This window comes from Halospina sp. K52047b (assembly GCF_008709855.1).
GTDB classification, from domain to species: Bacteria; Pseudomonadota; Gammaproteobacteria; order Pseudomonadales; family Oleiphilaceae; genus Halospina; species Halospina utahensis_B.
Genome location: NZ_VYJH01000002.1, coordinates 1 through 57274, shown reverse-complemented (window position 1 = coordinate 57274; position 57274 = coordinate 1). Strand labels below are relative to the sequence as shown.

Annotated in this window: 55 protein-coding genes (1 of these 55 cut by a window edge); 7 read left to right on the top strand and 48 right to left on the bottom strand. The window is 62.6% G+C overall.

Going from position 1 to position 57274, the window contains the following annotated elements; genetic code table 11:
* Positions 1 to 397: the end of a response regulator gene (locus F3089_RS02700; protein WP_151439330.1), read on the top strand. It extends 638 nt beyond the left edge of the window; 397 of the gene's 1035 nt are visible here — the last part of the coding sequence; its start codon lies off the left edge, out of view; the stop codon is at positions 395 to 397.
* A complete protein-coding gene (locus tag F3089_RS02695) occupies positions 394 to 1371 on the top strand; it encodes a sensor domain-containing diguanylate cyclase (RefSeq protein ID WP_151439329.1) in 978 nt (325 codons plus the stop codon). Before F3089_RS02700 ends, F3089_RS02695 begins: the two co-directional genes overlap by 4 nt.
* On the opposite strand, the gene F3089_RS02690 is transcribed toward F3089_RS02695, so the two are convergent.
* The gene (locus tag F3089_RS02690; protein WP_151439328.1) at positions 1361 to 6226 is read right to left on the bottom strand and encodes an NAD-glutamate dehydrogenase; all 4866 of its coding nucleotides are present in this window, start codon (positions 6224 to 6226) and stop codon (positions 1361 to 1363) included. The two genes, F3089_RS02695 and F3089_RS02690, sit on opposite strands and share 11 nt — an antisense overlap.
* A gap of 227 nt (positions 6227 to 6453) precedes the next feature.
* Here F3089_RS02690 and F3089_RS02685 point away from each other — a divergent pair, with 227 nt between their 5' ends.
* Complete coding sequence (locus F3089_RS02685; RefSeq protein WP_151439327.1) at positions 6454 to 8121, top strand: BatD family protein; 1668 nt, start codon at positions 6454 to 6456, stop codon at positions 8119 to 8121.
* Here the strand turns inward: F3089_RS02685 and ccmI are convergent.
* Genes ccmI through ccmA form a run of 9 tightly spaced genes read right to left on the bottom strand, consistent with a single transcriptional unit; the run spans position 8118 to position 14908 of the window.
* A complete protein-coding gene (gene ccmI, locus F3089_RS02680; protein ID WP_151439326.1) occupies positions 8118 to 9047 on the bottom strand; it encodes a c-type cytochrome biogenesis protein CcmI in 930 nt (309 codons plus the stop codon). The genes F3089_RS02685 and ccmI overlap by 4 nt on opposite strands.
* A 22-nt stretch (positions 9048 to 9069) precedes the next feature.
* On the bottom strand, positions 9070 to 9543 hold the full coding sequence (locus F3089_RS02675) for a cytochrome c-type biogenesis protein (RefSeq protein WP_151439325.1): 474 nt from the start codon (positions 9541 to 9543) through the stop codon (positions 9070 to 9072).
* Positions 9518 to 10051, bottom strand: coding sequence for a DsbE family thiol:disulfide interchange protein (locus F3089_RS02670; protein ID WP_151439324.1), 534 nt, complete (start codon positions 10049 to 10051; stop codon positions 9518 to 9520). The genes F3089_RS02675 and F3089_RS02670 overlap by 26 nt, the downstream gene beginning before the upstream one ends.
* The gene (locus F3089_RS02665; RefSeq protein WP_151439323.1) at positions 10048 to 12051 is read right to left on the bottom strand and encodes a heme lyase CcmF/NrfE family subunit; all 2004 of its coding nucleotides are present in this window, start codon (positions 12049 to 12051) and stop codon (positions 10048 to 10050) included. The genes F3089_RS02670 and F3089_RS02665 overlap by 4 nt, the downstream gene beginning before the upstream one ends.
* A 36-nt stretch (positions 12052 to 12087) precedes the next feature.
* Positions 12088 to 12582 carry a cytochrome c maturation protein CcmE gene (ccmE, locus tag F3089_RS02660; protein ID WP_151439322.1) on the bottom strand — a complete coding sequence of 165 codons (495 nt, stop codon included), beginning with the start codon at positions 12580 to 12582 and terminating at the stop codon, positions 12088 to 12090.
* On the bottom strand, positions 12566 to 12781 hold the full coding sequence (gene ccmD / locus F3089_RS02655; RefSeq protein WP_151439321.1) for a heme exporter protein CcmD: 216 nt from the start codon (positions 12779 to 12781) through the stop codon (positions 12566 to 12568). The genes ccmE and ccmD overlap by 17 nt, the downstream gene beginning before the upstream one ends.
* Before the next feature lie 18 nt (positions 12782 to 12799).
* Positions 12800 to 13537 (bottom strand): heme ABC transporter permease, encoded by a 738-nt coding sequence (locus tag F3089_RS02650; RefSeq protein WP_151439320.1) that lies wholly within the window; start codon positions 13535 to 13537, stop codon positions 12800 to 12802.
* 20 nt (positions 13538 to 13557) lie between these two features.
* Positions 13558 to 14283, bottom strand: a complete 726-nt coding sequence (gene ccmB, locus F3089_RS02645) for a heme exporter protein CcmB (RefSeq protein ID WP_151439649.1) — start codon at positions 14281 to 14283, stop codon at positions 13558 to 13560.
* Positions 14273 to 14908, bottom strand: a complete 636-nt coding sequence (ccmA, locus tag F3089_RS02640; protein WP_151439319.1) for a cytochrome c biogenesis heme-transporting ATPase CcmA — start codon at positions 14906 to 14908, stop codon at positions 14273 to 14275. Before ccmA ends, ccmB begins: the two co-directional genes overlap by 11 nt.
* Before the next feature lie 109 nt (positions 14909 to 15017).
* Between ccmA and fliK the strand changes: the two genes are divergently transcribed.
* Together fliK and F3089_RS02630 are read left to right on the top strand one after the other, a co-directional pair.
* Positions 15018 to 16475 carry a flagellar hook-length control protein FliK gene (fliK, locus tag F3089_RS02635; protein ID WP_192497256.1) on the top strand — a complete coding sequence of 486 codons (1458 nt, stop codon included), beginning with the start codon at positions 15018 to 15020 and terminating at the stop codon, positions 16473 to 16475.
* Complete coding sequence (locus F3089_RS02630; protein WP_151439317.1) at positions 16468 to 16764, top strand: EscU/YscU/HrcU family type III secretion system export apparatus switch protein; 297 nt, start codon at positions 16468 to 16470, stop codon at positions 16762 to 16764. Before fliK ends, F3089_RS02630 begins: the two co-directional genes overlap by 8 nt.
* Here the strand turns inward: F3089_RS02630 and F3089_RS02625 are convergent.
* The 36 genes from F3089_RS02625 to fliT form a co-directional block, all read right to left on the bottom strand.
* A complete protein-coding gene (locus F3089_RS02625) occupies positions 16761 to 17183 on the bottom strand; it encodes a DUF2802 domain-containing protein (RefSeq protein WP_151439316.1) in 423 nt (140 codons plus the stop codon). The genes F3089_RS02630 and F3089_RS02625 overlap by 4 nt on opposite strands.
* 23 nt (positions 17184 to 17206) lie before the next feature.
* The gene (locus tag F3089_RS02620; protein WP_151439315.1) at positions 17207 to 17701 is read right to left on the bottom strand and encodes a chemotaxis protein CheW; all 495 of its coding nucleotides are present in this window, start codon (positions 17699 to 17701) and stop codon (positions 17207 to 17209) included.
* Between the two features lie 93 nt (positions 17702 to 17794).
* Entirely contained in the window at positions 17795 to 18754 is a 960-nt protein-coding gene (locus F3089_RS02615) for a chemotaxis protein CheW (protein ID WP_192497255.1), read from the bottom strand.
* 21 nt (positions 18755 to 18775) lie between these two features.
* Complete coding sequence (locus F3089_RS02610; protein WP_151439313.1) at positions 18776 to 19585, bottom strand: ParA family protein; 810 nt, start codon at positions 19583 to 19585, stop codon at positions 18776 to 18778.
* Positions 19586 to 19737: 152 nt separating this feature from the next.
* Positions 19738 to 20466, bottom strand: a complete 729-nt coding sequence (locus F3089_RS02605; RefSeq protein ID WP_151439312.1) for an OmpA family protein — start codon at positions 20464 to 20466, stop codon at positions 19738 to 19740.
* 10 nt (positions 20467 to 20476) lie between these two features.
* Positions 20477 to 21220 (bottom strand): flagellar motor protein, encoded by a 744-nt coding sequence (locus F3089_RS02600; protein WP_077531619.1) that lies wholly within the window; start codon positions 21218 to 21220, stop codon positions 20477 to 20479.
* Positions 21220 to 22398, bottom strand: a complete 1179-nt coding sequence (locus tag F3089_RS02595) for a protein-glutamate methylesterase/protein-glutamine glutaminase (RefSeq protein ID WP_151439311.1) — start codon at positions 22396 to 22398, stop codon at positions 21220 to 21222. The genes F3089_RS02600 and F3089_RS02595 overlap by 1 nt, the downstream gene beginning before the upstream one ends.
* A gap of 62 nt (positions 22399 to 22460) precedes the next feature.
* A complete protein-coding gene (locus F3089_RS02590; RefSeq protein ID WP_151439310.1) occupies positions 22461 to 24731 on the bottom strand; it encodes a chemotaxis protein CheA in 2271 nt (756 codons plus the stop codon).
* 11 nt (positions 24732 to 24742) lie between these two features.
* Positions 24743 to 25528 (bottom strand): protein phosphatase CheZ, encoded by a 786-nt coding sequence (locus F3089_RS02585; protein WP_151439309.1) that lies wholly within the window; start codon positions 25526 to 25528, stop codon positions 24743 to 24745.
* Between the two features lie 16 nt (positions 25529 to 25544).
* On the bottom strand, positions 25545 to 25928 hold the full coding sequence (gene cheY, locus F3089_RS02580) for a chemotaxis response regulator CheY (RefSeq protein WP_077531624.1): 384 nt from the start codon (positions 25926 to 25928) through the stop codon (positions 25545 to 25547).
* A 99-nt stretch (positions 25929 to 26027) separates the two neighbouring features.
* Entirely contained in the window at positions 26028 to 26759 is a 732-nt protein-coding gene (locus F3089_RS02575; RefSeq protein WP_151439308.1) for an RNA polymerase sigma factor FliA, read from the bottom strand.
* Positions 26760 to 26805: 46 nt separating this feature from the next.
* Entirely contained in the window at positions 26806 to 27612 is an 807-nt protein-coding gene (locus F3089_RS02570; protein ID WP_151439307.1) for a MinD/ParA family protein, read from the bottom strand.
* A gap of 59 nt (positions 27613 to 27671) precedes the next feature.
* Positions 27672 to 28961: a flagellar biosynthesis GTPase FlhF gene (flhF, locus tag F3089_RS02565; protein ID WP_151439306.1), complete on the bottom strand. Its 1290-nt coding sequence runs from the start codon at positions 28959 to 28961 to the stop codon at positions 27672 to 27674.
* A gap of 26 nt (positions 28962 to 28987) precedes the next feature.
* Positions 28988 to 31174 (bottom strand): flagellar biosynthesis protein FlhA, encoded by a 2187-nt coding sequence (gene flhA, locus F3089_RS02560; protein WP_151439305.1) that lies wholly within the window; start codon positions 31172 to 31174, stop codon positions 28988 to 28990.
* A 102-nt stretch (positions 31175 to 31276) separates the two neighbouring features.
* Positions 31277 to 32416 (bottom strand): flagellar biosynthesis protein FlhB, encoded by a 1140-nt coding sequence (gene flhB, locus F3089_RS02555; protein WP_151439304.1) that lies wholly within the window; start codon positions 32414 to 32416, stop codon positions 31277 to 31279.
* A gap of 15 nt (positions 32417 to 32431) precedes the next feature.
* A complete protein-coding gene (gene fliR / locus F3089_RS02550) occupies positions 32432 to 33211 on the bottom strand; it encodes a flagellar biosynthetic protein FliR (protein ID WP_151439303.1) in 780 nt (259 codons plus the stop codon).
* A gap of 4 nt (positions 33212 to 33215) precedes the next feature.
* A complete protein-coding gene (fliQ, locus tag F3089_RS02545; protein ID WP_151439302.1) occupies positions 33216 to 33485 on the bottom strand; it encodes a flagellar biosynthesis protein FliQ in 270 nt (89 codons plus the stop codon).
* Positions 33486 to 33499: 14 nt separating this feature from the next.
* Positions 33500 to 34252 carry a flagellar type III secretion system pore protein FliP gene (gene fliP, locus F3089_RS02540; protein ID WP_151439301.1) on the bottom strand — a complete coding sequence of 251 codons (753 nt, stop codon included), beginning with the start codon at positions 34250 to 34252 and terminating at the stop codon, positions 33500 to 33502.
* Between the two features lie 11 nt (positions 34253 to 34263).
* Positions 34264 to 34734, bottom strand: coding sequence for a flagellar biosynthetic protein FliO (gene fliO / locus F3089_RS02535; protein WP_151439300.1), 471 nt, complete (start codon positions 34732 to 34734; stop codon positions 34264 to 34266).
* Positions 34731 to 35252, bottom strand: a complete 522-nt coding sequence (gene fliN / locus F3089_RS02530; RefSeq protein WP_151439299.1) for a flagellar motor switch protein FliN — start codon at positions 35250 to 35252, stop codon at positions 34731 to 34733. The genes fliO and fliN overlap by 4 nt, the downstream gene beginning before the upstream one ends.
* Positions 35245 to 36243 (bottom strand): flagellar motor switch protein FliM, encoded by a 999-nt coding sequence (fliM, locus tag F3089_RS02525; RefSeq protein ID WP_151439298.1) that lies wholly within the window; start codon positions 36241 to 36243, stop codon positions 35245 to 35247. Before fliM ends, fliN begins: the two co-directional genes overlap by 8 nt.
* Positions 36244 to 36276: 33 nt before the next feature.
* Positions 36277 to 36753, bottom strand: coding sequence for a flagellar basal body-associated FliL family protein (locus F3089_RS02520; protein ID WP_151439297.1), 477 nt, complete (start codon positions 36751 to 36753; stop codon positions 36277 to 36279).
* Between the two features lie 95 nt (positions 36754 to 36848).
* Positions 36849 to 38090, bottom strand: a complete 1242-nt coding sequence (locus F3089_RS02515) for a flagellar hook-length control protein FliK (protein ID WP_151439296.1) — start codon at positions 38088 to 38090, stop codon at positions 36849 to 36851.
* 85 nt (positions 38091 to 38175) lie between these two features.
* On the bottom strand, positions 38176 to 38523 hold the full coding sequence (locus tag F3089_RS02510; RefSeq protein WP_151439295.1) for an Hpt domain-containing protein: 348 nt from the start codon (positions 38521 to 38523) through the stop codon (positions 38176 to 38178).
* Positions 38524 to 38555: 32 nt separating this feature from the next.
* Positions 38556 to 40274, bottom strand: a complete 1719-nt coding sequence (locus tag F3089_RS02505) for an ATP-binding SpoIIE family protein phosphatase (protein WP_225741652.1) — start codon at positions 40272 to 40274, stop codon at positions 38556 to 38558.
* Positions 40264 to 40572, bottom strand: a complete 309-nt coding sequence (locus tag F3089_RS02500; protein ID WP_151439294.1) for an STAS domain-containing protein — start codon at positions 40570 to 40572, stop codon at positions 40264 to 40266. Before F3089_RS02500 ends, F3089_RS02505 begins: the two co-directional genes overlap by 11 nt.
* 79 nt (positions 40573 to 40651) lie before the next feature.
* Positions 40652 to 41107 carry a flagellar export protein FliJ gene (gene fliJ / locus F3089_RS02495; protein WP_151439293.1) on the bottom strand — a complete coding sequence of 152 codons (456 nt, stop codon included), beginning with the start codon at positions 41105 to 41107 and terminating at the stop codon, positions 40652 to 40654.
* A gap of 10 nt (positions 41108 to 41117) precedes the next feature.
* Positions 41118 to 42479, bottom strand: coding sequence for a flagellar protein export ATPase FliI (gene fliI, locus F3089_RS02490; protein WP_151439647.1), 1362 nt, complete (start codon positions 42477 to 42479; stop codon positions 41118 to 41120).
* Positions 42466 to 43335, bottom strand: coding sequence for a flagellar assembly protein FliH (locus tag F3089_RS02485; RefSeq protein ID WP_151439292.1), 870 nt, complete (start codon positions 43333 to 43335; stop codon positions 42466 to 42468). The genes fliI and F3089_RS02485 overlap by 14 nt, the downstream gene beginning before the upstream one ends.
* Positions 43336 to 44370: a flagellar motor switch protein FliG gene (gene fliG, locus F3089_RS02480; protein ID WP_077531644.1), complete on the bottom strand. Its 1035-nt coding sequence runs from the start codon at positions 44368 to 44370 to the stop codon at positions 43336 to 43338.
* Positions 44363 to 46084: a flagellar basal-body MS-ring/collar protein FliF gene (gene fliF, locus F3089_RS02475; protein ID WP_151439291.1), complete on the bottom strand. Its 1722-nt coding sequence runs from the start codon at positions 46082 to 46084 to the stop codon at positions 44363 to 44365. The genes fliG and fliF overlap by 8 nt, the downstream gene beginning before the upstream one ends.
* 54 nt (positions 46085 to 46138) lie before the next feature.
* The gene (fliE, locus tag F3089_RS02470; protein ID WP_151439290.1) at positions 46139 to 46513 is read right to left on the bottom strand and encodes a flagellar hook-basal body complex protein FliE; all 375 of its coding nucleotides are present in this window, start codon (positions 46511 to 46513) and stop codon (positions 46139 to 46141) included.
* A gap of 218 nt (positions 46514 to 46731) precedes the next feature.
* A complete protein-coding gene (locus F3089_RS02465) occupies positions 46732 to 48174 on the bottom strand; it encodes a sigma-54-dependent transcriptional regulator (protein ID WP_151439289.1) in 1443 nt (480 codons plus the stop codon).
* Between the two features lie 27 nt (positions 48175 to 48201).
* Positions 48202 to 49443, bottom strand: a complete 1242-nt coding sequence (locus F3089_RS02460) for a sensor histidine kinase (RefSeq protein ID WP_151439288.1) — start codon at positions 49441 to 49443, stop codon at positions 48202 to 48204.
* 151 nt (positions 49444 to 49594) lie between these two features.
* Positions 49595 to 51028, bottom strand: coding sequence for a sigma-54 dependent transcriptional regulator (locus F3089_RS02455; RefSeq protein WP_151439287.1), 1434 nt, complete (start codon positions 51026 to 51028; stop codon positions 49595 to 49597).
* Positions 51029 to 51166: 138 nt separating this feature from the next.
* Positions 51167 to 51454: a flagellar protein FliT gene (fliT, locus tag F3089_RS02450; RefSeq protein ID WP_192497254.1), complete on the bottom strand. Its 288-nt coding sequence runs from the start codon at positions 51452 to 51454 to the stop codon at positions 51167 to 51169.
* Positions 51455 to 51563: 109 nt separating this feature from the next.
* On the opposite strand from fliT, the gene F3089_RS02445 reads away from it, so the two are divergent.
* On the top strand, positions 51564 to 51881 hold the full coding sequence (locus F3089_RS02445) for a hypothetical protein (RefSeq protein WP_202405641.1): 318 nt from the start codon (positions 51564 to 51566) through the stop codon (positions 51879 to 51881).
* Between the two features lie 15 nt (positions 51882 to 51896).
* Complete coding sequence (locus F3089_RS02440; protein WP_151439284.1) at positions 51897 to 54761, top strand: insulinase family protein; 2865 nt, start codon at positions 51897 to 51899, stop codon at positions 54759 to 54761.
* Here F3089_RS02440 and sbcB read toward each other — a convergent pair.
* Both sbcB and F3089_RS02430 read right to left on the bottom strand, forming a co-directional pair.
* The gene (gene sbcB, locus F3089_RS02435; protein ID WP_151439283.1) at positions 54745 to 56190 is read right to left on the bottom strand and encodes an exodeoxyribonuclease I; all 1446 of its coding nucleotides are present in this window, start codon (positions 56188 to 56190) and stop codon (positions 54745 to 54747) included. The genes F3089_RS02440 and sbcB overlap by 17 nt on opposite strands.
* 71 nt (positions 56191 to 56261) lie before the next feature.
* Positions 56262 to 57128, bottom strand: a complete 867-nt coding sequence (locus F3089_RS02430; RefSeq protein WP_151439282.1) for a DUF6160 family protein — start codon at positions 57126 to 57128, stop codon at positions 56262 to 56264.
* Between the last annotated feature and the right edge of the window lie 146 nt (positions 57129 to 57274).

Sequence of the window (57274 nt, the reverse complement as noted above, 5' to 3'; positions counted from 1 at the left end):
CGGGGAGGGCCTTTTACTGTTCAATAATGCCCGGCTGGAGACACTGTCCCACCTGCTCGGCTACCCGGAGGAGGACAATGCCAGCAACAACACCGAACCGCTCATGGACCTTTCCAGTATCATGGTAGGGGCGTTCCTGCGCGGCTTCGGGCAACAGATGGACAGACAGTTCGGACTGAGTCACCCGGTTGTTCTCGGTACGCATCTGGACATCAGCGATCTCCTGGACGGAAGCCAGTATGCGTGGCAGCAGATCCTGACCATCGAACTCACCTACACCATCGAATCCCACGACCTCGAGTGCGACCTGCTTCTGCTGTTCAGTGAGGAATCCGTAGCTCCGCTGCGCGAGGCTCTCGCGTGGCTTCCCGATCCCAGCACGGGGAGTTCAGCATGACGGAATCAAGAAATACTCTGCATGAATTCCACTGGATCATGGATATGCTCCAGACCATTGAGGTTGGGCTGGTGGTACTGGATCGCCAGCTCCGCATCCAGCTCTGGAATGGGTTCATGGAAAATCACAGCGGCTTCAGTGCCACCCGGGTCCAGGATTGCTCACTCTTAGAGATTTTTCCGGAAATCCATGAAGGCTGGATCTGGCGCAAGATGGAAACCGCGCTGACACTGAACATGCGCACCTTCACCACCTGGGAACAACGCCCCCACCCGTTCCCTTTCCGTAATGCACGACCGATTACGGGCACCGAGCCCTATATGTACCAGAACATCACCTTCAGCCCCCTAACCAGTGCCTCAGGGGAGGTGGACCATGTCTGCCTGGTGGTTTACGACGTCACGGACAGTGCGACTGCCAAACTCCGGATGGAGCGTTCCAACGCCCGCCTGCAGCAGCAGAGCCAGAGCGATGGCCTGACCGGGCTGCTCAATCGCTGTGCCTGGGAGTCACTCCTGGCCAGCGAATTTGAGCGATTCCGCCGCTACGGGAGCATCGGAACGCTGCTGATGCTCGACATTGATCACTTCAAGCCCATTAACGATACCTGGGGACACCAGGCCGGTGACGATGTTATCCGGGCGGTTTCAGGGATGATCTCGGAACGCCTCAGACAGACGGACATAGCGGGTCGCTACGGAGGCGAGGAATTCGCCGTGATACTGCCGGAAACGGATATCGGGGGCGGTGAGATACTGGGCGAACGGCTACGGCAGTCGATCAGCACCATGGAAGTGACGACCGAGGCCGGCATTATTCAATGCACGATCAGCCTCGGCGTCGCCCAGGTGAGCAGCACGATGGGCGATCACCACCAGTGGCTGTCACTGGTCGATAAGGCGCTCTATGCGGCCAAGGACAATGGCCGCAATCAGATCGCCCTCGCTGAAACCCCGCACCCGGTCAGCCGCTGATGCCCACGTGCACAGTGCTCTGCGCCAGATCCAGCAGTTCCCGCAGGGCAACGGAGAACATAGCGTATTCCGGCGTGTTCTGACTGCGCAGCTCCCCCATGATGCCGTGCCAGCGCTCGATCAGACCGGCATGCTCACTGGCCCAGGTCTGGAGGGTGGTCTGTAGATCCGTACCCGGAGTACGTGACCGCAGTATCCCCGTCGTCAGCGCACGCTGCTGCCAGTTCAGGTCCTCGCGGAAACTTTCCCGGGCCAGCGCCTCCCAGTGGCTGCGGGGCACCAGCGCGGATATGGCGCTGGCGAACCAGTCCAGCTCCAGCTCGTCTCCCACCGCGAAGTAGAGATGCGCTACTTCCTTGAGGTCCAGACCGGTTTCCTCGCGGGCATCGATGATCCCCAGCCCGGAGAGAAGGTGGCCGGAGCCGGCGACAACCCCGGCAAGCGGCTCGGGAACGCCCTCACCCGTCAGCCGGTCACGCTCCTGCTGCCAGAGATCCAGCGCCCGCTCACCAATGTAGGACGGCAGATCACCCGCCATGGCGTCCAGCCGGGTCTGGAAACGTTCAACCTGGGTCGGCATGTCGATTTCACTCCGCCGGTTGCGCAGAAGCCAGCGCGCACCGCGCCGCACAAGGCGCATCAGTTCACTCTGGAGCTCAATCTGGAGGTCGCTCGAGATGCTGTAGTCCAACGCCTCCACCTGCTGCCACCAGTAATCCAGGCGATAGATCCTCTTGGAGATAAGATAGGCCCTGGCAATGGATGGCAGCGCTGCGCCGGTGGACTGCTGAAGCCGTTCCACAAAGGTCATGCCCATATGATTGACCAGATCATTGGCCACCCGTGTGGCAATGATCTCGCGCCGCAGCTGGTGCTGCTCAAGCGCCTGGTCGAAACGTTCGACCAGCTGTGAGGGGAACATCTCCCGGATCATGGGCTTGACCCCGGGATCCTCCGGAAGATCGCTGGCGACCAGCACCTGCTTGAGGTCTGCCTTAACCACCGCGATCAGCACTGACAGTTCCGGGCGGGTCAGCCCCTGCCCGTTCAGCTGGCGCTCGTTCAGCGCCTCTTCGTCGGGCAGATTCTCGAGCCCACGGTCGAGCAGGCCCCGGTTCTCGTACCGGACCATCAGGCGCCGGTACTCCTCAAGCCTCTCAGCCCCTTCCGAGTTCGCGATGGAAATCGCCTGGGTCTGGCGGTAGTTGTTCTCCAGCACCAGGCGGGAGACATCCTCGGTCATGCTGGTGAGGAACTCATTACGCTGCTTGAAGGTCAGATCCCCCTGGGCCACCTGCCGGTTGAGCAGGATCTTCATGTTGACCTCCCGGTCGGAGCAGTCCACCCCACCGGAGTTGTCAATGAAATCGGTGTTGCAGCGACCGCCATGGCGCGCAAACTCCACGCGCCCGGCCTGGGACATGCCCAGGTTGCCGCCCTCGCCCACAACACGCGAGCCCAGTTCGGCCCCGTCCACTCGCAGTCCGTCGTTGGCCTTATCTCCCACATCGCCATGGGATTCGTGGCGGCTCTTGACGAAGGTGCCGATACCACCGAGCCAGAGCAGGTCATGCCGCATTCGCAGCAGGTGGGAAATCAGCATGTTTGGCGGCATGTGATCGGAACGGGTGCCGAGCAGCTCCTTGACCGGCTGGCTCAGCGGGACCGACTTGGAGGCCCGGCTGAACACGCCCCCGCCTTCGGAAATCACCCCGGTATCGTACTCCTCCCATGAGGAGCCCGGCAGCGCGAACAGGCGCTCGCGCTCACGGAAGCTCGCCTCGGGGTCCGGATCCGGGTCCAGGAAGATGTGCTGGTGATTGAAGGCCGCCACCAGACGGATCTTTCTGGACAGCAGCATGCCGTTACCGAACACGTCGCCGGCCATGTCACCGATCCCGACGACGCTGAACTCATCAGTATCGGTGTTCACGCCCAGCTCGCGGAAGTGGCGTTCCACGGACACCCAGGCCCCTTTGGCGGTGATCCCCATCTTCTTGTGGTCATACCCATAGCTGCCGCCGGAGGCGAAACCGTCCTCCATCCAGAAGCCGTATTCGTTGGAGATCTCGTTGGCCAGATCCGAGAAGGTCGCCGTCCCCTTATCCGGTGCCACCACCAGGTAGTAGTCGTCCTCATCGTGACGGATGACACCTTTGGGCGGGATCACTTCGCCATCAACAAAGTTGTCCGTCACATCCAGAAGCCCCCGGATGAAGCAGCTGTAGGCGGCACGCCCGGCGGCCTGCACCTCCTGACGGTCGGCGTCCCGGTGAATCTGTTTGGCGACGAAACCGCCCTTGGCCCCCACGGGCACAATCACCGCGTTCTTGACCTGCTGGGCCTTCACCAGCCCCAGGATCTCGGTGCGGTAATCCTCGAACCGGTCCGACCACCGCAGCCCCCCGCGTGCCACCTTGCCACCGCGCAGGTGAACCCCTTCCACCTGGGGCGAGTACACAAAAATCTCATAGACCGGCCGCGGGCGCGGCAGGTCGGCAAGCTGGGAAGGATCAAATTTCAGGCTGATGCAGTTGCTGTCCCCGTTGCTCCCCTCCTGGTAGAAATTGGTCCGGGTCGTGGCCTGCATCAGCTCAAGGAACAGCCGCAGAACCCGATCCTCGCTCAGGTTCGGTACCTCATCCAGGCCACTGCCGAACTCAATGGCGATCTTTTTCTGGGCCGCCTCGCACTGGCGCTCGCTCTGGTAACGCTCTGGGTTGAAGCGCACATCGAAGAACTGCAGAAGCAGTGATACCAGCTTGCCATGTCGTGCCAGGGTTCCGGCGATGAAGGTCTGGCTGTTGCTGATGCGGATCTGCTGCATATAGCGCGCATAGGCCCGCAGCAGCGAGATGGAACGCCAGTCCAGGTAGCCGGCCAGCAGCAGCTGGTTGAAGTGGTCGTTCTCCCCCTCGCCATGCCAGACACGGGTGAACAGCGATTCAAAGATGGGCCTGATGCGCTCAATGTCGATGGGCTCGCCGGAGCGTGAGCGCAGCGCGAAATCATGGATCCAGTGGGTATTGCCGCTGCGGTCCGTGATCTCGAACGGATGCTCGCCGATCACCCTGAAACCGATGTTCTCGAACACCGGAATCACGTCGGAAAGCGGCAGCTGCTGATGCGGATGGAACAGCTTGAAGTGCAGCGTGTTGGCGCTCTCCTCCGGATCCCGGTAGAAGCTCATGGCCATCCGGCCGGTTTCATGGATCCGGTCCAGGTATTCCACGTCAATCGCGGCACGCCGTGCCGAGAACATGTCCCGGTAGCCCGCCGGAAAGGCATTCTCATAGCAGGCGGAGAGCCGGGTCCCGATCTCTTCACCGTGGTGCTCGATCAGAGCCTCCTGCAGGGTGTCCTGCCAGGAGCGCGCCAGTTCCACCAGTTTCTGCTGCAGTTCCTCCACCGGCAGAACCCGGTTCTCCTGGGGCTGAACCCGTACTGTGAACTGGGTGCGCGCCAGCACGGATTCCGAGAAATAGGTGGTGAAATCAATGCCCTCGGCATCCAGCGCCCGCACGATGGCATTCTGCATGCTCACCCGCAGCTGGGTTGAATACAGTTCGCGCGGCACGAATGCCAGACAGGTTACGAACTGGCCATAGACGTCCTCGCGCATGAACAACCGGATCTTGCGCCGTTCCTGGATATAGAGGATGGCCTTGGCCACATCCACCAGCTCGTCCCCCCCGATCTGGAAAAGCTGGTCCCGGGGGTAGACCGTCAGGATCTGATCCAGTTCCTTGCCCGCGTAGTCCTCACGCGGGAACCCTGACTGGCTCAGCACGTATTCGATCTTGCGCCGCAGCAGAGGAATCTCATCCGGGCGCTCATGGTAAACCCGTGAGGTGTAGAGACCGAGGAAGCGACGCTCGCCCACGACACGCCCTTTCTCATCCAGTTTCTTGATGGCGATGTAGTCCGGATACGCCGGCCTGTGGATGCGTGAGCGCTGGGCGGACTTGCCGAAAATGAACAGACTGCTGCTGTCGGTCATGGCCTCGCGCGTCTGGCGCGGCATGTCCTTCATGCGGATGCTGCTCGGCCGCTCATTGTAGGTTCGCAGAATCCCCAGTTCGGAATCCGGCACCTGCCGGATCTCCGTGCGCCGGTTCTCACGCACGAAGTCGTACTCGTCATAGCCCAGGAAGGTGAAACGGTCATCCACCAGCCATTCCAGAAAGGCCCTGGCCTCGCTGACCTCCTCCGACGACAGCGTCTTCGGCGGGTCCGCCAGCTCATCCAGTATGGCCGTTGCCTTGTCGCGCATACGGGGGAAGTCCGACACCGCAATCCGGACCTCTCCAAGTACCTGCTCCACGTCGGCACGCAGGGCACTCAGGGCGGCGCTGTCCGAGTGGCGATCCACTTCCATCACGATCAGGGCTTCCTCGCCCGGCTCGAGCGGCTTCTTCACGGCCTCGTTAAGCCGCACCAGATCGCCTTTTTCATCACGCTCGGGATTGAGGATGGTGTAATGGATGGTATGGATATTCAATTCCCGGGCATTGACCTCCATGCGCATGGAGTCGATCAGGAAGGGGATGTTCGGATGCAGCACGAACATCACCGTATGGCTGGACTCCCAGCCATCCTTCTCCAGATCCGGATTGAACACCCAGACCCGCGACTCCTGGCCCGGACCCTGCTGGACAAACTCCCAGGCTGAGAGCACAGCTCCGTAGGCATCAAGGAAGCGCTGCTGGACCAACTCAGCGAAGGGCATGTGTTCGAAATAGCGCTGGGCGAAGTCGCTGATGCGATCCGCCTGGTCTGCCGGAAGACGCTCTCTCAGCGCCCCATCGAGCTTCTGCTGGAACTCCGCCATGGTGGAGAAGGTTTCCTCATTCATGATGGCATCCTGTGGCCGTCGGTCTGCGTTCCCTCAGCATAGACAAAACCACGCCCTATGGCCCATGGATTTGCGGTAACTCCTTATGGATGGCCGCATTCAATTACGATTTGGAAATAACCCGGCTGATCCGGAACTGTGTCCCGTTCCGTGGCTTGAGCCTTGCCGCCGGGTGCGCGAGGATGTGACACGGATTGCCCACCCGGACCAGGAGCAACTGCGCTGTCATGCGGATCTGTCGGATTACCCTGTGCACTTTTGCCCTGCTGGCGATGCTGACCGGCTGGAGCAGTATCGCCTTGGCGGACCTCACCGCCTCGGCCAATCCCAAACGCCTCTATGCCAATGAACTGATCACCCTCACCCTCGACACCGAAACCGAACTCGACTTCAGTCTGGGCTCACTGCTCAACCCCGCGGAGATGGATATCCCCCATCCCAACACAGCCCCACTGGAGCACGATTTCCGGATTCTGGACCGCCACCAGCGCATGGCCATCCAATCCAAGAACGGCGTCAACCGGGGGCAGGTCACCTGGACCTTTCTCCTGGCTCCCCGAAGAGCGGGCGAGCTGACCATTCCCGCACTGCAGTTCCAGGACATGCAGAGCCGCTCCATTGACGTCACCGTCATGCCCGGCGTGGCGCCCGCGGAACGCGCCGAACCCGAAGCCCGGCTGGACGTCAACCTGAGTGAGGGGGAAGTCTATGTGCAGCAGCAGATCATCCTGACCCAGCGCGTCTACTATGAGCCACCCCTGGCGCAGGCGAATCTATCCTCACCCACGATTCCTGATGCCATGGTCAAACCACTGGGTGAGCAGCGCGAATACAGGGCCGAAAGGGACGGGCGTGAATGGCAGGTGGTGGAGCGGCGCTTTGTGATCGTCCCTCAGTCCGCCGGCACCCTGATTCTTCCCGAACAGCGCTTTGAGGCACGCAAGCAGACCGAAGGCGGCGATCTGGTACCCGTAATCGCCACCGCGCCGTCCCAGCGCATCAAGGTACATCCGCCACCGGAATCCTTCACCGGCGAAATCTGGCTGCCCGCGCGCAACCTGGAACTCACTCAGGAGTGGTCGGATTCCCCGGAATCGGTGCACGCCGGCGACAGCATACGCCGTGACATCCATATACGGGCTGTGGGTGTGGCTCCCGAGTCTCTGCCCCGACTCACCATCGGTTATCCGGACAGCCTGAGGGAGTACCCCAGCCCCTGGAAATCAGAGTCACGCTTGACCGGAGACAGCATCGAGGGGCGGCTGCGCAAGCGTTCCAGCCTGGTCCCCATTGAACCAGGCCGAATCACCCTGCCGGAAGTCCGCATTCCCTGGTGGGACGTGGAAGAGAATGAGCAGCGTGAGGCTGTGCTACAGGCCCATGAAATGAAGGTTGAGCCCGCGGCCGGCGCCGAAGCCAACGAAAGCGCCGAGAAGGACGTCGGGGAGGCACTCTCCAGGATCAACCTCTCCCGCCCCGGCAGTACCGCCCTGCCTCCGCTGTGGTTCTGGCTGGCTGTGGTGCTCGCCTCCGGGTGGCTGATCACGGGCATCGCGTGGTGGCGCAACCGCCACACCAGGGACGACACGCTGGCGCTGAGCACTGAGGAGAAAGCCAACCGGGAGCGTTTCCGTGCTCTGTGTGAGCATGCCCGCAGGGGCGAGGCGGACACCCTGACCCTGCTGCCCCACTGGGCGGCGGTACATTTCAATCGCCCGTCTCTGCGTACTGTGGGCGATGTCACCGCCTACCTGAATGACCCCCAGCTCACCCGGGAACTTCAGGCGCTGGAGCGCCATCTGTTTGCCAATCCGGATGAACGTGAGGCCTGGGAGGGGGATGAACTGGTGGGCGTACTGAGGCGGCTCGCCGGCCGCCCCCGCAACGGTTCCTAGCTGCCCGATTCGCCGCTCTGATTGCGGTCCTCCTGACGGAGGTCCTCGGGCACCGGCTCTCCAAGCTCTGAATACGCTGCTGCCACCCCCCGCCGGATGCTGTCGGCCTGCGGGTGATCCGGGGCGATCTCCAGAATGCGCTCCCAGTAGTCCAGCGCCTCGCGGTAGTCGCCACTGCGGAACGCCTCAACGCCCAGAAGGCCCAGGCTGTTGACCTCATCCGGGTTACCCTCGCGGGCACGGCTGATGGCATTATCAACTTCAGCGGTCACCTCCCCCTGGTTGGCCATGAACAGGGCCTGGGCCCGCAGCCCAAGGGCTGCCGCCGGGTTCCCGTCTCCGGCACGCTCAATGGCGCGCGCCAGTTCGCCATAGGCTTCGGCAGCCTGCCGGAAGCGCTCGAGCTGCATGTAGCTGCGCCCCAGCATGGCCCACCCCTGTGGATTATCCGGGTCCGCCTCCAGCCGTGCCTGAAGGCGCTGCACCATGGCATCCACATCGGACGCATCCATACCGCCCTGCATCATCTGCTGACGTTCGCGGAACTGCGCCACCTGGTCACTGGCGCCCAGCGAATCATAGAGCAGGAAGGCCCCCACCGGCAGCGCCAGCACCAGCACCAGCGTCGTGATCACGACACCAGCGCGCCCCCGGGAGCTGCCGTCACTTTCTGCGCCCTCCACCTCGACATCGCGCAGAAGACGCATCTCCAGTTCATCCTTGAGGGACTCGAACCCCGATTCATCCAGGGCTCCCTCATCCCGCTCGCGTTCCAGCTCGGCAAGACGGGCTCGGTAGGTGGCAAGGTTCTGCTCGCGATACTGCACCATGGGCCTGGAGCGGCGGGCGAACAGCATCGGATAGATGACAAAGACCAGCGCCAGGATGATCAGAAGGAGGACGGCAAGCCAGAAATTCAGGGGCATAAAAGCTCACTCGGGTTGGGATTCATTCATCACGCAGCCACTGCTCCGCGCGGCGACGCTCTTCGTCGGACAGCGGGGTTGAATCAAGCTGTCGGCGTGCGCGATTCCGCGCCACCAGAGCAAGCACCACGCCGACACCGATCACCAGCGCCACAAAGGGGCCGATCCAGAGTGCCCAGGTGCGGGGGGCGAACTCCGGCCGATAGCTCACGAAACTGCCGAAACGATCCACCATGGCCTGGCGGATCTCCTCATCCGTGGCACCCTCGCGCATCATCCGGCGAACGCGCTCGCGCATGTCCTCAGAGATGGGGGCTCCGGATTCGGCAATGGATTCATTCTGACACTTCGGGCACCTGAGCTCCCGCGTGAGTTCGCTGAAACGTTCACGCAGCTGCGGGTCCTCGAAACGCTCCTGGGCCGCAGCCGGCATGGCAAGCAGCATCACAGCCAGCAGCAACAGGACGGCTTCAACCGTCTTGACGGTAACGTTCATAGAGCGGCTCAAAATCGGACTCCCAGACGTCTTGATCCACCACGCCCACATGACGGTGGCGGACGATGCCCTCGGCATCGATCAGATAGGTTTCCGGTGCGCCATAGACACCGAGGTCAAATCCCAGGCTGCCTTCCGGGTCATAGATCACCTGGGTGTAAGGGTCGCCACGCTCGGCCAGCCATTCCACAGCCTTATCCCGCTCATCCTTGTAGTTGAGCCCCACAATGGGCACCCCCTGCTCCGCAAGCCGGTTAAGGTGTGGATGCTCCACGCGGCAGGCCGCACACCAGGTCGCCCAGACGTTCAACAGCTGAACCTTGCCCTTCAGCATCTCCGGCCTGGCAGGTGATTCGGCTTCACGAAGCATGGGCAGTTCGAAAGACGGCACCTCACGGCCCACCAGCGCGGAATCCAGCTCACTGGGGTCCTCACCGAGGCCCCAATAGAGGACTACACCCAGCGTGACCGCTAGAACCAGCGGCAGGAAAAGCCAGATCCGGTTCATGACGCCGCTCCTTCAGCCACGGGCTGGCTGGCCCTGGGCTTTTCGGCCACGGTGACCGTCTGCCTCTGGCGCACGCGGTAACGCCGATCACTGACCGCAAAGGCACCACCGAGCGCCATGAAAAGGGCACCGCCCCAGATCCAGCGCACCATGGGCTTGTACTGGATGCGCACGCTCCAGGCCGTCTGTCCCTCAACATTCTCACCCAGAGCCACAAACAGGTCCTTGAGAACCCCGGCGCTGATGCCGGCATTGGTCATGACGCTGTCCCGGACCGGATAGTGGCGTTTCTCCGGGTAAACGGTGGTCACTTTCTCACCCTCCCGGTAGATGTCAAAGGTTGCCCGCTGTGCCGTGAAGTTGGGCCCCTGGCGTTCCCCCAGATCCGCGAAATGCCATTCATAGCCGGCAACCTCGAGTCGGTCGCCCGGGGCCATCCGCCGGTCCTGCTCCACCCCGTGGATGGAGACCATGGTGGCGCCGGCGATCGACATGGCCAGGCCCACGTGCCCCAGAACCATGCCGTTGTAGCTGCGCGAAAGCCGGCGCAGGCCATGCCAGCGACCCTGGCGGCTGGCTGTCTTGTCCCAGACGTCCCTGAGCGTGGTGAAGGCAACCCATGCCGCCACCATCAGACCGATGACGCTGAGGACACTGAGTTCCCCCACCATCAGCAGTGGCGTGACCACCGCAACGATGACACTGAGCACGGCCGGCACCAGCAGCTTGCGCAGCACCATGTCCACGGGCGTGCGCTTCCAGCGTGTCAGCACCCCGAAGCCCAGAATGACCCCGGTCATCAGGGCAATGGGCACGAACGTGATGTTGAAGTAGGGTTCCCCCACGGACAGGGTTCCGCCTCCCATGTAATCGAGGATCAGCGGGAAAATGGTTCCCAGGAGAACCACAAAGGTCGCCACCACCAGGAAGACATTGTTCAGCAGCAGCAGGGCTTCCCGGGAGAACAGGGTGAAGCCGGTACGGCCCTGCACCGCCGGCGCCCGGATCGCGTAGAGGGCCAGAGAGCCAACCACGGTGACCGCCAGCATCATCAGTATGAAGAAGCCCCGTTCCGGATCGGTGGCGAACGCATGCACCGAGGTCAGCACCCCGGAGCGCACCAGGAAGGTCCCCAGTATGCTCAGCGCGAACGTCATGATGGCCAGCAGCACCGTCCAGCTCTTGAAGACACCACGCTTCTCGGTCACCGCCAGTGAATGGATCAGAGCCGTGCCCACAAGCCAGGGCATGAAGGAGGCATTCTCGACCGGGTCCCAGAACCACCAGCCGCCCCAACCAAGCTCGTAGTAGGCCCACCAGCTGCCCAGGGCGATACCAAGGGTGAGAAAGGCCCACGCCACCGTGGTCCAGGGGCGCGACCAGCGGGCCCAGACGGCATCCAGGCGGCCACCCAGCAGCGAGGCGATGGCGAAAGCAAACACCACTGAGAAGCCCACATAGCCCATGTAGAGCATCGGCGGATGAGCGATCAGACCGAAATCCTGCAGCAGCGGGTTCAGGTCGGCCCCATCCCGGGGAATATTCGGCAGCATGCGCTCAAAGGGATTGGAGGTGATCAGCGTAAACAGCATGAAGCCAACTCCGATCAGCCCCATGATGGACAGCACCCGGGCCCGCATCTCGTCCGGGAGGTTGCGGCTGAACAGGGCCACCGCCAGCGTCCAGGCCCCCAGGATCAGCACCCAGAGCAGCATCGAGCCCTCGTGACCGCCCCAGACTGCACTGAACTTATAGTACCAGGGCAGCATACTGTTGCTGTTGTTGGCCACATAGCCCACGGAGAAGTCATCGACCATGAAGGACCAGGTAAGGCAGGCGTAGCTGAGCACGAGCATCACAAACATGCCCGCCACCAGCGGCCGGTCAAAGGCCATCAGGCCCGGATGGCGGATCGTCGCCCCTGTCATGGGCACCACCACCAGCGCCACCGCCATAAGCAACGCCAGGATCAGTGCGAAATTGCCGAGTTCAGGAACCATTATTTCTCCTGCGTCAGAGTCACTGCCACCAGCACCTCAGGTGCCGCTGCTACTGCTGTTACCGTGATCCATTCCTTCTGCCGGGTAGTCACCCCCTTCCTTCAGGCGCCCGGATTTCTCCAGGGCCTTCTTGACCTCGGGCGGCATGTAGTCCTCATCATGCTTTGCCAGTACCTGGTCCGCCCTGAGCATGCCGTCCTCGTTCAGCTCACCAAGCGCCACAACGCCCTGGCCCTCCCGGAACAGGTCCGGCAGGATCCCTTTGTATTCAACCGGCACCCGACCCTGGTTGTCCGTGATGACAAAGCGGACCTTCAGGGAATCCGGATCACGCTTGAGACTGCCCTGCGCGACCAGGCCACCGGCCCGGATCCGCTGCTGGACCGGCGCCTTGCCGGTTGCAATCTCGGCGGGGCTGTAGAAGAGATTCATGTTCTCCTGCAGGGCGACCACCGCCAGCGATACGGCCACGGCAAAGCCCGCGAACAGAGCCAGAACGATGGTGAGACGGCGTTTACGCACCGGATGCATTGTGTGTCTTTCCTCCACTGCCATGGCGTTGTGCCTCACTGCGCATGAGGCGGCGATGATGCTTAATGACCTGCCGACGCTGGATAGCGGTGGCAAGGATCAGCCCCAGGATCACCAGTATGAATGTGGCGTAACTGAACCAGACGTAGGCCCCGTGGCCTCCCATCGTGATCAGTGCCTGGAATGAATCGAACTGCATATATCGCCTCCGAGGCCCCTATTGTGCCAGAACCCAGTCCCGAACCCAGCGTGCGCGCCGCTCTCTTAACAGAATGTCATTACGCATGCGCCAGAGAATCAGCCAGGCCACAAGCAGGTGGAATCCCAGCAGGCAGATCAGCAGCGGCACCCACATGCTGGCCGGCATGGAGGGCGCCTCCGTCACCTTGATGGTTGCCGGCTGATGCAGCGTGTTCCACCACTCCACCGAGTACTTGATGATGGGGATGTTCACCACGCCCACAATCACCAGGATGGCGCTGGCGCGTGCACGCACGTCCGGATCCTCCATGGCACCACGCAGCGCCATCACCCCCAGGTACAGGAACAGCAGCAGCAGCATGGAGGTCAGGCGCGCGTCCCAGACCCACCAGGTGCCCCAGGTGGGTTTGCCCCAGACCGCCCCGGTGAGAAGCGCCAGGAATGTCATGGCCGCTCCCACCGCCGTGGCGGAAGCGATGAAGGTGTCCGCCATCTTCATCCGCCACACAAGCCCCACCACACCGGCGACGGCCATGGCCACATAGAGTGACTGCCCGAGATAGGCTGAAGGTACATGGATGAAGATGATGCGGTAACTGTCCCCCTGCTGGTAGTCGGCGGGCGCGAACAACAGCCCCCAGACCACGCCCGCTGTCAGGACAATCAGGGCCGACCATCCCAGCCAGGGCATCAGCCGGCCGGCGATGCCAAAGAACCACTTGGGGGAGCCCAGTTTGTGAAACCATTGCCACATGTGGCGATCCTCAGTTCATTTCACCCATTGGAAACACTGATGCGCAACGCTCCGGCGATGGCCAGCGGTGCCAGCACCACTGCCAGCGACAGCATGGCCCCCAAAAGGGCCAGATGCCCGGTGATGGAAGCGCCTTCCACGGCGGCCGTCACCGCTCCGGTGCCAAAGATCAGCACCGGCACATAGAAGGGGGTCATGATCAGAACCAGCAGCACACCACTGCCACGCAGGCTCACCGTCAGCGCGGCACCGATAGCGCCAACCAGCACCAGAACGGGCGTACCCACCAGCAGCGTCAGAACCAGAACCAGCCCGGTGCCCGGGCTCAGGTGCAGCATGACAGCCAGCACGGGCACCAGCAGCACCAGTGGCAACACCGTGGTGACCCATACGGCGGCAACCCGTGCCAGTGCCAGCAGCGCCAGCGGCTGGGGGGACAGCACCCATTGTTCCAGATGCCCATCCGCATAGTCATTGCGGAACAACAAGTTCAGGGACAGGAGTATGGACAGCAGTGCTGCCACCCAGACGATGCCCGGACCGGCCTGCCGCAGGAACTCCGGCTCAGGGCTTACCCCCAGCGGGAACAGCGAGACAATGAGTACAAAGAACACCAGCGGATTCATCAGATCCTGGCGGTTGCGGAATGCAATGAGCCATTCCCGGCGCACGGTCTCAACAGCCGCGCGCGGCCAGCCGCCCTCCTGTTCCTGGAGGCGTACCGGGACCCTGGGTTCAGACCGCATCATAGCCCTCCCCCAGTGTCAGTACCTGAACCCCTTCCAGCGCCAGGCGGTGATGGGTCGTCAGGATGACCGCGCCCCCGGCCCGCACGCGGTTGGCAAGCAGGGCCTCGAGCTGGGCCACCGCCTCCCGGTCCACGGCCGTGAAGGCCTCATCCAGAATCCACAGAGGGGCGCTGGAAAGATACAGGCGTGCCAGTGCCACCCGTCGCTGCTGCCCCGCGGAGAGCTGCGCCGCCGGGAGGTCCTCATACCCGGAAAGCCCCGCATCCGCCAGTGCCGCCATCACCTGTTCAGGCACCGCGGGCGTGCGCATGGCCTGCCATCCGGCGAGATTCTCATAGGCAGTGAGAGAAGATGAAACGCCCGCATTGTGCCCCAGAAACAGCAGATTCGCCTGGTACTGGGTCCTGACCCGGTGCACCGGTTCCCCCTGCCAGAGCAGCTCCCCCTCGAAAGCGGGATTCAGGCCTGCCAGTATCCGTAGAAGAGTGGTCTTGCCCACACCATTGGGTCCGGCGATCCGCCACAGTTCACCGCTGCCGACCCTGAAGTCAAGGCCGCTGAACAGGGGGCGGTCATCGCGTTCACAGTGGATCTGCCGGGCTTCGAGCAGGGTACTGGTCATGGTCCATCCGGCCGGTGGGTTCTGCGGGTTGGGTCTGCCCCCGCCGGGCGCCTATTATATAGAAAACGACCGGCTTTTGCCGCCATCAACGGCCACGGGGAATACCGTCGTGAAAGTGCCTGTTCTTTCGCTGCTGACTCGAACCGGCAGCAGCCAGCCCACCGGAGCCGACCCCGCCCGTCTGGCGACACAGCTAGAGCGCGCGGGGCTGCGTGAGGGCGAGCCCCGACTTGCCCGGCTGCTGCAGGCCGAGGGTGGCAGCCGCGCGGCCGGTGACGGCACCCGGGCGGCCCCCGGGACCCGCCTGCTGCTGGAGGTAGGAGGCCAGAAGCTGCCCGTGCGCAGCGACCAGCCGCTGGATACGGGCACCATGGTGAAGGTCATGCGGGCGGGCAATGAACTGCGCCTTTTAGAGAGCCTTCAGCAGCCTTCACGCAGCACCCTGAGCCAGTCACTGGCCAACCGGATTCCCTTTCAGCATGACCTGGGGCAGGGCCTCAGCCGCCTCGCCGCCCAGACCAATGACCCGGCGCTGCCCCAGCAGATCCGTCAGGGTCTGGCCCAGCTTACCCAGCTCATGCCCCCGGCACCGCGATCGGTGCAGGGAGCCATGGGCTCAAACGGAGCGCCCCCCCAGTCTGCGGCAACGCCCGGGGTGGGGATAGCAACTGGTTCCGCAACGGTCACCACCAACAGCGCCAGTGGCCCTACCGGACTGCCAGCCCTGGACAGCATGAGCGGCGCCCAGGTCCGTGAATGGATAAGCCAGAGCGGGCTCTTCCGGGAGTCCAGCATGCTCCACCAGCCCCCATCAGGCGCCACGGAAAGCGCTGCCCAACCCCGTGCCGACCTCAAAAGCCAGCTGATCCAGCTGGCCGCCCAGCTGCTGCCCCGGGTGACCGGCACCTCGTCCGATCAGAGCGGCGCCAGCCTTCACCGCCTCATCGGCCAGCTTGGCCCCATGACCACCTCCTCAATGGACGACACCGGCGCCCTGCGCTTCCCCACATCGCCAGCGACCGGCTCCAGCAGCGGCGCGGCCCCCGGCGGCAACAGCAGCTCCATGGGGGCCGGGGAAATGCTCCGGCTCCTGGCGGGCATGATCAATCGGCTGACCGTGAATCAGCTCCATTCACAGGCCGCCAGCGCTGGAGCCGATGCCAATGCCCCCAACCAGACCTGGATCCTGGAGCTGCCCTGGGTATCAGGCAACCAGGAGGTGCGGATTCTCCAGGGGCGTCTGGAGGAGTACGGCCCTCGGGATGCGGACCCGGACGATGCCAGTGACAGCCGATCCCTTGAGCGGGAATGGCAGCTGACGCTGGCCCTGTCCTTCGATACCACGGGTCCGCTTTACTTTGAAATCAACCTCCGTGGACGCCAGCTCAGAACCCAGGTCTGGGCCGAGAAACCGGCGACCGCCGAGCTGATTGAAAACACCCGGGAACGGCTGGAAACGGCGCTTTCGAAACTGGATCTGGACGTGGTACCGGTGGAATGCATGGAGGGACAGCCTCCGGCCCGGATCACCCGGCTCACCCAGCAACTGGTGGACGAACATGCCTGACAACCGCGATCACGAGGCGGCCATCGCCCTGACCTATGACGGCGCGAACGCCCCCACTGTCTCGGGCACCGGGCAGGACGAACTGGCCCGGGAGATGATCCGCATCGCGCAGGAGAATGGTGTGCCGCTCTATGAGGATCCGGACCTGGCGGCCCTGCTCAGCCGGCTGGATCTCGGCGAGGCGATTCCCGAAACACTCTATCGGGTCATTGCCGAGATCCTGGCCTACAGCTTCTATCTCCAGGGATTCACCCCGGAAGATTTCCAGGATGGGAGACGGAAAGGCTAGACGACCTCGTCGGTCCCGGCATGCTCTTGGCTCCGGGTCTGGCCCTTGCGCAAAGCCGACACCAGCTCCGCCTCTGGGCGGGAGATACCGCAGGAGTTCATCAGATCCTCGGTACCGGCACCCAGCTCCACCAGTTTGGAAGCTTCGTCATAGGGCACCCGGAGGGGGTCGTTCAGCCGCATTTCCTCCAGGGCACCACTGAGGCGGTGAAGGGACTGTTCACAGGCCACAAGGCGACGCCCTACCCCCATGCTGCCACTGCTGACCGCGTGCAGCTCCCGGCCCAGGTCATCACAGCGCTGGCGCCAGTGGGCCTCCATACGATTCATCCGGACCCGGTTGGCGACGCCCTGAGCCGCCACCAGTGCAATGGCCAGAGCCGTAACAGCCCAGGGAAGAAGTGTGTCGATCATGTCCATGCCAGCCTCCTTTCGCTGACCACCTAGAGCGCCTCGATCTCGGCCCACTCCTCGTCGGTCAGCATTTTCTCGAATGCCACCAGAATCACCAGCTCACCCTCACGGTTACAGACACCGTGAATGAAGCGGGCACTTTCCTCGTTACCCACATTGGGTGCGCTCTCAATCTCGCTCTGGCGGATGTAGATGACCTCGGCCACAGCGTCCACCAGGATGCCGATTACCTGTTCCTCTGCCTCAAGCACCACAATGCGCGTGGAATCCGTGACTTCACCATCCGGCAGCCCGAAACGCCGCCGGGTGTCGATCACCGTCACGACATTGCCGCGCAGGTTGATGATGCCAAGTACGTAATCCGGCGCCCCGGGCACCGGCGCGATTTCTGTGTACCGCAGCACTTCCTGGATCTGCATGACGTTGAGGCCATAGGTCTCATCCGCCAGCCGGAAGGTCACATACTGCAGCACCGGGTCATCACTGCTCTGCTGGGCCGCGTTCTGAATGCTCTGGGTCGCCATATCCGCCTCTCTGTCCGGGCAACTGTCAATATTTCATCACTGCGCACCCTGCACTATAGAACAGAGCACAAACTGTGCCACTCCCCGCTATTCTCAGCGGTCAAGATCCGGATTGCGCTCGGTTTCCGCTTTCTGCAGAAGTGCAGCCATCCGGGACACATCCAGCAGGGCGCACATTTCCTTTTTTATGGTGCCTGCCAACCACTGCCTCCGGCCACCCTCACTGCGCCACTTCACCTCGTCCGGCTGGACGTGGAAGGACTGGGCCACGTTGTCGCACGCCAGCCCCCAGGCGCTGTCCCCGAGCTGGATCACGAAGCGGTAGCCGTCACGGAACTCATCCCGGTAGCGTTCCGGCATGACCCAGCGTGCTGTATCGGCAACCCTGATGGTATGCCCGCCCACGCGCAGCAAGCCCATGAACCAGTCCGGCCGACCGAACAACGGGGTGAGTTCCCGCTCAAGACGGTGCACCTGCCCCAGCAGCACCAGCGGCACCGCCAGCTGAAGCCCCGCCACCCGGAAAATAAGGCACTCAAACCCCTCCTGGGCCCAGGGCGGGCGACCATTACGCCAGGTTCCCGTCTCCGCAACCGGTTCTGAGGGGGCGTCCACCGCCTCGGAAATAACCTGTTGCCGCTCTGGCTCTGGCTCTGGCTCTGGCTCTGGCTCTGGCTCTGGCTCTGGCTCTGGCTCTGGCTCTGGCTCTGGCTCTGGCTCTGGCTCTGGCTCTGGCTCAGCAAGCGTATCAGGTTCGGACGGTGCTTCAACGTCCGGTTCTGGTTCCGGTTCCGGCTCAGGTTCCGGGGGGGCCTCGGGGGCCTGCTCAAGGCTCCGGATGACCGGACTCACCAGCGCCTGGTTCAGAGCCGGTCTCTCCGCCTCGGCCAGCTGCCGGGAGCTGGGCTGGGCCCGGCGCGCACGGGCCCGCCGACGTTCCGGAGCTCCACCATCGCCCTCCTCTGCCCAGGGACTGTCATCACCAGGCGACAGGAGTTCATCAAGGTAATCCCCGATGATGGAATCCGGTCTGTTGCTGCCACGCCCTGCCACTGTCCGGTCTCCTCCGCGGATCTACCGCGCCTCCGCGCTCTGGGGGCTACGCCCGTCATCACCCAGCTTCTCCTGCAGATCGGAGAGCAGGCGGCGATACGCACGTATCCCCTGGGAATCCCGGGAGACAGCCGTCGGCACCACGCCTTTCTGGCTGGCATCCCGTAAACGTGTGTCCACCGGGATGGCGAACCGCCAGAGCTCGTCGCCGTAATCCCGTCGCAACTGGTTCAGGCTCTGAACCGAGGCCTGGGTCCGCCGGTCGTACATGGTTGGAATGATGGTATAGCCCAGTTCGTTCTTCTGACTCTTCATAACCATCTGCAGCGTATGCAGCATCCGGTCCAGCCCCTTGAGGGCCAGGAACTCAGTCTGCACCGGCATCAGCAGGTGCTGAGCCGCCGCCAGAGCATTTATCATCAGCACCCCCAATGAAGGGGAATTGTCGAGCAGAACATAGTCGTAATCGTCCCAGAGCGTGGACAGCGAACGTGAGATCACCAGCCCCATGCCCGAAACACCAACACTGCGGCGCTCCAGCGTGGCCAGGGCACTGGAGGCCGGCATCAGGTGCAGCCCCGGGTGAGCAGTCTCGGTGATCAGTTGCGCTGGCAGCCCGGGCGCCACCTTTCCCTCGTGCTGGAAAAGGTCGTACACCGAATGCTCAATCGCATCCGGGTCATGGCCGAAATAGGTGGTCACCGAGCCATGGGGATCCAGATCCACCATCAGTACGCGATGCCCCGCATCGGCAAGCAATCCACTCAGTGCAACCACGGTGGTGGTCTTGCCCACGCCACCCTTCTGATTCGCCACTGTCCAGATTCGCACCCTTTACTCCCCTGACGTTCATGGTCCTGCCGCGGCCAACCCTTGCCGCCGGAAACCCGCTGCGGCGGCTCCGTGCCGACGCCGCCCCTTCATTACCGGGTGTCGCCGTCCATTTGACTGCTGACGACGTAGAAGCAGATTCCATGCCAGCTTCAGCGTTGCCCCGGTGCCGCCGGAATGCTCCCCTCCGCGCCAATAACCAGGGTGACACGGCGGTTACGCGCCCGCCCGCGTTCAGTGTCATTACGGGCCACGGGGTGATTGTCGCCATAACCGAGCGCTGCCAGCCGCTCACCATCGATCCCGCTGTCCTCGAGCAGGCGCACCACGGCCCCCGCACGCGCTGCGGAGAGTTCCCAGTTGGAGGGGAACCGGCCGGTTCGGATCGGCAGGTTGTCGGTATGGCCCTCGACCACAATGGCATTATCCTGCGATGCCAGCACACCGGCGATACGCACAATTGCGGTCTGCGCCTCGGGGCCGGGCAACACGCCGCCGCTGCGGAATACCAGATCCCCGGGCAGTGTCACTTCCATCCACTTCGCACCTTCACGGAAACGGATCTGGTCGCTTCCCACCAGCCCTTCCAGCGCACTGCCCAGCTCCTCTCGCAATCCCGGATCGGAGAACCCCTGGTCAGCGCTGCCCGATTCAACCGGGGCGGTAATCGGTTCACCGATGGGGATGGGGGTCATGGTCCGCGGCGCTCCCGTGAACACGCCCTGGACGGCGTCGGAAAGCTTGCGGACCTGATCCTGCTCGGCGGTGGAAATGGCATAGAGAAAAACAAAGAACCCGAAAAGCACCGTGACGAAATCGGCATAGGACACCAGCCAGCGGTCGTTGCTTGGTCCTTCGCTGTCACTGCGGCGGCGTCTCATGGTGGGCTCCTCAGCGGTGCATGAAACCCTGCAGCCGCAGTTCAATGGTGTTCGGGTTCTCTCCTTCCAGCACACTGAGAAGGCCGTCGATCATCATCTCCTGATAGCGGCTGCGGTAATGGACCAGACTCCGGAGCTTGCTGGCCACCGGGAAGCACAGCAGGTTCGCCAATGCGATGCCGTAGATGGTGGCCACAAAGGCGGTGGCGATACCCGTTCCCACCTGGGCCGGATCCTCGAGGTGCGTCATGACCTGGATCAGGCCCATGACCGCCCCGATGATGCCGATGGTGGGCGCATACCCCCCCATGGACTCAAACACCCGGGCGGCTTCCAGGTCGCCCTGCTCCCGGGATTCCAGGTCGGTTTCAAGCATGGAACGGATGGTTTCCGGCTCCAGACCGTCAACCAGCAGCTGCAATCCCTTGCGGGCAAAGGGCTCGGTTTCCTGCTCAGCCACCGACTCAAGGCCAAGAATGCCGTCTTTACGGGATTTCATGCTCCAGCCGACCACTTTCTCGACGCCGTCGCCCATACTGACGTCCGGGGGCGAGAAAACCCAGCGCAGCAGCACCGTGGCCCGGCGCAGCACGCCGCTTGGCGTCTGCAGGGTAATGGCCGCAAGGGTGCCGCCAATGACAATCACCACGGCGGGCAGGTTGATCAGCGAACCCAGGGTGCCACCCTCGAGGACGGTCCCCCCGAGCAGCGCGGCAAATGCCAGTATGACCCCAAGCAGGCTGAGCGGATCCATCAGGTGACGCCCTCGATCAGCCGGGCCGCAATCCGGTCCAGCGGCAGCACTTCATCGGTCAGCCCCGCCTTGGCCACGGCCATGGGCATCCCGTAGATCACCGAGGTTTTCTCATCCTGGGACCACACCACGGAGCCGGACTGCTTCATCAGACGGCAGCCCTCCTTACCGTCCGCGCCCATGCCCGTCAGGATCAATGCCAACGTCTTCCCGGGATAGCCACGCGCGATGGAACCAAAAGTGACATCCACGCATGGCCGGTAATTGAGGCGGCCATCGTCCGGTATCACCCGGATGCGGCCGGTTCCCCCCTTCTTCTCAACCAGCATCTGCTGTCCGCCCGGCGCCAGCAGTGCGACGCCGGGTTCAAGGGGATCACCATCCTGAGCCTGTCGCACCTTGATGCGGCAGAGCTTGTCCAGCCGGTCCGCGAAAGCCAGCGTGAAACTGGCCGGCATGTGCTGGACCAGGATGATGGGGGCCGGAAAGCTGGCGGGCAGCTCCGCCAGCACTTTCTGCAGGGCGATGGGCCCTCCCGTGGAGGTGCCGATGGCCACAACGTCGTAATGACGCGCCGCCGTCCGGCGCTGGCTGCCACTACTGCTTTCGGCGGGTTCAGACGCCACGGTGGCTGACTGACGGGAATCGGACCGCTGCCGGCGTTCCGGCGTCGCTGGTCGACGGGGAGCCTGCTCACGGGCGGCGGGGGAAGCAGTATCACTGCTTCCGCTCGCCGGCGCCGATCCTGCACCGGCGCCGGTGCCTCCACCACGGCCGGGATGACTCCGCGCCACTTCAAGCAGGCGCTTGCGCAGGATCTCCTGGAGCCGGCTCGAGGAGCGGGCGATCTCCTCGAAGTTCTTGGGCAGGAAATCCACCGCCCCCGCCTCAAGGGCATCCAGAGTCACGCGCGCGCCCTCGTAGGTCAGCGAGGAGAACATCAGGACCGGGGTGGGACGGCTTTCCATGATCTTCCGGACTGCGGTAATGCCGTCCATGACCGGCATCTCGTAGTCCATGGTGATCACATCCGGGCGGTGTTTCTCAACCAGGCTCAGGGCTTCCTGCCCGTTGGTGGCGGTAGCCACGACCTGAAGCTCTCCGGTGGCGGAGAGAATCTCGCTCAGGCGTTTTCGGAAAAACCCGGAATCATCAACAACAAGGACGGAAACCGTCATCCAAGACTCCAATCACTGGGTCCGGCCCGCGGTGCTGCTGCGCCGGTGAGGCGGACCGGTTGTCAGGCGTAATGCTGCAGGAGGCTGGGCACGTCAAGAATCAGCGCTATAGTGCCGTCCCCGGTGATGGTGGCCCCGGCCATACCCGCCGTTCCCTGGAGCATCTTGCCCAGCGGCTTGATGACCACTTCCTCCTGACCGATGAGCTGATCCACCACAAAGCCCACGCGCTTGGTACCGACCGCAACCACCACCACATGGGCATCGGTATCGTCGGTCTCCACGGAGGCACCCTCGACCAGCCATTTCTTGATGTAGAACAGCGGGTACACGTGATCCCGGACCACGATGCACTCACGCCCGTCCACGATGTTCTTCTTGCTCAGGTCCAGATGGAAGATCTCCACCACGTTCACAAGGGGCAGCGCGAACGGCTGATCCTCGAGTTTCACCATCAGCGTCGGCATGATGGCCAGGGTCAGGGGCACCTTGATCACGATGCGCGAGCCCCGGCCCAGCTCCGAGTCGATATCAATGGAACCGTTGAGCTGGTTGATCTTGGTCTTGACCACATCCATGCCCACCCCACGCCCGGAGACGTCTGAAATCTCGGCCTTGGTGGAAAAACCCGGGGCGAAGATCAGCTGGTAGCATTCGTTCTCCGTCAGGCGGTCAGCCGCTTCCTGCTCGTACACGCCCTTCTCGACCGCCTTGCGGCGCAGCGCCTCGGGGTCCATGCCACCGCCATCATCCTCGATCACCAGCTGGATGTGATCGCCCTCCTGCTCCGCGGACAGCGCCACTCGGCCGACGCGCGGCTTGCCGTTGCGCTCGCGCTCATCCGGCATCTCGACGCCATGGTCCACGGCGTTGCGGACCAGGTGCACCAGCGGGTCGGAAAGGGCTTCGACAAGGTTCTTGTCGAGATCAGTGTCCTCACCGCTCATGCTGAGGTTCACTTCCTTCTCGAGGCTGCGCGCCAGGTCCCGGACAACCCGGGGGAAGCGCCCGAACACTTTTTTGATCGGCTGCATCCGGGTCTGCATCACGGAAGACTGCAGGTCCCCGGTAACCACATCCAGATTGGACACCGTCTTCTGAACGCGCCCGTCTTCCAGTTCATCACTGAGGCGCTTGAGCCGGTTACGGATGAGCACCAGCTCACCCACCATGTTCATGATGTCATCGAGACGACGGGTATCCACCCTGACAGTGGACTCCGCGGCAGCAGCAGCCTGGTCCTTGCCACCGCCCCCACCACCGGAAGCGGGCTTCTGGTCTCCGCCTTTCTGCCCTCCGCCGGCGCCTCCGCCCGCGCCTCCGCCCGCGGACCGGGCCGGTTCGTCCGGCGGAGCCGTCGCACCAGCGCTTCCGGCACTGGCCGCCTGGCCTTTATCGGGTGAAGGGGCGGCACTCTCCTTCTCAGGAGCCGCCGAGGCGGGCGCTTCGGGTTCACTCCCAGAGGCGCCACCCTGGCCGGCGGTCTCCGCCGCATCCGGCTTGAACTGGCCGGGACCGTGCAGCTCATCCAGCAGGGATTCGAACTCATCCTCACTGATTTCATCGTCACTGCCGCTGGACTGGGTCTCGTCTACGGCCTCTGAGTTCCCGCCGCCATCAGCACCGCTACCCCCGGTGCTGATGGCATCCGGATCCGCCGGCGCACCGGCGTGCTTCCCCTCACCGTGAAGCTGATCCAGCAGGGCCTCGAATTCATCCTCGCTGATCTCGTCATCATCATCGTCCGATGAGCCCGCACCTCCCGAGCCGGTGGACTCACCCGCAGGCGCACCGCCAGAAGCCTCCTGGTCCCCGGGGTTGATGGCATCAAGCAGTTGCTCGAACTCATCGTCGGTGATATCCCCTTCCTGGCCCCCGGCCTCTTGTCCTGCCTGCTGCCCCCCGGCCGGCTGGGCGGATCCGGCGCCACCGGTATCCTCGCTTTCCGGTTTCGCCAGCCGCGCCAGCTGTTCAAGAAGCTGTGGGTCGGCGGGTGTGGGCGCCTCGCGGCTGCGGACCTCGTCAAACTGGGTATTGACCACGTCCAGCGCCTTGAGCACCACATCCATCAGGTTCGAATCGACGGTGCGTCCGCCGTTACGCAGCGTGTCAAAGACATTCTCAGCCTTGTGACAGCAGTCCACCAGGGCATCCAGCTGCATGAAACCCGCACCGCCCTTGACGGTGTGGAACCCCCGGAAAATGGCATTGAGCAGATCCATATCATCGGGGTTGTTCTCAAGCTGAACCAGCTGTTCAGAGAGCTGTTCCAGTATCTCACCGGACTCAACCAGGAAGTCCTGGAGGATCTCTTCGTCCGCATCCAACGCCATGCAACGTCTCCTTAAAAGCCGAGACTGGACAGCAGGTCGTCAACCTCGTCCTGTCCGGAAACCACATCCTGCTGCGAGTCGTCGATCTGGGGACCCTCGCCTTTGCTGCTGACGCCGTCTTCCTGACTGCCCTCCTCCTGATCGTGGACCACACCGGTAATGCGGTCCACATCACTGGCCATGACCATCAGCTTCACCAGATGATCCTCCACTTCCTTCACCAGCGAGGTCACCCGCTGGATCACCTGGCCGGTGAGGTCCTGGAAATCCTGCGCCAGAAGAATCTCGGAAAGATTGCCATGCAGACGATCCGAGTCCGAGACAATGCGATCCAGAAAGGCATCGATCCGCTGGTAGAGTTCCCGGAACTCGGACGGCTTCATCTCGCGGCGACGCAGCCTTCCCCAGTCCTCGCGGATGGCATTGGCCTCCTCGCGCAGGTTGGAAGCTACCGGCATGGTGTCCTCGACCAGGTCCATGGTCCGGTTGGCCGAGCGGCTGGTCAGCTGAACCACGTAATCCAGGCGGTCCGACGCATCCGCCATTTTGGAGAGCTCTTCCTGCTGCTCACGGCTCTCGGCCTTGATCTCGAAATTGCGCAGGGCTTCATGGAGGCTGCGTGTCAGGCGCCCAACCTCACGGTAGAGGCTGCGGTCGCGCACCTCACCCAGCTCAGCGATGCGCTGCATGGCATCGCTGATATTGCCCTGATCGAGGGCTTCCTTGAGGCCAGCGGCGTGCGCTTTGAGTTCCTCAGCCACTTCCTCGGTAATGTCTTCCCGGTTGAGCTCACTCATGCCATCTGCACCTGGTTCACTCGACGCGTTCAAATATCTTCTCGATCTTGTCCTTGAGCACCGCGGCCGTGAACGGCTTGACCACATAGCCGTTCACCCCCGCCTGGGCGGCGGCCACGATCTGGTCCCGCTTCGCCTCAGCGGTCACCATCAGAATCGGCAGATGCTTGAGGTTCTCATCCGCCCGGACCGCCTGAAGCAGCTCCATACCGCTCATACCCGGCATGTTCCAATCAGTCACCAGGAAGTCGAATTTGCCGTTGCGCAGCATCGGCAGCGCGGTATTACCGTCATCCGCCTCCTCGATGTTGTTGAAGCCGAGGTCGCGCAGCAGGTTCCTCACGATCCGTCTCATCGTGGAGAAATCATCCACAACAAGAATCTTCATGTTCTTGTCCAAAACAGCCTCCAAACACTCCGGTTGTTGTCACGTCTGCCTGGGCGGCCCGTGCACCAACACTCACTTTCACAGTCTAGACGTTTGTCGAAATCTAACCAGTCAGCCCCCGGTACGTTCGAGCATGCGGGCCCGCAGCCGCGCCGCAGCCTGACCGTGGATCTGGCTTACCCGTGACTCGCTGACCTCCAGCACGGCACCGATTTCCTTCAGGTTGAGCTCATCCTGATAGTAGAGCGACAGTACCAGCCGCTCCCGTTCCGGCAATTGATCAATCTCACCGGCCAGCGCACGTCGGAAATCCGCATCCTGAAGCTCGCCCTCGGGTCCTTCCTGCGGGGCCTGATCATTGATGTGTTCGTTTTTCTCCGTCAGCTCATCCAGGCTGAACAGGCGGCCGGTGGTCGCATCACTGGCACGGCTGTGGTAGTCATCCAGAGACACGCCCAGCTCATCGGCGATCTCAGCGTCCTTTGCATCACGTCCTTCCCGGCTTTCAACCGTCTGGATGGCCTCGGAAATACGGCGGGCATTGCGGTGGACTGAGCGGGGCACCCAGTCCCCACGTCGGATCTCATCCACAATGGCGCCGCGGATCCGGATGCCCGCATAGGTCTCGAAGGTCGCACCCTGGCCGGACTCATACCGGCGTGCCGCCTCCAGAAGCCCGATCATGCCCGCCTGCATCAGATCCTCAAGCTGGATATGATCCGGCAGGCGCGCCATCAGGTGCAACGCGATCTTCTTGACCAGCGGCATGTGGGTCTCGACAAGCTCATCCACATCCGCCCGGCGCGTCTGTGTATAGAGATCCAGCGGCCCGGACTGCGTCATGGTTTGGCCACTCCCGTAAGCCCCTGCTCAAGGATGGAACGCCCTGTCAGTCCTGCACAAGCCGTTCAACAAAAAATTCAAGATGCCCCCTTGGCGATGATGGCAGCGGCCACTGATCCACCTTCTTCGCCAGATCCCGGAATGCCTGGGATGCCTTGGCATTCGGGTACAGCTCCATGACCGTCTTCTGCCGGCGAACGGCCTTCTTCACCTGTTCATCCAGGGGAATGCTGCCCACATACTGCAGGGCAACGTCCAGAAACCGCTCAGTGACCCGGTAGAGCTTGTCGTAAAGAGCCTTGCCGTCCTGCTCCGTGCGCACCATGTTCGCCAGTACCCGGAACCTGTGGGTGCCATAGTCCCGATTCATCAGCTTGATCAGGGCATAGGTATCGGTGATGGAAGTGGGCTCATCATTCACCACCAGCATCAGTTCCTGGGAAGCCCTCAGAAAACTGACCACGGACTCCGAGATCCCAGCCGCCGTGTCTACTATGAGTACGTCGATGTCATCGCCGAGTTCACTGAAGGCGGAAATGAGACCGGCATGCTCCATATGGCTGAGATTGGTCATGCGCTGGGTGCCGGAGGAGGCGGGCACGATGCGGATACCCCCGGGGCCGTCCACTAGGATGTCCGTAAGGCTGCATTCCCCGGCGAGCACATCGGAAATATTGTAGGTGGCACTGATCCCCAGCAGCACATCGATGTTCGCCAGCCCGAGGTCGGCATCAAGAACCACAACGCGCTGGCCCATCTCACTGAGGGCTATACCCAGGTTGACCGAGACGTTGCTCTTGCCGACACCGCCCTTGCCCCCGGTGACCGCGATCACCTGTACCGGTTTACTCATGCGGAATGGGCTCTCCCGTCCTGTTGCTGTTGCATTGTGAGGAGACGCCCGATCCCATGTCAGGCGCCCTCGGCCATGGCGCTTTCACCGCGATTGAGTGCCTGGTGACGGCGCACCGCCTGCTTGACCAGATCCCCGGCGCCCGCGCGGTGCAGGTCGTCGGGAATCTTCTGACCGTTGGTGTAGAACGCGACCGGCAACCGGCTCTGCGCCGCAAAGCCCACCACCTCGCCAAGCGTCAGGGCTTCGTCCGTCTTGGTCAGGATGCAGCCCGCCAACCCAACGGCATTATAGCAATGCCACGTGGATTGCATAATGCGCGGCTGGCTTGTCGCCGAAATCAGCAGATAGGGCCGCACCGGATGGCGGCTGCTGACCAGCTCCTCGATCTGCTCCTGCCAGCCACGATCCGCTGCCGTGAGGCCAGCCGTATCAATCAGGATCAGCTTGCGGTCCGACAGATCATCCAGAATGGCATCCAGGCTGTTGGCCTCGTCCACCACCCGCACCGGCACATTCAGAATGCGCCCGAACACGAACAGCTGCTCATGGGCGGCCACACGATAGCGGTCCGTGGTCACTAACGCCAGCTTTTCCGCACCGTGACGCAGCACGAACTGCGCCGCCATCTTGCCGATGGTGGTTGTCTTTCCGGAGCCGGTGGGGCCAAGCAGGGCGTAGATGCCGCCACGTTCCAGTGGATTCTCACGCACGGTTTCCACTCGGGCCGCCAGAGCCTTGAGCGCGCTCTTCCACCCGGCGTCGAGCCGCCCCTGGCCATGTTCAGCAGCCAGCTCACGGCCCTGATCGCGCGGCAGCCCAAGATCCTGGAGCCGGTCCGACAGACGCTGCTCGACCACGCCCTGGGTCTTTTCACCGGGCGTCGCGGTGCCCTGCTGGCCGTTCATCTGCTGAAGCATATCCCTCAGGGAATGGATCTCGGCCCGCATGGAGCTCAACGCATCGCCCTCCCCGCCGGGAGATGGGGTGTTTTCCGTCTCCCTCCCAGACTCGGAACTGCCAACGGCCGCTGGCCCCACCGGCTCCTGGCCGTGGTGCGAGCGCTGCTGCACCTCGCTGATGTGGGCACGGGATTTCGCCATGGCCTCCTCCAGATTACGGTGCTTCTCCGCCTGAAGCTCGGCCAGACGCGCGGCGTTGGCCTTGTCCTCGTCCGCCACGCCGAGCTGGCTTCGGACCTCACCCTCGTCGTAATCCAGTGCCGTCACGATTTCGACGCCGTCTTCCACCCGCTTGCTAGAGAGGATCACCGCATCATCACCCATTTCACTGCGGACCATCCGCAACGCCTCGGGCATGGTGGGAGCAAAAAAGCGTTTGACTTGCATGGCAGGGAACCTCCGCCGCCGTCAGTTTATTGGCCAATGGATGACACAATCGTGACCTGCTTGTTCTCCGGAATTTCCTGATAGGAAAGAACGTGCAGCCGTTCCACCCCATACCGGACAAACCTTGCCAGTACCGGTCGCAGGGGGGCCGATACCAGCAGGATGGCGGGTTTGCCAACCGCCTCCTGTTTCTGGGCCGCATCCGAGAGTGAGCGCTGGAGCTTCTCGACCATATTGGGCTCCAGGATCATGCCGATATCATCGGCCGTGCCGGATTGTTGACCCTGCTGTACAGACTTAAGCAACATCTGTTCCAGCTGCGGATCCAGCGTGATCACCGGAACCTCGCTCTCATTGCCAACCAGCTTCTGCACGATCATGCGCTTGAGCGATTTACGCGCCGCGGTGGTCAGAACGCTCGGGTCCTGACTGCGTGGCTGAACATTGACAATGGCTTCGGCGATACTGCGCATATCCCGGATCGGCACCTCCTCCAGCAGCAGGTTCTGCAGCACCTTAAGGAGCAGGCTGATGGAAACGGTGTTGGGCACCAACTCCTCGGCCAGCTTGGGCGAGGCCTTCTCGAGCTGGTCCAGCCACTTCTGGACCTCCTCGTGGCCCAGCAGCTCGTGGGCATGCTCCTGCAGCACCTGGTTCAGGTGGGTTGCAACCACGGTGGAGGCGTCCACAACGGTGTAGCCAAGCGTCTGCGCCTGATCACGCTGGGCGGGCTCAATCCAGGTGGCATCCAGGCCGAATGCCGGATCCTTACCGGCAATCCCCTCGACCTTGCCGAACACCTGCCCTGGATCAATAGCCAGCTCCCGGTCCGGATGGATCTCCGCTTCCGCCAGCGTCACGCCCATCAGGGTAATGCGATAGACGTTGGGCATCAGATCCAGGTTGTCGCGGATGTGAACCGAGGGCATGAGAAAGCCCAGATCCTGGGAAAGCTTCTTGCGCACACCCTTGATCCGTGCCAGCAGCTGCCCCCCCTGATTCTTGTCCACCAGCGGGATCAGCCGGTACCCGACCTCAAGGCCGACAATGTCCACACTGACCACATCTTCCCAGGCCAGCTCCTTGGTTTCCCCGGTGCCGCCACCGGGCAATGCCTGCTGCTGGTCCTCAGTGATGGTCCGTTGCTGGGCGCCGCCACCCTCACCACCGGCGGCCTGACGGGCCACCGGCGCGCTGCCGGCACCTTCCTCAACAACCTGCTGGCCGCGCTTCCAGATGAACCAGGCGACAGCCACCGCCATGCCCCCCAGGCCCATGAACGCCACCGTGGGCATGCCCGGGATCAGACTGAGTCCGATCAGGATGCCGCCGGCAATGCCGATGGCGTTCGGGGAGGAGAACATCTGCTCGACGACCTGGGAGCTCATCTCCTGGGACTTGCCCACCCGCGTCACGATGATGGCGGCAGCGGCGGAGAGCAGCAGCGAGGGGATCTGGGCGACCAGGCCGTCACCGATGGTCAGCAGCGCGTAGTTCTCAACCGCCTGACCGAAAGCCAGCCCGTGCTGGAACATGCCGATGCTGACGCCACCGACAATGTTGATGAAAAGGATCAGAAGGCCAGCAATGGCGTCGCCACGCACAAACTTGGAAGCGCCATCCATGGAACCGTAGAAATCCGCCTCACCGGCCACCTCGGCCCGGCGGTCCCGGGCCTCGTCCTGGCTGATCAGCCCGGCGTTGAGGTCGGCGTCGATGGCCATCTGTTTGCCGGGCATGGCATCCAGTGTGAACCGGGCACTGACCTCGGAGACCCGGCCCGCGCCCTTGGTCACCACGATGAAGTTGATGATCATCAGGATGGCGAACACCACCAGGCCCACGGCGTAGTTGCCGCCGATCAGCACTTCACCGAAGGACTCGATCACCTTGCCCGCGGCGGCACCGCCTTCGTGCCCGTGCAGCAGCACGATCCGGGTGGACGCCACGTTCAGCGCCAGCCGCAGCAGTGTGGCCACCAGCAGCACCGTTGGGAATGCCGCGAAATCCATGGGCCGCATGGCGTAGATCGCCACCAGGATGATCACCAGCGACAGGGCGATATTGAAAGTGAAGGCCACGTCCAGCAGGAAGACCGGAATGGGCAGGGTCATCATGCCCAGAAGCACCATGAGCATGAACGGGATCGCGACATTCCCGTCCAGAATGCCCTTCAGGCCTCTGAGTTGGTCGATTGCCCCCGCCCGATCCATGACCGTCCGGTACCTCCAAGCGCTGATAAGTGATCAGGGCGCCGTTTTTCTGGCGCCAAACCGGGTTACAGGATGGTTAGTGCAAGCGCCATACCAGATCCGTCATTCATCGCGTTTGAGGTCATCAGGAATCGGCAACGCCGGCATGACCGGTTTCTTACCCCCATTGCGGCGGTACTGCCGGAGCTGGAAGAGGTAGGCCAGAACCTGGGCCACGGCCATGTAGAGGCCTTCGGGAATGTTCTCGCCAATCTCCGCGTTGTGGTAGACGGCCCGTGCCAGCGGCGGCGTGCGCAGCACATCCACCCGGTGCTCCCGCGCGATCTCCATGATCTTGGTAGCGATCTCGTCCGCCCCCTTGGCCACGACCACCGGCGCTGCCATGCTCTTGCCGTCGTACTTCAGCGCCACGGCGTAGTGTTCCGGGTTGGTGATCACCACGTCCGCGCTGGGCACATCCTCCATCATGCGCCGCTGGGTCATCTCCTGCTGCAGCTGACGGACCTTCTGCTTGACCTCGGGTTTGCCCTCGGTCTCCTTGAACTCGTCCTTTACCTCCTGCTTGGACATCCGCATCTTCTTCTGGTGATCGTGGATCTGGAAGGGCACATCAATCACGGCGATGATGATGGTGGAACAGGACAGCAGGAAGAAGCTCCAGGCCAGTGTCCAGAGCGTATGCTCGGTGGCACGGTTGGGGGATTCACTCGATATTGCAAGCAGGTCTTCCGTGCGGATATCCAGAATCGCTACGGCAATGAGAAGCACCAGCGAGACCTTGGCCACGCTCTTACCCAGCTCTACCAGGGAGCGGATGCCGAACATCCGCCCCAGCCCCTTGATCGGGCTCATGCGGCTGAGCTGCGGGGCCACGGCCTTGCCGGAGAGGAGAAAGCCACTGAGCATGATCGGCCCCAGAAATGCCGCCACGGCAAGCGCGATGAGCAGCGGCGTCAGCGCAAGCGCGGCAGTGGTGGCGGACTGGCCCAGGTGCTGGAGCATCTGGGAGGTGTCAAAAATCTGACCCCGCTCCAGCGCGAAATTGAACTCGAACATCTGCTTGAGCTCGCCGCCGATGGCACCCCCGAACAGCAGCAAGCCTGTGGCGCCGGCCATCAGGACCAGCGCGGTTCCCAGGTCCTTGGACTGTGGAACCTGCCCCTCCTCCCGGGCCTTTTCAAGCCGTCTCGGCGTCGGGTCTTCCGTTTTTTCCTGGCTGTCGTCGCCACCACCTTCCGCCATGGAATGCCCTCCGGATCAGGTCTGCTGCATCTCACGCAGGAAGATGAATGTCTCGCGGCTGAATTCCTGGAAATGCGGAGCCAGATCGCGCACCAGAACCCAGTTGGCGAAGAGCCCGAACAGCAGCGCGATCGGAAAGCCGATGGCGAAGATGTTCATCTGGGGCGCCGCGCGTGTCATCACGCCGAACGAAATGTAGACGATCAGCACCGCCGCCATCGCCGGCAGCGCCAGCAGCATGGCGCTGGCGAACAGCCAGGTCATGCGGTGGGCAAGCTGGCGGAAGGACTCGATGGCCAGGCCGTCTGTTGCGATGGGTATGGTGTTGAAGCTCTCGACCAGCACATCGAACAGCACCAGGTGCCCGTTCATCGCCAGGAACAGCAGCGTGATGCCGTTGAGGTAGAACTGGGAAAGCACCGGCACGTTCACCCCATTGGCAGGATCCACCATGGACGCAAAGCCGAGCCCCATCTGCATCGCGATCATCTGGCCCGCCACCACGAACAGCTGGAACAGCATGTAGACCGCAAACCCCATCGCGCTGCCGATCAGCACCTGCTGGATCGAGATCACCGCCATTTCCGGCGAAATCGAATCCAGCACCGGCACATCCCCCAGCATGGGCATCACCAGCACCGTCATCACCAGCGCCAGCCCAATGCGGATACGCGCGGTGACCAGCTGGGTCCCGAAGATCGGGATCACCATCAGGAAACTGCCGATACGGAACAGCGGCCAGAGGAACTGCCCCAGCCATTGCCCGATTGCATCCGGTCCCAGCTCTATCGGCATGGCCCTACCCGATCAGGTTCGGAATGTTGTTGATCAGTTCATTGGTGTGATCCAGCAACAGGGTCAGCAGCCAGGGCCCCCACACGATCAGCACCAGCAGGGTCACGATCAGCCGTGGCAGGAAGCTCAGGGTCTGCTCGTTGATCTGGGTCGCCGCCTGGAACGTGGAAACCACCAGCCCCACCAGAAGGCCGGGACCGATGATCGCCAGCGCCATCAGCACGATCAGCCAGAGGGCATCCCGCATCAGTTCGATTACCAGTTCCGGTGTCATACTCGGCCTCCCCTCTATATCCCGTAACTGGCCGCCAGCGTGCCCATCACCATGGCCCACCCATCCACCAGCACGAACAGCATGATCTTGAACGGCAGCGAGATGATGATCGGCGAGAGCATCATCATGCCCATGGCCATGAGCACGCTCGCCACCACCATGTCGATGATCAGGAAGGGGATGAACAGCATGAACCCGATCTGGAATGCGGTCTTGAGCTCACTGGTGACAAACGCCGGCATCAGAATCCAGAAGGACACGTCCTCGGGCCCCTCATAGCTGTCCTCTTCGCCCGCGATCCGGACGAACATATTCAGGTCCGTCTTGCGGGTCTGGCCAATCATGAACTCGCGGAAGGGCTGGCTGGCACTCTCAACCGCCTCCATCGGGGCCATGTCCCCACTGAGATAGGGCTGGAGCGCTTCCTGGTTGGCGCGCTCGAACACCGGCGACATGATGAAGATCGAGAGAAAGAGCGCGAGCCCGATCAGGATCTGGTTGGAGGGGGTCTGCTGGAGCCCGATGGCCTGGCGCAGGATGGCGAAGGTGACAATGATGCGGGTGAAGGACGTCATCATCATCAGTGCCGCCGGCAGAAAGCTCAGCGCCGTCATCAGCGCCACAATCTGCAGGGTTACGGAGTACTGCTGTTCGCCGTCCTCGGTGGTGGTGAGCGAGAGCGCCGGGATGCCCTCAGGCGCGGCCTGAGCCAGTAAGGGGGCGAACAGCAGCAGTGCCCCCGTTATCCAGGCGTACCTCGATGTCATGGATGATCCCCCTACACGTCATTGGAACCTCCCGTTGCGCCGCGCCCCATCACCTGCTGGAGCTTACGGGCGAAGTCACCACTGGCCGCGGATTGCGCCCCGGTGACAACGGGTTCATCAAAGACATGCAGGGTTCGTACCGATTGTGGCGTAATGCCTATAAGTATCTGTTTATCGCCAACTTCAACAAGCGCCACACGTTCTTTCTGGCCGACAGAGAGGACCGCGACCACCTTGAGCGCCTGAGTATTGACGCCGCCCAGGCCCTGGACGCGACGGGCGATCCAGCCGCTGAAGAGGATGAACGCCAAAACCACGATCAGCCCGGCTCCCAGGGTGAGCGCAGTCGTCATGGTGTCCGGCGTGCTGGCGCCGATTCCGTCCCCGCCGGTTTCCTGCTGTGCTTCCTGGGCCTTAACCAGAAGTGGCATAAGCCCGGCAAGGCCCAGCGTCCAGCGAGCGTAAAGCACCGACAGGTTCATTTGGACAGCTTGCGGATGCGTTCGGAGGGGCTGATCACATCGGTGAGGCGGATGCCGAACTTCTCGTTCACCATCACCACCTCACCGTGGGCGATCAGCATACCGTTGACCAGCACATCCAGTGGCTCTCCGGCCAGCCGGTCCAGCTCAATCACCGAGCCCTGATTGAGCTGGAGCAGGTTGCGGATCGGGATGCTGGTATTACCCACTTCCATGGAGATGGTCACCGGAATATCCAGGATCACATCCAGATCCGGGTGCTGCTCCCCGCCGGGCTCGGGCTCATGGGTAAAGTCCTGCATGGGCGCCTGGCGTACATCCTCGCTGCGGCCACTGGCACCGCCCTCGCCACTGCCACCGGCTTCCGCCATGGCAGCCGCCCATTCATCACCCCGGTCATCCTCACCGCCTGAGGCCTCGCCTTCACCGGCGTCACCCATGGCCTGCTCCCATTCGGCGGCGAGCTTCTCGTCCTCGGTCATTTCCTCGCCGTTGCCGTTGTGTTCGTCTTCAGCCATTGTCCTGAACCTTCAGCTTGTTGGTGGTCTCGGGCCGTTTGATCTGATCCGTGACCCGCAGCGCCATATTGCCGTCACGGGTGCCCAGGTTCCCCTTGTAGATGGGAATGCCGTTGGCGGTCATGGTGGCGTCCTCGGGCATGTCGATGGGAATGATGTCACCCGCCTCGAACTGCGCGACCTCACGCAGTGAAATCTGGCGCTCGGCCACGGTCACGTTGACCGGCACCTCGACTTCCTTGATGTCCTCCTGCAGGGCGTTGACCCAGCGTTCATCAACCTCGTCCACGTCACTCTGAACGCCGGCGTCCAGAAGCTCGCGAATGGGCTCAACCATTGAATAGGGAATAGCGATGTCCATCTCACCACCACCGCCGTCCAGCTCAATCTGGAAGGTGCTGACAATCACCACCTCACTGGGGCTGACGATGTTCGCCATAGAGGGGTTCACCTCCGACGACAGATACTCAAAGTCCACCTTGAACACCGCGCTCCAGGCTTCCTTCATGTCCTGGAACACCTGCTCCAGCACCATCTGTACAATGCGCGTCTCGGTGGGCGTGAACTCCCTGCCCTCGATCTTGGCGTGGCGCCCCTCCCCTCCGAAGAAGTTGTCCACCAGCTTGAACACCAGCTTGGCGTCCATGATGTAGAGCGCCGTGCCCCGAAGCGGCCGCATTTTGACCAGGTTGAGGCTCGTGGGCACGAACAGGGTATGGATGTATTCCCCGAATTTCATGATCTGGATGCCGGCCGCAGCCACATCCGCGTTGCGACGCAGGAGATTGAACAGGCTGATCCGGGTGTAGCGCGCAAACCGTTCGTTGATCATCTCCAGCGTCGGCATGCGGCCGCGGACGATACGGTCCTGGGTCGCCAGGTCAAAGGTCTTGGCTTCACCCGTATCCTCTTCGTCATCGGTGTCCACGTCGCCATCGTCAACACCGTGGAGCAGCGCGTCGATTTCATCCTGCGACAGCAGATCCTGCATGATTATTCCCCAGCCCGGGTCCGTATCCCCGGGTCACTGCATGACAAAGTTGGTGAACAGTACCCGCTCAATCGAAGACGCGTTTTCCGCCTTGAGTACAGCGTTCACGGCGTCGCGCATATCCTCGAGCAGTGCCTGCTTGCCCTCGCGGGTCCGGAGCTGTTTGAACGACTGCCGCTGCAGCAGCCCTCTGAGCCGGCTGCGTACAGTCGCGCGATGGCGTTCAAGCGCCTCAGAGACATCATGCCCGCGCATGACAAACGCCAGATGCAGCTGCAGATAACGCTGCTGGTTCCCGCTCACCGACACCACCAGCGGGTCCGCTAACTCGAAATAGCTGGCCGGCGTATGGGCTTCACTCTGCTCCTGGCTGTTGCCGCTGCCGCCTCCGAAGCTGGTTTCACCCAGAAACCAGAGGGTACCGGCTACCGACACACCAACTGCCAGAATCACACCCAGAACTGCGATGATAATGGTTTTGAACTTGCCGCCTTTACCGTTCCCGGCCATGCCGTAATCCCGTCGCTCAGTGACAGCTGCCCAAGGACAGCAATTCGTGTGCCATCAATATAGTTGACCGGATCGGGTCAGGGCCAGCCCCGGCCTCACGCATAGGTATCAATGCCATCGTCGAGGGTGATGGTGGACTCACCGGTCGCAACCGTTTCGCCGGCGCCGCTGGCCGGACCGGAGCCGTCACGCTCACCGGATTCCCCTTCCGCGGCTTCCTCGCCGTCACCTCCCGCAGCCTCGCCGGAGACATCAAAGTCAGCCAGGTTGAGCCCCTCCTGTTCAAGCATTTCCCGCAGTCGGCTGCTGTTGAGTTCCAGCATCTCCCGCACCTGGGCATTCTGGGCATTGACGGTCACCTGGGCCTGATCATTCTGGACCGAGACGCGAACCTCGATCGGCCCCATATCCGGCGGGTTCAACTGGATATCCGCAGACTGGATGCTGCGCCCGGCCAGCCAGGCAATCTTGCCGGCAACCTGCTCACTCCACTGCTTCTGGTTCTGTACCGGAGTTTCGACGGTTGTGGTGTAGTGCCGCAGGGTGGCATCACGGGCCGCCTCGGAACGGGTGAAGCTCTGCTGGGTCAGCCCCAACGCCTCACTGCTGCGGCTCCCTGACTCCTGGCCACCACTGTTCTCCACCGCAACCAGGCGCAACCCCTCAAAACGCAGATCGGTGCTGCTGGCCTCACTGCTCTGCCCGTTCGGGCCATTCAATGCCATGCCGGAAAGCAGGTTCTGCAGGAAATTGCTGGTGCTGTTGCGGGCACTGCCATCACTGATTCCGGGCGCACTGGCTCCCTTCCCCAGGAGCTCACCCAGCGGCAACCCATTGCCTCCCCCATTGTTCGAGGATGCCTCGCTCCCATTGCCCTGACTACTGCCCTGCAGCCCATTGATCCCAGCCAGGGCTGCCAGAACGCCCTGCTGCTCGCCACTGGTCAGGTTCTCAAGCTGCTGCAGCCAGTCCGCCTCGCCTCCGGCTTCCGGACTGACATCCAATCCGCCCGAGAAAAGAGCCTGCAGTGCCTCAAGCCCGCTCCCCTCCTGTTCCTCCAGCAGGTTAGACAGCTTTTCCAGCGGAATGCCCGGCCCCTCGCGTCCCTCAAGAGCCAGGCGCAAGTCACCGCCATCGCCCCTTACGATACGACCGACCACATTGCCTTCCGCATTGCGCAATACATCGCCGGGCTTCAGGCCGTCACTGCCTTTGCCCATGAGGCCACGGTGGAGTTCGCCGAAGGCGGATGCGTCAGCACCCTTGCCATCGGCACCATTACCGGAGCGGCCGGAAACGGACGCGGTCTCGGGGGAGAGAATATCGGGCATTTGCATGGCAGAACCTTGCCTCCTGAATGGATCAGTTCAAGACTTAACGCCATGCAAGCAATTTGGAGGCCAGATTGGAAATGCGGGGGAATTATCCATCCCGAAAATGCGCCAGTTCCTGGCGGACTGCTCCCAGCTCCGCCTCAATCGCACTGATGCAGTCATGGATGTCGGAGAGATCGCCATCACGGCCAAGCTGCTCCGCAGTCCGGCAGCGCTCGGCCAGTTCCGGCGCGCCGATATTGATGCAGCTGCCCTTGAAACTGTGTGCCATCTTCCGGACTTCCTCGGCGTCTTCCGAGGCCGCCCCCGCGCGCAGCTGCTCCAGGCGATCATCCGCATCCTGAAGGAAGGTATTCACAAGGATGGCAAACTCATCCTCCATGACATCCCGCAGCTCCGCGAGAGCATCATGGTCAATGTGCTGGTGTTCACTCATTGCGGCTACCGTGATCAGCTTCTGCCAGGAATCTACCCGGCACGCCAGATGTATTCTGCTTCCACGCAGTTGCCGGTATCATTCCAGCGTACGTCATGGCAAAGCGTCTGCACAAGCGCGATGCCGCGCCCTGAAAGCTGCTCATGATCCAGCGAGGGAGCGGTCTCACCCGGATCGAATCCAGGGCCGCTGTCGGCAACCGTGACCAGCAGGGTGCCGCCGGTGCCATCCTCACTGGGCCTGTGAGCAAGCGTGATCGAGACCCAGCCGTTGGCAAGCTGCCCCAGGAGCCGTTCACGCTCGCTGTAATAGCGCGTGAAGCCACTGGGTGAATCCTTGAGACCCGACGGCAGACGCAGTACGCCGTGCTCCAGGGCGTTGGTGAACAGCTCGGCGATGATGGTGTAGACATCCCCACTGCAAAGACGCAGCCCCGGCACGTCCATGCACACATGAAGCAGCAGCGGCACAGGGTTGAACTGTGCCAGCGTCCGATCCTCAAGGTCATACTGGAGCCGCCACTGTTCCGGCCCGGCCCCGGTGTCCGGAAGCACCTCGTGCTCCACCGTGTTCAACGCCGACTCCGGAACCATGGCCAGATCCAGAATGGTGATATCATCCTCGCTCACCACCCCTTCTCCGAAGCGGTGCACCGCCTCACGCAGGCACTCAAAGCCCCCGTATGGCCCGGAGCGCTGGTTGATGGCTGCAATCGCCCGTTCTTCGCCGAACAGCTCCCCCTCGCTGTTGGAGCTTTCAATGACCCCATCCGTGGCCAGCAGCATGTGTTCCCCCAACGCCAGGGTGTGGCGCTCACAGGCCGCGGAGAAGCGTTCCGCGGAAAGAATCCCCAGGGGCAGATGGCGCGACCGGATTTCATTCTGGGTGCCGTCATGACGGAGTATCCAGGCCGTGGGCAGGCCTCCGTTCCAGACTTCCGCATGGCCCGAGCGCAGGTTGAGATCCACCATTGCCGCACAGCAGAAGAAGCCGGTTGGCAGGATGTTCCGGAGCTTGCGGTTGATTTCCCGCAGGATGTCGCCGATGGCGAACCCCTTGGCGGTCATGCCATAGAAGATCTCGGACATGGGCAGGGCGCCGATGGCCGCCGGCAGACCGTGACCGGTGAAATCCCCCACGAAGAGGTGCATACCGCCGGACGGCTTGGGTGAGGCGAAAAGCACATCCCCGTTGAAGATGGACATGGGGGAGGCCTCGAACCGGATATTGTCCGCTCCCAGACAGCCACGATCGGCAATGTTGTCGAACACCCGGCGGGCCAGTGCCTGCTCGCGCATCATCTGATGGTTGCGCTGATCGGTCCGGTCACGCTCCTGTTGCAGACTCTGGTGCAGATCCCGCATGCGCTGGAAGGCGTTGATCTTGGCCCGGAGAATCACCCGGTTGTAGGGTTTGGAAAGAAAGTCGTCACCGCCGACCTCGAGACAGGAGGCCAGCGATTCGGCGTCACTGAGTGACGTCAGGAAAATGATGGGAACCAGATCCTCACCGGCAGCCGCCTTGATCCGCCGTGCGGCTTCCAACCCATCCATGTTGGGCATGAGCACATCCAGCAGCACCATCTGCGGCTTTTGCTGCTCAAAGGCCTCGACCGCCTGCGCGCCATCCTCCGCCATGATTACCTCATGGCCCTGCCGGGTCAGGATGGCGTTGAGGATCATGCGATCCGTCTGGTTGTCGTCCGCGATCAGTATCCTGAGCGGCGTTGCGGAACCGGCATCAGTCGTCAATCTGGAAAAGCTGCTCGAAGTTGGAGACCGTCAGGATACGGCGCACATCCCCGTTGCAGTTGACGATACGGACATCGGCCTTCTCACCACCGGCATAGTCCCGGAGAAGCAGAAGCATGCCCAGGGCCGAACTGTCCAGGTAGGTGGTGTCCCGCATATCGATCACGTACTGGGAAATGCCCTGTCCCTCGCCCTCGTACGCGTGACGGAACGCCTGATGTGAGCTGAAATCAAACCGCCCTTCGATCCGGATGGTCAGCTCGGACCCATCCCCGGAACGCTCTGTGGTAATCGACATTGTTCCCCCTGTCGTGCACGACCACGTCATTCATCAGAGCATAGATCAACATGCCCTGATGTCACGTGACCGATTGCCACTATCCCTGACGCTGCATGGCACGGGCAAAGCGCTGGTTGGCGGCCTCGTCCAGCGCCTTCTGTTCCCGGCGCTCGTCCTCACGGGCCTCACGCCGGCGACAGGTCTCGATATAGCGCGCCATGCCCTCTCGCCGCTGACGCGCCGCCTGCCAGTGCTTCCGGGCCTCCTCCGCCGTGGCCCGGTAACGGTCCACCTGCTGTTGCTGCTGGGCAATCGCCGCCACGAGCTGGCTGATGAATTGCTGCCCGGCCTGGAGTCTGGCCGCCGAGGTGGTTCCGGAGGCCTCGGATCGGATCTGGTGCTGATACTCCTCATGGTAGCGTTCCAGCTCGTCGAGCCGCTGCTGCTGTTCAGCCAGCGCCTGCTGCGCCGTCTGGAACCGCTCCCGGGCCGCCTGCTCCTGTCGGTCCTCCATATCGAGAACCACCTGCAGCCGCTGCGAACGCCGTTTCATGAATCACCCATTACCGTGCACCTGTTTCGGCATCGCCATTGTCGTTCCCCTGTCCGCCAACAATGGCGTCCAGTGCCTTTGAGGCTTCCGTGAAGCCCGCACTTTCATCGAGCCCCTGCTGTAGAAACTGACGCATTTCCGGCATTTTGTCGATAGCCAGATCCGTCTCCGGGTCCGCGCCCTTCTGGTAGGCACCGACACTGATCAGATCCCGGGACTGCTGGTAGCGTGAATACAGCTGCTTGAAACGCTGAGCCTGACGCAGATGGTCCGCGGAGACCACGTGGGGCATGACCCGGCTCACGGAGCCTTCCACGTCAATCGCCGGGTAGTGACCTTCCTCGGCCAGCTCCCGGGAAAGCACCATATGGCCATCCAGAATGGCACGGGCTGCATCCGCAATCGGGTCCTGCTGGTCATCACCTTCGGTCAATACGGTATAGAAGGCTGTGATCGAGCCCCCCTCACGCTCACCATTGCCAGCGCGCTCCACCAGTTGCGGAATGCGCGCGAACACCGACGGCGGATAGCCCTTGGTCGCAGGCGGCTCCCCCACCGCCAGCGCGATCTCCCGCTGCGCCTGGGCATAGCGGGTGAGTGAATCCATCAGCAGCAGCACCTTGCGGCCGCGGTCCCGGAAGTACTCGGCGATGCGAGTGGTCAGCATGGCCGCGCGCAGGCGCATCAGCGGCGAGTCGTCCGCCGGGGCAGCGACAACCACGGAGCGGGCAATGCCCTCGTCACCGAGAATCTCCTCGATGAACTCCTTGACCTCACGGCCCCGTTCACCGATGAGGCCAACCACAATGATGTCCGCTTCGGTGAACCGGGTCATCATGCCCAGGAGCACGGACTTGCCCACACCACTGCCGGCAAAGAGCCCCAAGCGCTGGCCCTCACCCACGGTCAGAAGGCCATTGATCGCGCGGATGCCGACGTCCATGCGCTGACGAATGGGCGTGCGGTTGAGCGGATTGATGACGGCGCCGGTAAAGGGAACATAGTGCGTGGCCTCCAGCGGGCCCTGGCCATCCAGGGGGTCTCCGGCGCCGTCCACAACGCGGCCCAGAAGGCCTTCTCCCACGGGCACGCGGCTGGCGCTTTCCATGGGCGTGACCAGTGCACCGGGCCGCAGGCCACTGATGGCGGTCAGTGGCATCAGGTAGAGCCGGTCGTTCTCGAAGCCCACCACCTCGGCTTCCACCTGGTTGCCGTCCTCGGCCTGGATCAGGCAGCGGTCGCCTACTTCCATGGGGCAGCCCACACATTCCAGGGTCAGCCCCACCATGCGCGTGAGACGCCCGCTCAGCTCAGGACCGCTGGCTTCAGGCAGTGCCTGGGCAAACCGGCCCAGGCGGTCAGAGAGTGTCATCGCCGTCACTGTTTCCGTCGTCAGGCTCACCGCCTGATTCCAGCACGTCCCGGTGGTAATCGCTCATTTCGCCCATGACCGCGTCCAGTTCCCCGTGATCCCCATCTCCGCCGTCACTGAGCTGGGCTTCAAGCATCCGCTGGACCTGTTTCTGGAAGCGCTTCTCCACAGTGTAGTCCACCAGGCTGCGACTGCTGGCAACGATACAGCCCCCCGGCAGAATCTGTTCATCCGGCGCCACCGTGGCATGACCGGCGACACCGTCAATCGCCTGGCGCACCATCTCCGCGTCATCCGGATGCACACGGATACGCATGTCACTGTCGCTGTCAGGCAGGCTCTGGATGGCCCGGCGCACGATGCTGCCAATCTGGGAGCTGTCGAGCTGGAGTTCCCGATGGATCACGGACCGGCTCAGGGCCATGACCAGATTGAGCAGTGCCGCTTCGGTGGCCTCCTCCTCCTGGCGTAGCGGGTGGGTCAGCGCCTCCATCAATTCCTGCAGCCGCTGCTCCTGCTGCCGGACCCGTTCACGGCCTTCCTCCTGGCCCTGCTGTTCCCCAGCCTCATGCCCGGCAGCGTGACCCTCGTCATAACCCACCCGGTAGCCCTCACGGGCTCCCTGATCCATGCCTTCGGTCTTGCCGGCCTCAAAGCCGGCATTGTAGCCCTCGTCACGCGCTTCATTGTGGATGGCTTCCAGCTGTTCCGCGGTCAGCGGCTGAACCGTCTCCTGTTCCACGTCCTCAACGCCCGCACGGCGCTGCCCGTTCTCGTCGAGCAGCGGCATTTCCCAGCGTTCATAGGCAGTGAGGTCGCCGGAAGGAATCCGGTCGCGATGCGAGTGGCGGGTCATTTAAAGCATTTCCTCGCCGGAGCCACCCAGCACAATGTCGCCGCTTTCGGCCATGCGCCGGGCAACGGTGATGATTTCCTTCTGGGCCGCCTCCACCTCGGAGACCTTGACCGGCCCCTTGGCCTCCAGGTCGTCCTTCAGCAGTTCGCCGGCACGCTTGGACATATTCTTGAAGATCTTCTCCTTCACTTCGTCCTCCGCGCCCTTGAGCGCCACCACCAGTACGTCCGAGGAAACCTCGCGGAGCAGCGCCTGGATGCCCCGGTCGTCCACGTCCTTGAGGTTGTCGAAGACGAACATCAGGTCCTCGATCTCGCTGCCCAGATCGGGATCCATGTCCTTCACGGAGTCCATGAGCTGGCCTTCGATGCTGCGGTCCATGTAGTTCATGATGTCCGCCGCGCGCTGGATACCGCCTATGCGGCTGGCCTGGCCACCAGCGCCCCCGGAGAACTGCTTCTCAAGGATGTTGTTGAGCTCCTGCAGCGCCTGCGGCTGGATGGACTCCAGGGAGGCCACACGCATCATCACATCAAGGCGCACCTTGTCATCCAGCGACGCCAGAATCTCGGCGGACTGGTCCGGATCCAGGTAGGAGACAACGATTGCCTGGATCTGGGGGTGTTCATACCGGATGATGTCCGCCACCGCCCGGGGTTCCATCCACTTGAGGGTATCCAGGCCGGTGGTGTTGCCGCCGATCAGTATCCGGTCAATGAGGCTTCCGGCCTTCTCCTCGCCCAGGGCATTGGTGAGCACCGACCGGATGTAGTCATCAGCGCCAACGCCCAGACCGGTCTGGCCGCCAACCGCCTCGAAGAACTCACCCACAACGTAGTTCACGTCGTTCTTGGGCACGTCCTGCAGCTGGGACATGGCCATCCCCACCCGCTGGACCTCCTTCGGCCCCATGTGCTTGAGGATCTGCGCAGCATCCTCCTCGCCCAGGGTCATCAGCAGTATCGCAGCCTGCTCAATGCGGCCCAGTTTGCGCGAGGGCTGGGCCCGGCCGGCTGTGTTCTCTTCCTCACTCATCCGCGTTCACCCACTGACGAACCACCTGCGCTACCCGTGCGGGATCTTCCGCAATCAGGCCTTTAACAGCGTTCAGCTCCCTATCATAGCTTTCACCGGTATCGGGCAAAAGCCGATCGTCGCCACTGCCCATGGCCGAGCGGATCGATTCACTGCCTTCAATATCGTCCAGACCACCAAGCCCTTCAAGGTCCGACTCACCAGCCTCACCACTGCCCCCACCACCACCGCCGGAGGCCAGGGTCTTGAGTGTGGGCCGGACCAGAAGGAGGGCCAGCGCAATGATCACCAGGCCCGCGATCACCGGGCGGATGCTGTCCTGAAACCAGGGTTGCTCATAGAAGGGCACAGGCTCAATCTCGGGCTCCTGCTGCTCGGCGAAGTCCGTGTTGACCACGGTCACGCTGTCTCCCCGCGCGGCGGAAAAGCCCACGGCGTCCCGAACCAGACGGGTCAGGCGCTCCAGTTCCGCCTGGGGCCATTCGACACTGGTGGTCTCCCCGGTTTCCGGGTTGGTGCGCTTGAGATCATCCACCGCTACCGCCACGCTCATACGGTTGACCGAGCCAGGCTCCTTGCGCGTGAAGCTCAGCAGCCGATCCACCTCGTAGTTGCGGGTCGATGAGGTCCGCGAACTCCGGGAGCCGCCCCCTTCGCCGCCGCCCTCGCCGCCGGCCTGTTCCGGTGCTTCGGCTTCGCCGGGAGGCTGGTTCGAGAGCGCGCCGGGAATTCCACCGGCCTCGCCCTGGCGGTTGATCTCTTCCACAGTCTGCTCGCTGCGCAGAGCCTGCTGCTCGGGGTTGAAGATCTCCTCGGCCTGCTCCACTGCCTTGAAGTCCATGTCCACCGACACTTCCGCGTTGAAGCGGTCGCGCCCCATGATCGGAGCCAGGATTCCCGCGACCCGCTCCTTGAGCCGTTGCTCCACGCGCCGCTGCATCTGGAACTTCTGGGCCATCTCCTGGGCTTTCTCGTTGTTCACATTGGCGGACAGGTGGTTGCCCCGCTGGTCCACGACCGTGACATCCTCCCGACTCATCTGGGGCACACTGCCCGCAACAAGGTTGATGACCGAGCGCACCTGGGTTTCATCCATGCGCCTGCCGGAGCCCAGATCCACCATGACCGAGGCAGAGGGGTTGCGGTTGTCACTGACAAAAACGGAATCCTCGGGAATGGCCAGGTGTACGCGGGAATTGCGCACATTGCCCATGGCCCTGATGGTCCGGGCCAGCTCACCTTCCAGGCTGCGGTGGAAGCGGGCCTTTTCCATGAACTGGGAGGTGCCCAGGCCCTGATCCTGCATGATGATCTCAAAGCCCATGCCCTTGTCCTCGGTCACACCTTCCCGGGCCAGAGCCAGGCGGGCTTCATGGATGTCACCCGACGCCACCAGAAGAGCGCCACTGCGGTGCTCAATCCGGTAATCCACCCCGGCGCTGTCCAGCACATTGGTGAGCTCCGCAGGGTTATACTCACTCATATCGCCCACCAGGGGCTTGTAGTCCGAGCCCTGGGCCCAGAGCACCAGTGCCACGGCCAGTGCCACACTGGCGGCAAGACCGACGATAAGCCCCACCTGACGCAACAGGGTCAGCCGGTTGACGCCCATCAGCAGGTTGCTGCCACCTCCAGTGGCACTGCTTTCGCTCCCGCCTCCCCCGCCGCTGGCCGGCGGGTTGGTCTGTTCCGTTTCAGCCGGTACGTTGGCCATTGTGCGCTCCTGTCACCGCACACCGCCCGCGGGCGGATATCCCGTTGAACCGAATCAGATCGGCATGTTCATGATTTTCTCATAGGCCTGCACGACGCGGTTACGCACCTGGGTCGTGGCCTCGAATGCCACCGAAGCTTTCTGGCTCTCGACCATCACCCGCGTGATGTCCACATCCGGATCACCCTGGGTATAGCGGGTCTTGAGGTCCGAGGAGGTCTGCTGCAACTCGTTAACCTGATTGACCGCCCCCTGGAGGGTGTCCATAAAGCTCGGGCCCTCGCCCTGCTGGGCCTCACCCGGCTTCTGGCTGGGCTGCATCTGCTCCGGCCGCAGCTGGTCCGGCTGGATCTGCTGGCGCTGCTGCATCTGCTCGCGCAGCGCACGGATATCGGACAGCACGGAGTTCACATCAGCTCGTTCAACCATTGTTCCTCTCCCAATGCTCAGGGCTCTGCCATGGCAGATTCATCTCGATGACAGAAAAGCAAACAACGGGCCAGAATGAATTTTCCATTCCATTACAGGCTCTTGAGAGAGTTTCTGAGCAAAATCCGGCTGGAAGGGGCGGAATGGAAAAGTGTGCTGACGTGATTTTGACACAAAAAAGCCCGGGCCGGAGCCCGGGCAGGCAGGAGGAAGGGACGTCAGACGAACGCCAGCTCCTCTTCAGGGTTGATGCCATGATCCCGCATCTGGGCAAGCTTGTAGCGCAGGGTACGGGGACTGATGCCCAGCCGTTCGGCCGCCTGTTTGCGGCGGCCACGCTCATCACGCAGGGTCTGCAGGATGATCCGGAACTCACGTTGGCGCAGGTCATCTCCCAGAGAGGCATCCTGGGGCTCACCGGCTGCCTCAACGGCTTGGGGGGCAGGCGCGTCAGCCTCCGCGCCCGGTTCAACAGTCTCTTCCGCATCAGGTTCCGGAACAGCCGATCGCGGCGCCGGTGCGGCGCCGGTGATGCTCTGGTCCAGGCTCAGGTCCCGGTCCGTAATGACCTGCCCCTGCTGCAGGATCAGGGCCCGCTGGATGGCGTTGTCCAGCTCCCGCACATTGCCCGGCCAGTCGTACTGGTAAATAACCCGGCGTGCACTGGGGTCCAGCGTAACCCCGGTCATGTGCATCTGACGGGCGTGCTTTTCCAGCAGATGGTCCGCCAGCGGCAGGATGTCGTCACGGCGCTCGCGCAGCGGCAGCCACTGCAGGGGGAACACACCCAGCCGGTAATAGAGGTCCTCACGGAAGCGGCCCGCGGCCACATCCTCCTGGAGATCCCGGTTGGTGGTGGCAATCACACGCACATCAAGCTGGATGCTGCGGCGGCCACCCACCCGTTCCACTTCGCGCTCCTGAAGGACCCGCAGGAGCTTGGCCTGAAGCCCGATCTCCATTTCCGAGATCTCATCCAGAAGCAGCGTGCCGCCATTGGCCTGCTCAAACTTGCCCGGCGACGTCTGGTGTGCCCCGGTGAAGGCCCCCTTCTCGTGACCGAAAAGGATCGCCTCCAGCATATTCTCGGGGATAGCGGCGCAGTTGAGGGCCACAAAGGGCTGTGAGGCGCGGCTGGATTCGTCATGGATGTAACGCGCCAGCACCTCCTTACCCGTGCCACTTTCGCCACAGATCAGCACAGTGGAGTCCGTGGCGGCCACCTTGCGGGCCAGCTGGAACATCCGCCGGCTGGCGGCATCCTCGGCAATGGCGCGGTTGGCACTGGTAGAGGCAGGGCCTCCCAGAACCCGCGAGACAATGTCCGTCAGCACCTGTGGCTCAAACGGTTTGGCCAGGTAATCCACGGCACCGGCCTGCATGGCGGAAACCGCCTGCTCGATGCGGCCGTAGGCGGTCATCAGCAGTACCGGAATGCCGGGATGATGGCGCTGGATCTCTGCCAGAAGGCTGATGCCGTCCATGCCGGGCATCTGCACGTCACTGATCACCAGATCCACCGGTGCCGAAGCCAGTTTCTCCAGGGCTTCCTCACCACTGGCCGCCTCACTGACCCGGTAGCGCTTGACCTCCAGAGTGGTGACCAGTGCCTCGCGGAGTTCCCCGTCGTCCTCAACAATCAGTATCTTCTGTTTCGCCATGACTACTTCTCCGATGAATCCCCGGGATCACCCGTTGTGCGGCGCGGCCAGCGGCAGCGTGATAATGGCGCTGGTGCCGCTGTGACCATCCGAAACCAGCTCAAAACGCCCCTTGTGGGCCTGAACCACGGCGTTGACCACTGCCAGACCCAGTCCTGTGCCGTGGGACTTGGTGGTGACGAACGCCTCGGTCACGCGCTCGGCCTCTTCCGGAGAGAGGCCCGGCCCGTTGTCTGTGATACAGAAACGGACCTCGCCGCCCTGCCCGGAAACCTCGAGCGCCAGCTCATCCGCGCCGGCTTCCAGGCTGTTGTTGATCAGGTTCAGGCAGGCGCCAATCAGGGCCTCGCGATTGCAGGCGATGGTCCCCTCTGGCCAGTGATCCGGTGTGGTGAGCGTGGCCCGGCGTGTCTGGAGTGACGTCTCCGCATTCTGGACAACGGCCTGAACCCATTCGCCGACACCCAGCTGTTCGGCGAGCCGGATATCCCCCCGAGCGAAAATCAGCATGTCGCGGACCTGCTGCTCCAGATGCTGGAGGCGTGCCATCAGCTTGCCGGCACAGCGCTCGCGCATCTCAGCATCCAGGTCCTCTTCATACAGGTGGCCGGCGTAGAGCATGGCTGCCGACAGTGGCGTACGGATCTGGTGAGCCAGCGAGGCAACCATCCGGCCCATGGAGGAAAGCCGTTCAGAACGCGCGAGGCGTGACTGCAGCTCACGGGTTTCGGTCAGATCGGTAAGGAGAATCAGCTGGCCGGGCTCGTTATCCATGGAGCGGATCTCGATGTTCACCCGGCGGCCATCATTGAGGGACACTTCATGGCCATCATCACGCCGCGGCGCAAAGGCCCGCTGGATCACGTCCACCCAGCGCTGGCCTTCCAGGGGTTCTTCCAGCAGTTCAACCGCCGCCGGGTTGCACTGGCTGATGACGCCCTGGCTGTCCAGCACCACCACGCCGGCCGGCAGCACGTCCAGAAGGGTCGAAAGCCGGTTGGCGACCTTCTCGCGCTCCTCCAGCTCATCACGGCGGCGGCGCTCCTCGCTGCTGAGACGCCCCGCCAGATCATTCACCCGTTCCTCCAGCGTCCGGTAGGAATCCGTGATCTGGCGCGACATCTGGTTGAACAGTTCCAGCGCCTCATCCACTGGGCCGGTCTCCGGCTCCTGCCGGGCACCGAAAAGGGAGGTCACCTTGTCGTTGGCATCCGCGGCCGCACTGTCGTGGGACGCGGCTTCGTTCCGCTCGGATGTCTGCTGGCTCATGGGCTTCTCCCGTACCGACGCCGCGCCCCGTGCGCGGGTTCTGTTCAGTTCAGGGAGATGCCAGCAGGTTTCATGCCACTCTGATTTTTTATTGATTGATCAGTGGCTTGGGAAAAAGACACGGAAGTGGCAGCCAAATTTTTGTCGCCACTCAGGACTCGGTCTCTTCCCGGAGACCGTACTTCCTGACCTTCTCCACCAGGGTGGTGCGGCGGATGCGGAGCTTCTCGGCGGCCCGGGCAACCACGCCATCCGTCTCGTTGAGCGCCTGCTCGATCAGGGTCCTTTCCAGGTTCGACAGGTAGTCCTTCAGATCCAGGCCGTTGACCGGCAGCAGCGCCGGGGAATCCAGATTGTTGATGCCCTCAATGCCCGCAGGCATACCGGAGTCCTCGGTTTCATGGGACTCATCGAGATCGTCCACATAACGGAACTTACGGGGCAGCTCCTGGACCCCCACCACACCGTAGGGATGCATGATGGCCAGGCGTTCCACAAGGTTCGCCAGTTCCCGGACGTTACCCGGCCAGTCATGGCGGCAGAGACTCATGATGGCGGCGGAATTCAGGCGGATGGAGCCACGCTTTTCCTTCTCCATGCGGGAGATGAGCTCATTGATGAGAAGCGGGATATCCTCCACCCGCTCACGCAGGGCCGGCATTTCCAGCGGGAAGACATTGAGGCGGTAATACAGGTCCTCGCGGAACTCCCCGTTCTCGATCATGGTTTCGAGATTCTTGTGGGTTGCAGCGATCACCCGCACATCCGTATTGATGGTGCGGTTGCCGCCCACCCGTTCATAGGTGCGTTCCTGCAGCACACGCAGGATCTTGACCTGCATGCTGAGCGGCATATCACCGATCTCATCCAGAAAGAGCGTACCACCCTCGGCAAGCTCAAAACGCCCGGCGCGGGAGCTGATCGCTCCGGTGAAAGCGCCCTTTTCGTGGCCGAAGAGCTCACTTTCAAGGAGCTCGCCGGGAATGGCGCCGCAGTTGACCGGAACAAAGGGCTTATCCCGGCGCGGGGAGTGATAGTGAAGGTTGCGCGCCACCACTTCCTTGCCGGTTCCGGACTCGCCGGTGATCAGAACGCTGACTTCCTTGTCCGCCACCTGGGACATGAGCTGCCGGACGTGCTGGATGCGCCGGCTCGTACCCACCAGGCTGCGGAACAGCTGCACCTCGCGCTGCTGTTTACGCTGGCCATTGCGGGCATACTGCTCGCGGTACACCTGGGCGCGGTAGAGTGAGTCCACGAACTTGGTATAGTTCGGGGGCCAGGCGATGCGGGCGATGATGCGGGATTCCGCCTCCGCACTGAGCCCTTCCAGACTGTGCTCGCCAATCTGCAGGAAAGGTACACCGGACTGACGCTCAGCCAGTTCATTGAGATGTCCAACCGCGGCATCGCTCTCGCCATCGACGACCACCGCCCCCAGCGTCTCCGTCTGTTCCAGGGTGGTGATCCATTGCTCAGGATCCGCGGCGCACACATCCTCGCCGATGAATTCCAGAATCAGGCGGAGGTCATGGCGACGCTGTTCATCGTCCACAACGAGAAATACGGTGGCAGTCTCGGACATCGGAGCAGCAGCCTCGGGTCAGGCGTTAATGACAGTTCCATGAACTCTTCGTCATGGGATTGTCACGCATTTAAGACGCTGAGACCGCTGGAGTCAATTTTATGACGCTGTTTTTATAAACATCCTGTTGTTCCCTGGTTACTGATTGTCCAGATAGGCCTTTGCCGCCTTCTGCGTCCGGTTGTTCGCACGCAACGCTGCAGCCGCTTCATCACGTTCCTCCTCGGATCCTTCCCGGGCCTGGGCGTAGAGGGCCTGAAGCCGTTCCACCCCTGCCCTGACCCGCTCCTGGCCGAGCTCTCCGGCATCCGCAACAGCCTCATCCACACACCGGCGGACCTCGTCATCAAGTTCCGCCAGAGCAGCCCAGTCCTTCGCGGCGACCAGTGATTCCACCCGGCCGACCATGTCCTCAAGTTCCGCCATAGCGATGCTCCCCGAATAACGTGACACAATTGGCTGCCACAGCAGCCGGTTTCCTTTGAAAATGGGCCGGATTGGCATTAATGTCGAATCCGTCACCCTGTCTTTCCCAATGAGCAAGCGACCCGACACCATCATGCAAGACCAGCAGAACGACGCCTACATTGCCATTGCCAGAGCCTGCCTCAAAGCCATCAACCAGGCGGCTGACGATGGGCGTGACCGCGCCGAACAGATCCAGATGGTCTATCAGGCCATCGACGAAGCCTTCCAGGAACAGTTTGAGCCCTACCGCCAGCAACTGCGGGACTACCACTCCATTCTAGATCGGATCGCCAGTGGCGAGCTGAGCGCTCAGCAGATGGTGGAACTGGCGGAGGCGGCGGTTGCCGAGAGCACCGAACGCGATCAGGATGATCCCCTGCACTGACAAGGAGCCCCGACCATGACCGCTCGATTCAGACTCCGTCCCACCGCACGGCTGGCAGGACTTGCACTCGGGGCCCTGGTGGGCCTCACCGCACAGTCTGCGGCTGCTGATGTCTCCCAGCGGACCTCACCACAGACCGGTCCCGGAGCCACCGCGGACTACCGTTACCTGACACTGGAGAATGGGCTGGGCGCCCTGCTGATATCCGATCCCCGGGCCGACAAGGCCGCCGCCGCGCTGGATGTGCATGTGGGCGCCGGAGCCGATCCGGAAGACCGGGCGGGGCTGGCCCACTTCACCGAACACATGCTGTTCCTCGGCACCGAGACCTACCCCGACCCCGGCGAGTACAAGTCCTTCATCAACAGTCATGGTGGCTCGCACAACGCTTTCACCAGCTCTCTGGACACCAACTATTTCTTCAACGTCGAGCCCGAGTTCCTGGAGCCGGCACTGGACCGGTTCTCCGAACAGTTCCGGGTGCCAACCTTCGCCGCAGAACTGATCGAACGCGAACGCAATGCGGTCAACTCCGAGTTCTCGGCACACCAACGCAATGATGGGCGGCGTTTCTGGTCGGCGCTCAAGCAGACTTTCCCCGAAGGTCACCCTCTGGCGGGCTTTACCGTGGGCAATCTGGACACCCTCTCCAATGAGGACGGCGAGCTGCGCGCGGAAACCGTCGAGTTCTACGAGCAGCACTATTCCGCCAACCTCATGGAGCTGGTGGTGATCGGCCCGCAGCCGCTGGACGAACTGGAATCCATGGTGGTTCCCCGCTTCTCGCCGGTCGCCAACCGTGGCCACGACGCACCCCGCTATACGCAGCCCTTCCTCGCAGGCAGCCAGATGCCCCGGCTACTGGAAGTGGATGCAATCCGGGACACACGCCAGCTGCAGTTGACCTTTCCGATTCCCTCCACGGAGGAGGACTACCGCAACAAACCGCTGTCCTACCTGTCGCACCTGATTGGGCACGAAGGTCAGGGCAGCCTGCATGCCGTCCTCAAGGAGGCCGGTCTGGTGGACAAGCTCTCCGCCGGCCAGAGCATGGACACCGGCGATCAGGCCATGATGAACATCAGCATGTCGCTGACGCCTGACGGCCGCGATCAGTGGCGGGAGGTGGTACGCCTGACCTTTGACTACCTGGACCTGATCCGGGAGAACGGCATCCGCCAAGTGTATTTTGAGGAGCAGCAGAAACTCAACGACATCGAGCTGCGCTTCCGGGAGCGGGACAAACCGATCCACGAAGCCAGCTCACTGGCGAGCCGCCTGCACCGTGTGGCACCGGATGATGTGGTGATCGCCCCCTGGCTCTACGAGACCTATGAGCCCTCCGTGTACCGGGAGCTGATGAGCCACCTTCAGCCGGACAACGTCCTGGTGTCCCTGCTGGCCCCCGTGGAGGAAACGGATGACTGGCAGACCACGCCCTATTACAACACGCCCTACCGGCTGACGGATCTGGAGGCGGAACAACTTGTCGGCGGGAGTGAGCGGAGCGCGCAGCTGGCACTTCCCGAGCCCAATCCCTTCATTCCGGAGGACCTGTCCCTGGTCTCCGGCGAAGACATGCCCCGTCCCCGTGCCATGGGCGGCAATGGGCCTCTGGAACTGTGGTACGCCCGTGACACCCGTTTCGAGGCACCACGTGCCAACGTCTACCTGTCCCTGCGCTCCCCTGCGGCCACAGGCTCCGCGCGCAATGCGGTGCTGACGCGCCTGCTTGCGGAAACGGTCAGGGACGAACTCAATGCCCTCGCCTATCCGGCCCGCATCGCGGGACTGGACTACCAGGTCTACAGCCACCTTCGGGGCATTACCGTCAAGCTCAGCGGTTACAGCGACAAACTGCCCCGCCTCATGGGGGACGTCCTTGAACGGGTGCGCCATCCCGAGCTTGACCCGGAAAGCATCCGTACACGACTCCAGCAGATCCGTGATGACCTCGCCAATGCGGCCGAACGCCCTCCCTATAAGATCGCGTCCGGGGCCATCCATGAGCAGCTGCTTGCTAACGTCTACTCCCACGCCACACGACTCGAAGCGGCCGGGGATCTGTCCCCCGAGGATCTGGAAGCGCATACCGCCAGCTTCTACAGCGCCCTGGATCCGGTCATGCTCGTCCACGGCAACATGACGCGTGCAGCGGCGCTCAATATCCGCTCTAGGGTCACCAGTCTGATCATGGAGGATGTGGAACCCACGGATGTACCCCGTGCCCACGTCCGGAAACTGGCCGCGGAAGAGCAGAGCCTGGATGTCAGCGTCCGGCATTCGGACCAGGGGTACTTGCGCTATATCCAGGGCGCGGATTCGGACTATGCCACCCAGGCCCGCTTCCGTCTGCTCGCTCAGCTTCTGTCCTCACCTTTCTATGAGAGGCTGCGAACCAATCAGCAGATGGGCTATATCGTCCAGGGTACCTACTATCCGATGCTTGAGGCGCCTGGGATCGGCTTCATCGTCCAGTCCCCCAGGCACAGCTTCAAGCGCATCGATGAAAGCGTGACCACCTTCCTGAAGGAGCAGGAGAAACGGTTGGCAAACCTTGACCCGGAAAGACTCGAGCGGCAGAAGCAGGCCGTGGTCAGCCGTCTGGCGCAGGACGACACCCGTCTGAGCCAAGTGGCCAACCGCTACTGGCAGGAAATCGACCGCGGAAACCACGACTTTGATAACCGTGAACAGCTCATCAAAGCCGTGAAGGCCATAGACCATGAAGCGCTGATGGCCACCTACCGGAATGCCGTTCTTGAGGACCCCAGAGCCCTGGTGATCAACGCCCACCGGGATGTCCCCCGTGAGGCTGAGTCACTCCAGGGCCTGGACTATGACGGCAGCTTCCCCCGAACCGTCACAGGGACGGAATAAGCGACTCGCCGTAGAACTGGAGGTCCTGCAGCAGTAACTGGTCACGCCGACTCAGGGAGGAGTCGGCCATGCGCTGCTGCAGGTCCTCGAAAAAGCCCGGAAGACTGCGCCACCCTGGTCCCGGCTCCATGAGACGCTGATAACGGAACCGCTCCCACTGCTCCTGTTCCTCGGCACTGAGGCTCTGCGGGTAGTTGCGCGCCCGGTACCGGAAGAACAGCTCTGCCAGACGCGGATCCTCAAAGGCCGGTTCCAGCTCGCCCATAATCCCCGGTGGTGTTTCCACAATCTCCTGGAGACGGCGGCGGTCGGCATCCCCGATGAAGCCTCCTGAATAGAGCGCCTCATCCGGATCCCGTTCACTGTTCTCCGGGGATTCTCCGTAGACGGACCTGAGGCGCTCGGCCAGCCCCTCCATTCGTCTCAGCGTATCAAGATTCGCCCGAAGCGCCTCCCGGTCGAGTCCGAAGCGCTGGAGGCGCTCTTCCGGCAATTCCTTCAGCAGCGCGGCCGGCGCCACAACGGGGCAGGTGTTGGCACGGATCTCCTTGAGAGCTGGCCTTGGCCCGTCGCTCTCCGTGCGTTCCTCCGAGGGCTTGAACAGCTGCTCCCGGATGCGCTCCGGAGACAGCCCCTCCAGCTGCCGCGGATCCTGTCTCAGATCAAAGACGATCACCGAGTTGCGGTTCACCGGATGTGCGGCCACTGGCACTACCAGGGCACAACAGCCCTGCTCCGACGGATACATGGAAGACACGTGCAGTACCGGCTTACCGTTTGAGGTATCCAGCATGGAGAGCACCGAGCGCTTGTCGCGGTGCTGCAGCACATAGTCGAAGAGTTTCGGCTGGCGATCCCTGATGAGCCGGGCGACCTCGATGGTTGCGTACACGTCCGCCATGGCGTCGTGAGCCTCACCGTGCTCGATCCCGTTCGCACGGGTAATGTCCTCCAGGCGGAATGACGGCCGTCCATCCTCATGGGTCGGCCACTCAATGCCCTCGGGCCTGACCGCATGGGCGAGCCGCACCATGTCGATGATGTCCCAGCGGGAGTTGCCATTCTTCCACTCGCGGGCATAGGGATCCCGGAGGTTACGGTACAGCGTGTGCCGGGTCACCTCATCATCAAAACGGAGACTGTTGTAGCCCACGGCACAGGTGCCCGGCTCCATGAACAGATCATTGATCCGCCCGATGAATTCCGCTTCCGGAACCCCCTCATTGAGGCAGTCCTGAGGCGTAATACCAGTCACGAGCGTCGCCACCGGATCAGGGACGTAGTCTTCCGCAGGACGCGCGTAAAGGGTGATGGGCTCCCCGATGATATTGAGCTCCGGGTCCGTGCGGACACCGGCAAACTGCGCGGGGCGGTCATGCACCGGGTCGGCCCCGAAGGTCTCGTAGTCATGCCAGAAAAAGGACTGCAAACCGGTTTCTCCTGCTCAGTACAGCAACCGCTCAGGATAACACCGGATCACACCAGGGCAGAATGCCGGCTTCAGAACAGCCCCAGATCACGCTCGATGTATTCAGTACGCTTGCGTGGAGAAACCACATCTTTGGTCAGCTCTTGCAGCTCAACACGCATGGCCGTGGGAATATTCATGAAAACGCCGGCATCCGCCTGAACCGACCCATCAGCACCCGGTGTGCCCCACTCCACTGCCTGGTTCTGGAAGGAAATAAAGAAATCGTTGGTGAAGTCGGCGGGATTCCCGTCACCACCGTACTCGCCGATCTCGAGGGTTTCGAAGGCGCTCAGGGCTGCACAGTCCGTCCCGGTATCACAGTTCGCGGAGTCCGCGAGACCATAATGGGTCGCGCGCTGGCTGGTGGCATTACCACTTCCATCAAGCAGCTGCCCCTGCTGGACATTGCCGCTGCTGTCTTCCAGCTCCAGGCCCAATCGCCCCGTTAGCGAGCCGATATTACCGGACAGCGTCCCCCTGGATTCCGTGAAGCCGACCCGGAAACCAACCACATTGCCGTTCTTGTCATCCGCCAGTTCCAGATAGGGATCGCGGCCAATGAAGGGAACAATATCACCGGCATCGTAGTTACTGCCGTCAAACTGCTGCCCCGACTGCCGGGCAATGTGGCCGAAGGAAAGGTTGTTGACGGCGATATCCGTACCATTGGTGGTCTCACCAACTGCCAGTTCTTCCATGTTCATCTGGAAATCGGCTTCCAGACCCATCGTATAGCGGGTGAAATCCATCTCCCCGGATTCCGTCACATCCAGGGCAAGCATGGACTGACCGGTGACGTCTCCCATCTCCTGATCGCTCATGGGCTCCATCTCGGCGTGAACCGCCGGGACGGGAGCAATCAGCAGCAGACCAATGACGCTTTCCCTGATACGCATTGGAGGTCTCATGCCTGAACGGTGAATGGCGTTGTCATGCCGTCAATCTAGCCTTTCACCACAGGCTGTACTGTGACCCTCATCATGCAGCGAGACCAGCCCAGGTGACCATTCATTAATCCGTGAAGGTCATCACGACTGGCAGG

What these genes read in the sequence shown, in the direction of transcription:
- F3089_RS02695 (WP_151439329.1), top strand. Translation starts at nt 394, where the DNA reads ATGACGGAATCAAGAAATACTCTGCATGAATTCCACTGGATCATGGAT.
- F3089_RS02690 (WP_151439328.1), bottom strand. Translation starts at nt 6,226, where the DNA reads ATGAATGAGGAAACCTTCTCCACCATGGCGGAGTTCCAGCAGAAGCTC.
- F3089_RS02685 (WP_151439327.1), top strand. Translation starts at nt 6,454, where the DNA reads ATGCGGATCTGTCGGATTACCCTGTGCACTTTTGCCCTGCTGGCGATG.
- ccmI (WP_151439326.1), bottom strand. Translation starts at nt 9,047, where the DNA reads ATGCCCCTGAATTTCTGGCTTGCCGTCCTCCTTCTGATCATCCTGGCG.
- F3089_RS02675 (WP_151439325.1), bottom strand. Translation starts at nt 9,543, where the DNA reads ATGAACGTTACCGTCAAGACGGTTGAAGCCGTCCTGTTGCTGCTGGCT.
- F3089_RS02670 (WP_151439324.1), bottom strand. Translation starts at nt 10,051, where the DNA reads ATGAACCGGATCTGGCTTTTCCTGCCGCTGGTTCTAGCGGTCACGCTG.
- F3089_RS02665 (WP_151439323.1), bottom strand. Translation starts at nt 12,051, where the DNA reads ATGGTTCCTGAACTCGGCAATTTCGCACTGATCCTGGCGTTGCTTATG.
- ccmE (WP_151439322.1), bottom strand. Translation starts at nt 12,582, where the DNA reads ATGCATCCGGTGCGTAAACGCCGTCTCACCATCGTTCTGGCTCTGTTC.
- ccmD (WP_151439321.1), bottom strand. Translation starts at nt 12,781, where the DNA reads ATGCAGTTCGATTCATTCCAGGCACTGATCACGATGGGAGGCCACGGG.
- F3089_RS02650 (WP_151439320.1), bottom strand. Translation starts at nt 13,537, where the DNA reads ATGTGGCAATGGTTTCACAAACTGGGCTCCCCCAAGTGGTTCTTTGGC.
- ccmB (WP_151439649.1), bottom strand. Translation starts at nt 14,283, where the DNA reads ATGCGGTCTGAACCCAGGGTCCCGGTACGCCTCCAGGAACAGGAGGGC.
- ccmA (WP_151439319.1), bottom strand. Translation starts at nt 14,908, where the DNA reads ATGACCAGTACCCTGCTCGAAGCCCGGCAGATCCACTGTGAACGCGAT.
- F3089_RS02630 (WP_151439317.1), top strand. Translation starts at nt 16,468, where the DNA reads ATGCCTGACAACCGCGATCACGAGGCGGCCATCGCCCTGACCTATGAC.
- F3089_RS02625 (WP_151439316.1), bottom strand. Translation starts at nt 17,183, where the DNA reads ATGGACATGATCGACACACTTCTTCCCTGGGCTGTTACGGCTCTGGCC.
- F3089_RS02620 (WP_151439315.1), bottom strand. Translation starts at nt 17,701, where the DNA reads ATGGCGACCCAGAGCATTCAGAACGCGGCCCAGCAGAGCAGTGATGAC.
- F3089_RS02605 (WP_151439312.1), bottom strand. Translation starts at nt 20,466, where the DNA reads ATGAGACGCCGCCGCAGTGACAGCGAAGGACCAAGCAACGACCGCTGG.
- F3089_RS02600 (WP_077531619.1), bottom strand. Translation starts at nt 21,220, where the DNA reads ATGGATCCGCTCAGCCTGCTTGGGGTCATACTGGCATTTGCCGCGCTG.
- F3089_RS02595 (WP_151439311.1), bottom strand. Translation starts at nt 22,398, where the DNA reads ATGACGGTTTCCGTCCTTGTTGTTGATGATTCCGGGTTTTTCCGAAAA.
- F3089_RS02590 (WP_151439310.1), bottom strand. Translation starts at nt 24,731, where the DNA reads ATGGCGTTGGATGCGGACGAAGAGATCCTCCAGGACTTCCTGGTTGAG.
- F3089_RS02585 (WP_151439309.1), bottom strand. Translation starts at nt 25,528, where the DNA reads ATGAGTGAGCTCAACCGGGAAGACATTACCGAGGAAGTGGCTGAGGAA.
- F3089_RS02575 (WP_151439308.1), bottom strand. Translation starts at nt 26,759, where the DNA reads ATGACGCAGTCCGGGCCGCTGGATCTCTATACACAGACGCGCCGGGCG.
- F3089_RS02570 (WP_151439307.1), bottom strand. Translation starts at nt 27,612, where the DNA reads ATGAGTAAACCGGTACAGGTGATCGCGGTCACCGGGGGCAAGGGCGGT.
- flhF (WP_151439306.1), bottom strand. Translation starts at nt 28,961, where the DNA reads ATGCAAGTCAAACGCTTTTTTGCTCCCACCATGCCCGAGGCGTTGCGG.
- flhA (WP_151439305.1), bottom strand. Translation starts at nt 31,174, where the DNA reads ATGGATCGGGCGGGGGCAATCGACCAACTCAGAGGCCTGAAGGGCATT.
- flhB (WP_151439304.1), bottom strand. Translation starts at nt 32,416, where the DNA reads ATGGCGGAAGGTGGTGGCGACGACAGCCAGGAAAAAACGGAAGACCCG.
- fliR (WP_151439303.1), bottom strand. Translation starts at nt 33,211, where the DNA reads ATGCCGATAGAGCTGGGACCGGATGCAATCGGGCAATGGCTGGGGCAG.
- fliQ (WP_151439302.1), bottom strand. Translation starts at nt 33,485, where the DNA reads ATGACACCGGAACTGGTAATCGAACTGATGCGGGATGCCCTCTGGCTG.
- fliP (WP_151439301.1), bottom strand. Translation starts at nt 34,252, where the DNA reads ATGACATCGAGGTACGCCTGGATAACGGGGGCACTGCTGCTGTTCGCC.
- fliO (WP_151439300.1), bottom strand. Translation starts at nt 34,734, where the DNA reads ATGAACCTGTCGGTGCTTTACGCTCGCTGGACGCTGGGCCTTGCCGGG.
- fliN (WP_151439299.1), bottom strand. Translation starts at nt 35,252, where the DNA reads ATGGCTGAAGACGAACACAACGGCAACGGCGAGGAAATGACCGAGGAC.
- fliM (WP_151439298.1), bottom strand. Translation starts at nt 36,243, where the DNA reads ATGCAGGATCTGCTGTCGCAGGATGAAATCGACGCGCTGCTCCACGGT.
- F3089_RS02520 (WP_151439297.1), bottom strand. Translation starts at nt 36,753, where the DNA reads ATGGCCGGGAACGGTAAAGGCGGCAAGTTCAAAACCATTATCATCGCA.
- F3089_RS02515 (WP_151439296.1), bottom strand. Translation starts at nt 38,090, where the DNA reads ATGCAAATGCCCGATATTCTCTCCCCCGAGACCGCGTCCGTTTCCGGC.
- F3089_RS02510 (WP_151439295.1), bottom strand. Translation starts at nt 38,523, where the DNA reads ATGAGTGAACACCAGCACATTGACCATGATGCTCTCGCGGAGCTGCGG.
- F3089_RS02500 (WP_151439294.1), bottom strand. Translation starts at nt 40,572, where the DNA reads ATGTCGATTACCACAGAGCGTTCCGGGGATGGGTCCGAGCTGACCATC.
- fliJ (WP_151439293.1), bottom strand. Translation starts at nt 41,107, where the DNA reads ATGAAACGGCGTTCGCAGCGGCTGCAGGTGGTTCTCGATATGGAGGAC.
- fliI (WP_151439647.1), bottom strand. Translation starts at nt 42,479, where the DNA reads ATGACACTCTCTGACCGCCTGGGCCGGTTTGCCCAGGCACTGCCTGAA.
- F3089_RS02485 (WP_151439292.1), bottom strand. Translation starts at nt 43,335, where the DNA reads ATGACCCGCCACTCGCATCGCGACCGGATTCCTTCCGGCGACCTCACT.
- fliG (WP_077531644.1), bottom strand. Translation starts at nt 44,370, where the DNA reads ATGAGTGAGGAAGAGAACACAGCCGGCCGGGCCCAGCCCTCGCGCAAA.
- fliF (WP_151439291.1), bottom strand. Translation starts at nt 46,084, where the DNA reads ATGGCCAACGTACCGGCTGAAACGGAACAGACCAACCCGCCGGCCAGC.
- fliE (WP_151439290.1), bottom strand. Translation starts at nt 46,513, where the DNA reads ATGGTTGAACGAGCTGATGTGAACTCCGTGCTGTCCGATATCCGTGCG.
- F3089_RS02465 (WP_151439289.1), bottom strand. Translation starts at nt 48,174, where the DNA reads ATGGCGAAACAGAAGATACTGATTGTTGAGGACGACGGGGAACTCCGC.
- F3089_RS02460 (WP_151439288.1), bottom strand. Translation starts at nt 49,443, where the DNA reads ATGAGCCAGCAGACATCCGAGCGGAACGAAGCCGCGTCCCACGACAGT.
- F3089_RS02455 (WP_151439287.1), bottom strand. Translation starts at nt 51,028, where the DNA reads ATGTCCGAGACTGCCACCGTATTTCTCGTTGTGGACGATGAACAGCGT.
- fliT (WP_192497254.1), bottom strand. Translation starts at nt 51,454, where the DNA reads ATGGCGGAACTTGAGGACATGGTCGGCCGGGTGGAATCACTGGTCGCC.
- F3089_RS02445 (WP_202405641.1), top strand. Translation starts at nt 51,564, where the DNA reads ATGAGCAAGCGACCCGACACCATCATGCAAGACCAGCAGAACGACGCC.
- F3089_RS02440 (WP_151439284.1), top strand. Translation starts at nt 51,897, where the DNA reads ATGACCGCTCGATTCAGACTCCGTCCCACCGCACGGCTGGCAGGACTT.
- F3089_RS02430 (WP_151439282.1), bottom strand. Translation starts at nt 57,128, where the DNA reads ATGCGTATCAGGGAAAGCGTCATTGGTCTGCTGCTGATTGCTCCCGTC.